Raw genomic sequence first — 57,671 nt, forward strand, 5'->3', positions numbered from 1 at the left:
TTCGGTTTGGACTTTAAATTTTAAGAAACAATGATCAAGAAAACAAAATCAATCATAGGAATCAGCTTAGTATGTACGGCTTTATTAGCGTCTTGCGATTTAGACCGACTACCGTTGGATGGCCCTTCGTCAGAAACCTTTCCTTCCAACAAAAAAGAGGCTGAAATGGGGCTGTTGGGAGCCTATAAAGGCTTAAGCCTATTGGATGCATCGAGCACACCGATCTGGCACGTGATGGATAACATCACCGATATCGGTTACGCCAGACCGGGGAACAACTATACATCGCCCATTACCAGTTCGATTACCACGGACAATGCGCTGGCCACAAAGCCTTGGGCGGCACACTATAAAACGATCGCACGGGTGCATGACGTATTGGACCGGTTAACAGAAATCCAGCACACCATGGCTGAAGGGGATTATAAAAAAATAGATGCAGAACTTCGGTTTATCCGGGCTTACTGTTACTCGCAGCTCATTGAACTGTATGGAGATGTGCCTCTCCTCAAGAATGCGCTCAAACTGGGAGATACCCTTCCCCATCGGACGGCTAAAAAAGAGGTCGAAAACTTTATTATTGATGAAATGACGGCCATTGCAGATAATTTACCAACATCACAGGCAGGCGTCCGATTTTCTCGTGCTTCAAGCATTGCAGCTTATATGTTAAAAGCGCGTGTAGCGCTGTACGGAAAACAGTATAAAGTAGCGGCGACCGCAGCGGAAAAAGCAATCACACTATCCAATGGCATCCATAGCCTCACTCCATTTGACAATAGTATTGCATTCGCCAACCAAACACATGATAAAGGAGAGCCAGAGGTTGCTAACATTTTCGGGCATAAAGGATTTGAAAGTAGTAAAGAGTGGATATGGGTGGTTGAATACAATCGCAACATCAGCGACAATGTCCACAACCAGCTTTATTATATTTCTTCCCGACTGGGCAAAGGGGTTTGCTACTGGGGGCCAACACAAAATTTCATTGACTCCTTCCAAGATCTTCAAGGTGCTTACATCACAGAGTCATCCATCTACAATGCGGCTAAACCTTTTGAAAACCGAGATCCCCGCTTAGACCTGTACACAGTTCGTCCCCATGCGCGCTTTATGGGATTTCAATTTGAACCGCACACCTCTTTTTCTCGCGTCAATAATTACTGGCCGGTAATCAACGGTACCGCTCCATCTCCAACACTACAAGCGAATGCAGACGCAACCAATGCGTACCGTTCCTTTAGTGGATATTTATGGCGTAAGCACACGGATCTGACAGACTTTGCAACTACTTCGGTCAGTGGCTTTTCGGACCTAAATGTCGGCGTATTCCGATATGCAGAGCTCTTATTAATCTACGCGGAAGCTAAAATTGAGGACAACAGCATTGACAATACCGTATATGATGCTATAAACCAAATCCGTAAACGTGCGAAGATGCCCGATCTACCGGCTAGTTTATCACAAAACCAGCTTCGCACCGCTTTGCGTTACGAACGCAAAGTTGAGCTCGCTAATGATGGGCTAAGATGGTACGATTTACGTCGTTGGGGAATTGCCAAAGAGGTTATGAACGGTTACATCTACCTGAATCGTGCTGCCAATAGCTGGGATAAGAATGTGTTGACACGCATCGATGAGCATGCAAATCCCGTATACAACCATGCTAACGCTACAAAATCTTTCGGAACACAAGAAGTGGTATACAAAGAAAATAAAGATGAGTATTGGCCAATTTCAGCGCAAGAATTGGACGCCAACAAGAATCTTAAACAAAACCCAGGCTACTAAAGCCTTCGATATTCCTTTTTTCCTTTCAAGCGTGACCCATGGAGGTCACGCTTACTTTATTACGGAACCAAACACCCTGCACCATGAAAACAAAATCCAAATTAAATGTACTGTTGCTTTCGTTTCTCACATCCATCCTTACGGTGAATGCACAGAACAAACCAACGTTCCAATCACCTGCATTATCTCATCCCGAATCATGGACTATGGTCCTGCTTCCTGACATCCAGAACTACGTTAAGTTCCAACGAAATCAACCAATTTTAGATGTAATGATGAACTGGATCGTTGAAAACGAAGATAAGCTGCGTATAAAATTAGTGCTGTGTACCGGGGATTTAGTGGAACATGATGATATTGTAAACCCCGATTTTCGAAAGATGGATCAGACCGGCAAACAACAATGGGAAGCGGCCGCTAAAGCCTTTACCAAACTTGATGGCAAGCTACCTTACATTACCGCAACAGGAAATCATGACTACAATATTTTCAGTTACACACATAAACCTAAAACGACTCATTTTCCCACCTATTTTTACGCCGATAAGAACCGTGAAAATCAGAAAATACTACGTGAAGTAGCACCGAATGTATATGGAAATCCAAGTCTCGAAAATGCGGCCTATCAATGGGTATCTCCCCATGGTAAACCCTTTTTATTCTTGTCTTTAGAATTTGCACCCCGTGACACTATCCTGACCTGGGCCAAACAATTGATCCATGAGCCCAAGTATCAAGATCATCAGGTTGTCCTGCTGACACATGCATACCTTAATTATCAAAATGAGCATATCAAAACGGCGAAATATGACCTCCAAGATGCAAATTACGGAACCGCTGTTTTTGAAAAGCTGGTGCAGCCATCAAAAAATATTGAAATGGTCTTTTCAGGTCATATCGGGGCACCCGATGATCCAAGAAAACACGTAGGTTTCCGTATCGATAAGAATAGCGCAGGCAAAGACGTTAGTCAAATGACATTCAATGCACAGGCCCTGGGGGGTGGCACGTATGGCAGTGGTGGCGACGGCTGGATTCGGATTTTAGAGTTTCTTCCCGATGGAAAAACTGTTCGTGTAAAAACGTTTTCTCCCTTATTTGCATTATCGAGCAGCACCCAGGATAAAGCCTGGCGCACTGCCGATTACGATGAGTTTACCATCAACTTAAACTAATCTTTAGGTTGAAGATTAGATATAAAAAATCCATTGAAATTGCCCCAACGTCCACTACACTTAGGTCGTTGGGGCAATTTTAATGTGTGTAAGCCCCTATCGCTTTAAGACTGTCTTCCAGATTTCGGGATTATCAGTCTGGATAACCTGTACAAAGGGGTATTGCTCCAAAAAAGAATGATAAGCCGCAGCGCCTTGGGTACGCGCTTGCTCATCGACCTCCCCCAAGGTATTGATCCACAAATAAAAATCCTTTTTGTGCAGCGCCATCAACTTGTCATTCTTCTGAAAGGATTCATCAATATGGGCAATAAAGGTCATTTTCGATCGCATAATCTTCTTCAGCTCTTTCATACTCCGGGCGCGTGGGAACAAGGTGATTTTAGGGTTTAGCGCATAAGCCTCTCCCATATCTTTATAATCGTACATAAAAAACAGGACACCGTCTTCCATTCCTTCTTGAGCGATTAAATCATAAGTTTGCTTCACGAACTCACGTCTTTCTTCCTTAAAATCAAGGTCCATAATAATTCGTCCCTTACTTCGCACAAAAGCCTCTTCCAATGTTGGAATTTTATGATCCGATGCAGCACCATTCGCTGTTTGACGCAAACGTAATTTTTGAAGTTCAGCAAACGTGAGATCGGAAACCTTTCCTTTTCCGGTGGTTGTACGGTCGACGGTCTTATCGTGCATCAAAACCAAGACCCCATCTTTGGTCGCTCGAACATCCACCTCTACAACCGTTGCACCAAGTGCGATGGCTTCCTCAATTGCGGCCAGTGAGTTTTCTGGATACTGCCGATGTGCACCCCGATGTGCGGCATAGTGTAGTTTACTGCTCGCGAGCGTAGCGCGTAAATTTGTGGATTGCGCCTTTGTGGTCGTCATGCCGGCCCCCAGTAAGGTGAGAGACAAGCATATAAAGTATGATAACCTACGCATATTATTTAACCTTTGACAGCTCGAATGAATCAAACAACTTCCCATTTAATTGATAGCTTGAATAATAGAGCTTCTTATCCGTTATACGGATAACCTGATAAAGCTGTACATTGGAGCCTGATTTCTCCATCCAACGATCTGAATCTGAGGTATACATCTTGGGACCTGCTACGGATAATAAATAAACCGGCTTTTTCTTTCCTGCGGTTCCGCGGGCATAAGTATGATCGTGCCCCTGCAAAACAAGATCAACACCATATTTCTCGAAAATGGGTCTAAATCGCTCGCGCAAGATAGTATTATCCCTATTCTTAGCGGTGGAGTAAACAGGATGGTGCATCACCACGATATTCCATTTCTTTGTCGAGGAAGCAAGGGTTTCATCGAGCCATCTTTCTTGGGTCGCCGCAGCGACCGAATCCAACATAATCATCTGTGAATTCAACGAGATAACACGTAGATCTTGGTAGTCCATATAATAAACTGCTTCTTGCAACCCTTCCGGACCATTTTTAGGAAGATTAAACTGAACCTTCCAGTGTGGATCCAAAACAAGCTGCTCCAAAGAATCTCTCCGATATTCGTGGTTTCCAGGTGTAGGAACAGCGGGTATCATCTGATGGATAAATCCCGCACCTTCGTACCATTCCTCCCATTCGCTATCGGTATTAGAGCGGTTTATAAGATCTCCCGCATGCACAATAAACCGAGCGTTAGGCTCTTGCTGAAAGGATCGGCGGATCGTCCTCGACCAACGCGAGCGTAGATCGTTTTGTGCATCGCCTAAATAGATAAAGGAAAAATCGCCCGTAAGGTCAGCCGTTCGGAATTGGTTCCATGCGCTCCACTGCGTCCCATCTCCAACACGGTATGTATATACGGTACCGGGCTTTAAGTCGGAAAAGGTTACCTGACCGTAATAGTCGTCGATCCCATTTTCACGCCGCCACGGTAATGCCACCCCTGAAATTGTTTTGGCTGCTTTTTCCAACTCTGGACTGCTCTCCTCTTCCACAATCTGTGCAACGATTTTTGTCCCCGCCCCTGTGGTACGCCAAGAAACGGACTGTGTTGTTGCTGGATTCGCAGACCAAGTCAACATCATACGATCTGGCTGTACACGGGTGTTGTTTTGAGCCGTTCCAGCGAGGACCATGCTGCAACACACAACAGATAACAATAATTTGATTTTCATTTTATATATACTATGCTTGTAAAAATTACCACGGTTTGTTTGTTCCCTGCAATAACCAAGATTTGGACCACGCACTGTTTTCATTATCAGCCTGTGAATACGCTGTTTTCTCAATTCGTTTGAGCGCTTCTTCCCCATTTTTCTGATTTACACTCATCTCATTCTGCATATACGGAATACGGACGGGTAAAACGGTGCGCGTTGCGGCTGGCCCCACAACGAACATCGGATAGCCCGTTCTCCGGTAATCAAACCATGCCTGTGCACCGGTAGACCAATTAGAAATCCACTTTTGTTCCATAATTTGTTGTAACGTATTGTCGAACGCAACACCGGGACGCTGTATGTAAGCACTGTAATCATTTGCTTTACCCCAGCTCTGGAGGGAGGAACGAATCCCCGATTCATAATAGGTTTTGGCAGACTCCGGAACACTCCACCCCTTCTTGGCCGCTTCGGCTAGGATAAAATTCACTTCGGATGCAGCTAGTAGACGCGCTTTCAACAGGTCTCCTTTGGCGGCTTTATAGATATCACTCAAATAAGAAACATGGGGATTCATGGAGGTTTGCCCCGGTGTAGGATTCAGATTATAAGCTGATGGATTTTTGGATCCACTAGCAGGTAACCCAACATATTCTGCATCGGTGTCGACCGGAATACCGCGGACAATATCAGGCGAAACGATACGAATACCATTTACAATCTTATCCGTCCCCGCAGGTTCTGTAGATCGTATCTCAATCGGAATCTCTACTTTTTTGGCCCAAACCTGAAGACGTGGATCTTGAAGCTGTTGCAATCGATCCACTAAGGTTGCACACATCTTCATCCGTCTGAAATTACTCCCCGTTGCATCGTATACGGTGTTAGATGGCCATGAATCGCCTGCATTGTTTCCCACAAAATCCATCACGACCTCATCCTTTGCATCGGTAATAATAGGAAACTCATTTGCGTTGGCCATAATCTGCTCAATCCCTTGCTTGGCAAACTGTGGTTCTTTTTCTGCGAGACGCATGTAGTAGCGGAGTGCCAACGAGTTCGCAAAGCGGCGCCATTTGGAGGCTTTGCCACCAAAATATACATCCGCACTTGCCAATACCTCATAGCTTGCATCAGCCCGAGACAAGAGTTGGTTCGCTTGCTTCAATTCTTCTAAAATCCCCTTGTAAATAACATCTTGTTGATCGAATTTCGGGAAGCTATATTGCGCGCCACCGAGCTCCGCTTTCAGGGCATCCGTATAAGGCGCATCCCCCCATAAATCGGTAATGAAGCCAAAGATGTAAGCCCGCATAACCAACGAAACACCGTGATGGAAATCGAGTCCTAATTTTTGCGCCCGACTGCGCATCAATTCATTATCGCGCAGGTAGCCATAGAAAGCATCCCAACTGAGGATCCCGCCGGTCCATTTGTAATCGTTGTGCCCTTCGAACCAGGCGTCAAATTGTGTGTACTGTACCACACCGCCTAAATCCCAAAAGCTTAACTCGCTATACCGACTGGCGGCACCGGTCAATACGGTAGGCAGCAGCAAATTTGGATTGGCCTCCTCTTCACTGACACCGTTCGGATTAATATTAATTTCTGTCAGGTCTTTGCAGGCTGACACGCTAAGTGTCATACCCAACACCAACGCACAATATAGTATCGTAATAAAATGACGTTTCATTTTCATGGTTTAATGATTAAAATGTTATGTTGACTTTAAATCCTAGCGGTATCGCCCATGGCGTTACATTATAGCGCTCTATACCTTGTTTAAAGCTTCCGTCAGCTTCCGGTTGAAATGCCATCTCCGGATCGATACCTACTTTTGCCTTTGTCCATAAAATAAGATTACGGGTATAGACGCCTACATTTCCATTAGCAATCCCTAAACGGTTCAACCATTTTGCGGTTAAGTCATAGCTTACAGAAAGCTCCCGGAGTTTAATGAATGAAGCATCAAAGGTAGAGGCGTTCATAAAATCCCACGGGTAGTTATCGCTATAGGAGATATACTTCGTCCCGGAGCCTCCAAGATTTTCCGTATATCCAGTAATATTTCCACTGCCATCATATTGGGCAATCACTCCAGGATTGAAAACGCCGAAGTTTCCTATCGTCCCCCCTACATTAATCGGATATCCACCATACTCCTCACTTGGCCCACCAACAATAGGGTATCGATTTCCTTGAACGCGCACCAGGTCATTATCAATTAAGTAATTCCGCAACGCATCACCGGTCAAACCTTTTGGGTTAACCAGTTGATCTAAGAAACGTTGTGTCGTGAGATTCGATTCAAAATAGCGGTAGGTCTGCGACATGAATTTACCACCAAAGCGCATGTCGGCGCCCAAATGCATCGTCCATTTTTTATAACGCAAGCTCGACTGTATGCCCATACTGAAATCGGGGTTGAAGTTGCCTATCTTATTGCGACTGTTATTGATACGGATGGCTTGCCAGCTACCGTTCTTATCGAGGATCGGATAACCAAAATATGGAGACGAAGGATCTTCGACCGTCACCAGCTTTGAATCGTACAGGTCACCAATCTCTTCTCCGACATATGTACGTGCTCCCCCGCGGCCATCGGTCCAGAAGGTATAAAATTCTGCTCCTTCCGAAAGCTCATCAATTCGCGTACGGTTACGATGCCAATTGACCCCTAAATCCCAGGTCCAGTTTTCCTTCTCAATCGGCCGCCCACTTAATGCAAGCTCTATCCCTCGGCTACTCAACAGTCCGGCATTGATTTTCTTACCGTTGAAACCACTAGATCCAGGTAAGGTGGTTGAAAAGATCTGATTTCTATTTTTCAGTAAATAATAGGTTCCCTCAAATTTCAGACGATTGCGCCATAATCCGATATCCGCACCTAACTCGTAGGAGGTGGCAATCTCAGGCTTCAGATCAGGAACAAAGAGTGAACTCGACCGCGTGAGGCGAAGCACGCTCCCCCAACTACCCGGGTTAGAGAGTACGTTAGATAATGAATATGGACTTGTATCATTTCCGGCACGAGCGATACCACCACGTAATTTCAAGATGCTGATCGCTTGTGGTAAGCCAAAAATTTGGTTCGCTAACACGCTCAGGGATGCCGAAGGGTAAAAGTAGGAACGATTATCGACAGGCAATGTACTGGACCAATCGTTACGCCCTGTTACATCCAAATAAACCATATCGCGATAGCTTAGGTTCAATAAACCGTAAACGCTATTTACGACCCGTTCAGACATACTGCTAGCGAAATCAAGGTTAGCCGGACTGATGTTGGAAAGGGTGTAAAGCTCCGGCGTAATCAAGCCCGTACCGTTCTTAGATGCGTTGCGCACGTATTTGTTTTTGGAATAACGAATATTACCTCCAACGGAACCGCCGATATCAAAATGTCCCAAGTTCTTCTTGTAAGAGGTTAAGAAATCGATATTCTGCTCCATGCCCATTAGGTTAACAATTCCGTAGGCACCGCGGGGCTCATTCGTATAACTAAAGGGGATTTTTGTCTCTCTGTTTTCCCAGAAAATATCGTTGGCATAACGCACCATTGCCGTCCAATCCTTCTTGATCGTCCAATCGAGACGGAGGTTTCCAAAAGCACGATCCCGCACAAATGCATTGCTCACACCGTAGGCGAGAAAATACGGGTTATTGTAATTACCCTTGGATTGGGACTTTTGTTGGATTCCTTCCTGCGATGGCAACCAATAATCCTTTAGGTCTAAGATATCAATATGAGAAGAAACCTCATAGGCAGCCTGCATCGGGTTTGCACCGCGGTTTCCAGCGGGACGATTATTGGAATTATTACGACTCATATCTAACGATACGCCTAACGATAGGTTATCGCGCAGGTGCATCGTGGAATTTACATTAATGGTGTTCCGAAAGAGATCAGAATTTGGAATAATTCCTTTGTTGCTCAAGTTTGAATACGAGAAACGATAATCCAGCTTTTCACTACGGTTTGCCAAGGAGATACCATTGGTGCTGGTAATCCCCGTTTGCACGAAATTTTTGATATTATCTGGATGAGACTTAAGCTCTGTTGGAATAGGGTTTCCATTTTCATCCAACGGGCTGTTCCATTGAATAGCTTTGTAGCCTTTATCCAATGCTGGACCAACACGGTAGCTCGATCCTTCCTCAATCTTTAGGTTTCCAGAAATATCCCCTGGTTTCCAAGGCATCGTCCCACTCGCAAATTTATTGTGCGTATCGATAAACTTATAAGGAATATCGAAAACGGTGTTGCTATTGACCGAAATTGTCATCTTCTCGGCGTTCTTTCCACTTTTGGTGGTGATTAAGACAACGCCATTTCCCGCGCGGGAACCGTATAGGGCAGCAGCACTCGGTCCTTTCAAGACTGAAATGCTTTCAATATCATCAGGATTGATGCTTGAAATGGCATTTCCATAATCGACTTTATTATCTCCTCCTATCTGACCAACATTATTCAATTGGTTCATGATGGGCACGCCGTCAACAACAAAGAGTGGTTGGTTATCTGTACTTAAGGAGGAGGCTCCGCGAATGACCATACTGACCGTGGATCCTGTTGGTCCAGTGGTACTGATGCTAACACCCGGTACTTTTCCAGCCATACCCGTAAGGAAATTATCGTTGTTCATCCGACTTACATCGGCACCTTTCACCGTACCCACGGCATATCCCAAAGATCGATCTTGTCGTTTGATGCCTAAGGCTGTAACGACAACTTCATCGAGCTGGCTATTCTTCGGTGCGAGTGTAATGGTCCGTAAATTGTTGTTGTTTGCCTGTACCGACAATCCATTTACCTGCTGACTTTCAAAGGAAAGATGATTCACAAGGATATTATAATCGCCTGCAGGAAGCTTGGTTTCGGCCATACCTTCCGCATTGGTCGACAATACACGTCCTAGCGGGAAAATATTCACCGAAGCTGCTGCAATAGGTTGCGACGCTTGATCGGTAATACGTATTTTCAACGTATAAGTTTCCTGTTGGCTTTTCCGATGTAAAACTACACCTCCTGCCACGCGATTAAACTGGACGCCTGTGTTCTGAAGAATGTAATTCAATACTTGCTCGAATCCAGCATTTTCAAAGGCGCGTGCCCGCACGGATACAAGCTCGAGTTGAAGTAGTTTTTTATCGTACCCAATGCTCTCTCCTGTTTGTTGAGAAAGACGTAACAGCGCTTGGGCGGCGTTCCCTTCAGGAACATTAAAATTAATCCGGTCGGCAGGAACCTGTCGACTTTCAGTAGCCGTGCTCGCAAAGGCAATCTGGGATGGCCCAACGAGGGAAAGTACAGCAAGTGAAGCGGCTAGCTTCGTAAGCTTAATAATTTTATACATATATTTGCACAAATGTTTTTAACATGAAATTGGATGGTGCCCACTGGTCGATTTAGCGGTTTGCCAGTGGCGCTCCTTCTGAGGTTTAACAGCTTGCGTCGCGACCTCTTTTTCTTAATTCGCTCTACGGGTATAGTGTTACTTCATTTTGGGTCCTCCTGAACTTTAACTGGTGAATATTACAGATCATCTGTAGCAACTGATCTACGGACTGAACTTGTGGTATAAGCAGTGAATAACTAAATGCTTTGGTATCCTGTGTGTCGTATTTTAAAACTACGCCATACCGGTTATAGAGCAATTCGCTCAACTCCTCAAAGGTAGCTCCATTGAGAAAAATCCCCCCTTCGATCCAAACATTACTGTACTGTGGATTACTGTCAAAAGGTTGGAATGTGGCATTGGTCTCGTTATAATGTAACCCCTTGCCTGCCGTCAACAGGTAAGTATGATCGGGTTTACCGCCATCGACGCGTACCCGCCCTGTCTTGACATCAATCGTTATCTGTTTCGCTGAAATCGAATGGTTTATATTGAAAGAGGTACCCAATACTTCTACCCCTAGCTTTCCAACTTTAATAGAAAATGGATGTAGACTATCTCGTTTAACTGCGAAAAAAGCTTCTCCCTGATCCAAATAGATTTGACGTTTGTTCTTAAAATTCTTCGAGTCAAAACGTACTTTCGCATTTCCATTGAGAAAAATAGTAGAACTATCTGGTAGTTGTAATTTCTGTAGCTTACCAATGGGCGTTGAAAACTCGGTCAACAAAGGGGGCTGATTTTCTTGTAGATGGAACAAGTTTCGTAGTTCGGTCCGAAAAAATAAACTTCCAGATAGACCGAGAACGACTATAGCCGCCGCAGCGCTGACCCAGCGTCGCATCTTAATAAGACGTGTATTTTTATGCTGCTGCTGGAATTCCACTGGCATTTTTGCCCAGATTTCAGCCTGCATGCGAAGTCGTTCTTCGTTGCTCTTAAATGGAGGGATTTCATCTTCTGAAATATGATCGAACCAACGATCCACATTTTTCTTTTGTATATCAGGCAGGATACCTGTTTGATATTGCCGTATGATCTCTTTGAACTTTTCTAATTTCACCAGTATGCTGTTATTTTGATACTATTACAGGTGAAACGACCGAAAGTACTTTAAGAAACCATTTTGTTTATGTTAAGAAATGATGAAGCGTGACGGTGGTAATAAACATAACGGTCATGGTATCTTGCTCATTAAACCGTTGGGTAAGTTCTTTCTTTAGGATTTTCTTAGCGTCGGATAAGTAATTTTTAACCGTTTGTTCTGCCAGGTTCAGGTCTTTTGCAATCTGTTGGATCGAGTGGTTATCACTCCGCATCAGGTATACGGCTTGCATTAATTTGGGTAATCTAGCAACCGCTTTGTCTACCACTACTTCTAAGGCTTGGTAATGTGCGAGGGATCCTGTATCTAATAGCTGGAGCACATCCATACGTGCGAACATATTGTCCAGGACTTCTTTACGTACACGCTCCGTTGCATAATAATTGAGTACTTTATTTTTAACGGCTTTATGTAGGTATGGGCGTAAGGTAGTATAATCGTCCTTGAGCAAATGACGTTTTTCCCAGATATGTATATAGACTTCCTGAACAATATCTTTGGATTGGTCAGTATCCCGTAAATGTCGATAAGCGACTGTATACAGCTCCTCCCAATAGGTATTAAAAAAATAAGTGAATGCCGCTGGATCTCCGTCTTTAAAACGAACCAGATAGTGAGGTTCAAGGTTGGTATGGCTGCGATTCACACCACAAAGATAAAGCTACAAGGTTATGTTAATATTAAGTTTTCAATTAAGTAAAAAACAAAAAAACTCAAGCTTATGGCTTGAGTTTTTTTGTACAATATGCTTATTATTTATTTTGCGTAAGAAACAGATCTTGTTTCGCGGATAACCGTTACTTTAATCTGTCCCGGATACGTCATCTCTGTTTGGATACGGTTAGAGATATCTGCTGCCAGAATCTCTGCCTGTGCATCCGACACTTTCTCTGATTCAACCACGACGCGAAGTTCACGTCCTGCTTGAATAGCGAATGTTTTCTCTACTCCTGGGTAAGATAGCGCTAGCTCTTCCAGCTCTTTCAAGCGTTTGATATAGCTCTCTACCACCTCACGACGCGCTCCAGGACGTGCTCCAGAAATCGCATCACAGGCTTGTACAACAGGTGAAATCAACGAAGTCATCTCGATTTCATCGTGGTGGGCACCAATTGCATTACATACCTCAGGGTGTTCTTTATATTTCTCTGCAAGCTGCATACCTAAGATTGCGTGTGGCAATTCCGGGTTATCATCAGGCACTTTACCAATATCGTGTAGTAATCCGGCACGTTTCGCTAGCTTCACGTTTAAGCCTAACTCTGCCGCCATCGTTGCTGCAAAATTTGCTACCTCACGCGAGTGTTGTAATAAGTTCTGACCATAAGATGAACGGTAGCGCATACGACCTACCATACGGATCAACTCCGGGTGTAAACCATGAATACCTAAATCAATAGCTGTACGTTCACCGATTTCAACAATTTCGTCTTCAATCTGTGTACGTGTTTTTGCTACGACCTCTTCAATACGCGCCGGGTGAATACGTCCGTCCGTCACCAAACGGTGCAACGATAAACGAGCGATCTCGCGACGTACCGGATCAAATCCAGAAAGGATAATTGCTTCCGGTGTATCATCTACAATGATCTCTACACCTGTAGCAGCTTCCAACGCACGAATATTACGTCCTTCACGACCAATGATACGACCTTTGATCTCGTCATTCTCTATATTAAAAATAGAAACTGTATTTTCAATAGCCGACTCGGTAGCGGTACGTTGAATGGTTTGAATAACGACTTTCTTCGCTTCTTTAGAGGCTGTAAGCTTCGCTTCATCTACGATATCTTTAATCTGAATTACCGCTTGAGAGCGCGCTTCTTCACGTAATGAACTAACTAATTGTTCTTTTGCTTCATCAGCAGACAAACCAGCAATGCTTTCTAATTGCTTGATGTGCTGATTTTTCAGTTGCTCTACTTCTTCCTTTTTCTTCTCGTTGACCTCTACTAACTGATCGAGCTTTTTATTCTTCGCGTCCAGATCTTGCTTTTCGCGATTCAGGTTTTCCATTTTCTGGTTCACCGATTGCTCTTTCTGGCGAATAGAATTCTCTTTCTGAACAATACTGTTATTCCGTTGATTAACCTCTTTTTCGTGTTCTCCTTTCAGCTGCAAGAATTTCTCTTTTGCTTCTAAGGCACGTTGTTTTTTATAGTGCTCTCCTTGTTGCTCTGCGTCTTTAATTATACTATCTGCTTTCTCTCGGGCGGACTGTTCCTGCTTTTTGAATAACATTTGTAGCAAGTAACGTCCAATAATCACTCCGACAATAAGCGAAATTATGATCGAAATTATTGTTGTTAACTCCATTTTTATCTATTTGTTTATAATATTTTACACCTTTTAATCAAACCCTCGGGGCGTCATTTGCATCTTCAATTATAGTGTGTAAGCTATAGAAGGTTAGTATAGCTTTATTGAAGAATTGCCGTAAAAAAAAACCGCAATTAAATATACAGGTCCCATGTATTATTAAACTTCGATTACACATGATTTGAGCAATTGATCGTGACCTAGATGGCTTACGCAAAATGGCCTACATCTTTGTTCGCTCGTGATATTGAAGCGTTAAGTTTAAAATAGTGACAACCCGAATTTAATTGCGGCAAATTCGTCGTTATAAAGCTCTAATAATAAAGAACGATATGTTATTTTCTAAAGAAATCGTTTAGCAAGTTATCCAGTTCATGAACGCGATCTTCTAAGCCTTCTTCGCTTTGTTGCGCATTGCGTTCCGCTTTGATCATGCCCGTTGCATACTGCAATACACACATCGAAAGCAGATCCTGCTTATCGCGAACTGCATAATTGTCCTGCAATTCCTTTATTTTTTCATTTATCAATTTCGCAGCATGTCGAATTACTTCTTCCTCTTCCGTTGTTACCCGTAACGGGTAAACACGGTCTGCGATATTTATTTTTATGGAAATCTCTCCCATTTTTTTTCGAGCTTAAATAACCTTTATAGACTTTTCCCTAATCCTATACCTACCTCAACAAGCCTATACATTTGTCTATTTCTCGCACAAAATCGTTAATTTTTTGTTTTGTGTCAAGTATTTTTTCATTTATTGCGTCTCTATCTACGTCCGACTCATCCAAAGTTTTCGCAACTGCCATAGCCTTAAGCTTTTCCTCCAACTGATGACTTTTATCAGTGCTTGTCTGAAAGGCTACCTGAAGGGATTGAACTTCCAACTTCAGCAGATCATTCTCTTCTTGAAGAGCCTCGCACAATTGAATAAGATTTTTCGTTTTCTCAACGATAACATTCATTTGTGAAGATAGTGTCGCCATATAATCTCTCGCAATTAATTTATTTCTTACTTAAAAACTAGCGCACCGAAGCACCAGTCTCCTTCTCAAAGTTAAGAATTAATTTTTTAATAATCGTTTCAATTTGTTTGTCATTCAACGTTTTTTCCTCGTCTTGAAGCACAAAGTTCAACGCATAGGATTTTTTACCTTCCGGCAGCTTATCTCCCTTGTATACATCGAAGATATTAACGTCTTTCAAAAGCTTGCGATCCGTCTTTATCGCAATAGTTTTCAACTGCTCAAAGGTAATAGCATCGTCAACCAAAAGCGCTAAATCTCGGCTTACCGCAGGGAATTTGGAAACTTCCTGAAACTTGATCACATTCTTACGGATCGTCTTGATAACAAGATCCCAATCAAACTCCGCAAAGAAAACAGCGCCGTCAACATCTGCTTTTTTCAAATTAGATGCCGATACCGCACCAAATGTAACCAAGGCCTTCTGCCCTTTCATATACGTCAACCCGTAATCGAAATAACGATTATCAGCTTCTACCGTTTGTAAACCTTGAATATTCAAGCGTCTTACAATCGTATCAACAGCAGCTTTAATATGGTAGAAATTTGTTTTCTTATCCGCCACGTTCCATTGACCTTCCACTTGATGTCCGGCAATACAAAGCGCCATATTTTGCTTTTCCTGATACCCTTCTGCTGTTCTGAAATACGTTTTACCATATTCAAAATACTTCGCATCTGGGCTTTTACGCTTCTGGTTGTAAGAAACAGAAGTCAATGCAGAGAACAACAGGTTTTGACGCATGGTATCTAAATCCGAACTCAACGGATTAACCAAACGTACAGCCGTCTCTTCATCGTCAACAAAAGATAGCTTTGTTAACGAGTTGTTCAAGATTTCACGGTAACCATTAGCGATCAGTAAATCAGCAACCTGATTCAGAACAACCTCTTTATCTGGCTTCTCACTTGTATTTAATGAAGCTTTGATCTGCGATTTAAGTTCAATATTATTGTACCCATAGATACGAAGAACTTCTTCAATAACATCCACCTCACGTGTTACATCCACTTTGTATGGCGGTACATTAACGACCAGCTCCTGCGCATCTTCTTTTACGACTTCAATACCAAGCGAAACGATGATCGCACGAATTTCTTCTGCTGGAATATCCTTTCCGATAAGTTTTTGTACACGACCGTAGTTTACCGTAAATGTAAATGGCGCAACCGGACTTTCATATATATCCGTTACCACAGAAGAAACAACACCTCCAGCAACCTCTTGAATCAAGAGCGCCGCTTTCTGCAAGGCATACACCGTTATATTTGGATCGGTACCACGCTCATAACGGAAGGAAGAGTCTGTTTTCAACCCTAAGCGCTTCGATGTTTTACGCACCGAAACGGCATTAAAGTATGCCGACTCCAGGAAAATATCTGTCGTTGTTTCGCTTACGCCAGAATGCTGACCACCAAATACACCAGCAATACACATCGGTTTTTCCGCATCCGCAATCACTAAATCTTCTGCTGTAAGTTTACGCTCTACGCCATCCAAGGTAACGAATAATTCGCCTTCTTTTGCTAAACGTACAACAACCTTATTATCAGCTATCTTACTTAAATCAAACGCATGTAACGGTTGACCTAAATCGTGTAAGATATAGTTCGTGATATCAACAATATTATTGATCGGACGAATGCCGATTACGTTTAATTTTTCTTTCAGCCAATCCGGAGATTCGCCCACGGTAACACCCGAAATATTAACGCCAGAATATCGTGGTGCTGCTGCCGTGTTGTCGACTTGCACAGCCGTATGTTGCTTATCGCCTGCTTTAAAAGTGGATACATCCGTCAACGTGTATGGTTTTCGGAAATAAGCCGCCATATCGCGTGCAACGCCAAGGTGAGAAGCCGCATCGGCACGGTTTGGTGTAAGTCCGATTTCATAGCGGTAATCGTCCTTTATGTTATAATAATCCTTTACGAGGGAGCCAACGACTGCATCTTCACGCAATTCAACGATTCCAGCGTGCGAAGAACCAAGACCGATTTCATCCTCACCACAAAGCATCCCTTCGGATACTTCGCCACGAATCTTAGATTTGGTAATCTTAAACGGCTCACCGCTTGTCGGGTGACAGGTTGTGCCTACCGTCGCCACGATAACCTTTAATCCTTCACGCACATTGGGTGCGCCACATACAATATGTAAAAGCTCAGGTTGCCCAACATCGACCGTCGTAACTTTCAACTTATCTGCATTGGGGTGCTGTGCGCAGGTTTTTACCTCACCCACAACTAGGCCATCTAAACCACCAGGAATGCTTTGCACTGTTTCCAATACCTCTACCTCCAAACCAACATTCGTCAATATCAAGGAAAGCTCTTCTGGGGTTTTATCCGTCTCTATATAATTCTTAAGCCAATTGTAGGAAATATTCATCTCAAAATTGTTTTAATGCACAAAGATAGAATTTTGTCACGAAATGAATAGGCCAAAAGTCAGCTATTTGTTAATAAATTAAAATATACATAATAACATATTATTAGCTCGTTGAATAGTAAAATATTGCGTATTTTTGTGCTTTGATTAGAAGAACGTTTAAAACACAATAGTATCTAATGATTCATTTCTTTGTGAACCCCAGCAACATCGTTTACGGTGTGCAAACGCAACAAGACCTATCTCCTGAAGATATTTCGAAATTAAACTGGCTCTTTGGCAACGCTAAAAAGCTGAATGAACAAACCCTTACAGAATATTATGTAGGCCCACGTGCTGCCATGGTTACACCTTGGAGTACCAATGCAGTTGAAATAACGCAAAACATGGGTATACAAGGTATTATCCGTATCGAAGAGTTCGAAAAAGTAGCAGCTGACTACAGCGACTTTGACCCTATGATTTCGCAGAAGTTTGATGCATTAACACAAGATTTGTACACCATCAATATCGCACCTGAGGCCATTCAGGATGTATTGGATATTGCGGCGTACAATACGCAAGAAGGTTTGGCGCTGAACGCGGAGGAGGTAGAATACCTAAACAACCTATCCGTTAAAATTGGGCGTCCATTGACAGATTCTGAAGTTTTTGCTTTTTCACAGGCCAATTCTGAGCACTGCCGTCACAAAATTTTCAACGGTACATTCGTTATCGATGGTGAAGAGCAACCTACATCACTTTTCAAGCTAATTAAGAAAACATCGGAAACGAATCCAAATGAGATCGTTTCTGCATATAAAGATAACGTGGCTTTTATTAAAGGCCCTCGTGTGACACAATTTGCACCGAAAACAGGTGATAAGCCTGATTTCTATGTAGAGAAGGAGTTTGACTCCGTTATCTCTGTAAAGGCTGAAACACACAACTTCCCAACGACTGTTGAACCTTTTTCGGGTGCGGCTACAGGTTCGGGGGGTGAGATCCGCGACCGTCTGGCTGGCGGACAGGGATCGCTTCCTTTAGCAGGAACAGCGATCTACATGACGGCTTATTCGCGCTTGAACGAGGAACGTCCTTGGGAAAAAGCAATGGATGAGCGTGCATGGCTTTACCAAACACCGATGGACATTTTGATCAAAGCGTCGAACGGAGCTTCCGATTTTGGAAATAAGTTTGGACAGCCGTTGATTACGGGTTCTGTATTAACATTTGAGCACGAAGAGAATGGCCGCAAGCTGGGTTACGATAAAGTGATCATGCAAGCTGGCGGTATTGGTTACGGTAAATTAGACCAAGCGAAAAAACATACGCCTAAAACGGGTGATAAAATAGTTATCCTGGGTGGTGAGAACTACCGAATCGGGATGGGCGGTGCTGCTGTTTCTTCGGCAGATACTGGTGCTTTTGGCTCGGGCATTGAGCTAAATGCGATCCAGCGTTCAAATCCAGAGATGCAGAAACGTGCTGCAAATGCTATCCGTGCATTTGTAGAGTCAGATAATAATCCAATCGTTTCCATCCATGACCACGGTGCAGGTGGCCACCTTAACTGTTTATCTGAGCTAGTTGAAGAGACTGGTGGTCTGATTGATATGGATAAACTACCCGTGGGTGACCCTACCCTTTCTGCGAAAGAAATTATTGGTAATGAATCCCAAGAACGTATGGGCTTGGTGATTGCGGAACGTGATATCGAGCAGCTACAGGTTGTTGCCGATCGTGAACGCGCGCCAATGTACACAGTGGGTGACGTAACAGGTGACCACAGATTTACGTTCCAATCGAAGTCATCCGGAGTAAAACCGATGGATTACGATTTAGCGGACTTCTTTGGGTCTTCGCCGAAGACGATTATGAACGACAAGAAGGTGGCTTATAATTATGCAGGCCTTTCTTATGATGTTAAAAATGTACCAACATATGTTGCACAGGTTCTAAAACTAGAAGCTGTTGCCGCGAAGGATTGGTTAACAAATAAAGTTGACCGTTGTGTGGGTGGTCGTGTAGCGAAGCAACAATGTGCTGGTCCGTTACAATTACCATTGAACAACGTTGGGGTCATGGCGCTAGATTATAAATCGACTGAAGGTATTGCGACCTCGGTTGGACACTCACCATTGACGGCATTGGTTGACCCGACTGCGGGATCACGCAATGCTATCGCGGAAGCGTTATCAAATATTGTTTTTGCTCCTATCAAAAACGGATTGGCAGGCGTCTCTTTGTCGGCTAACTGGATGTGGGCTTGTAATAACGAAGGTGAAGATGCACGTTTGTATGAAGCCGTTAAAGGATGTTCTGATTTTGCGATCGCTTTAGGTATCAATATTCCGACAGGAAAGGATTCGTTGTCGATGAAACAGAAGTATCCTAATGGCGAAAATGTAATCGCACCGGGAACATTGATTATTTCTGCTGGCGGTAACTGTACAGATATCAATAAAGTAGTTGAACCTGTATTATCGAAAGAGGCTGGTTCAATCTATTACATCAACCTGTCTAAAGATACCTTTAAGCTCGGTGGTTCTTCTTTCGCACAGATCAATAATAAGATCGGAAACGAAGTACCGACTATCCAGGATGCAGCATATTTCAAAACGGCTTTCAACACGATTCAACAGTTGATCCTAGACGGCCAAGTGGCTGCAGGACATGATGTGGGTTCTGGTGGTTTAGTTACTTCTCTTTTGGAGATGACGTTTGCTGATGTAAATTTAGCGGCACAATATGATCTTTCAGGCTTAAATGAAAGTGATTCCGTAAAAGCTTTATTTAACGAGAATATTGCGGTTGTACTACAAGCGAAAGAGGACCGCACTTTTGAAGCGGCTTTTGCGCAAGCGGGTATCGAAGCGATAAAAATTGGCCAAGCGACAACAGGAGCTGATGTTACGATCGTCAACAACGAAGATTCGTTTGTATTTAATGTAAACGAGACGCGTGATGTATGGTTTGAAACCTCTTACTTATTGGATACCAAACAATCCAAAAATGGTATGGCGAAAGCGCGTTTTGAGAATTATAAAAACCAACCATTGAATTATGTTTTCCCAACATCTTTTGATGGTAAGCTTCCAAAACATACAGGTGCACGCCCTAAAGCAGCGATCATCCGTGAAAAAGGATCTAACTCGGAGCGCGAGATGGCGAATGCGATGTACTTAGCTGGATTTGATGTGAAGGATGTACACATGACCGATCTTATCTCAGGCCGTGAAACGTTGGAAGATATTCAGTTTATTGGTGCTGTAGGGGGCTTCTCGAACTCGGATGTTCTTGGCTCGGCAAAAGGTTGGGCTGGTGCTTTCCTTTATAATGGACAGGCTAAAAAGGCATTGGATAATTTCTTTGCTCGTCCGGACACATTATCGGTAGGTATCTGTAATGGTTGTCAGCTGTTTATGGAATTGGAGTTAATTAACCCGGATCATGCGGTACACGGAAAAATGCTACATAACACCTCACAAAAACACGAATCGAACTTTGTTTCTGTAAAGGTACAGGAGAACAATTCGGTGATGTTGAAAACGTTGGCAGGTAGCACGCTTGGTGTTTGGATCTCGCATGGTGAAGGAAAATTCAAGTTACCGCAATCAGAAGATCAATACGATATTGTAGCGAAGTATGCTTATGCAGAATACCCGCATAACCCGAATGGTTCAGACTTTAATACAGCGATGATGTGTGATAAAACGGGACGTCACTTGGTTACGATGCCGCATATTGAGCGTTCTACGTTCCAGTGGAACTGGGCTAATTACCCGGCAGGTCGTCAGGATGAGGTTACCCCATGGTTAGCGGCTTTTGTAAATGCTAGAGTTTGGTGCGAATCGCACAAATAGAATATATAAGTCATAAAAAAAGCGAGCCTCGGCTCGCTTTTTTTATAGATTAAAAGTCTTTATCATATGTTCTGTTCCAATGCTTATTGCTATCCAACGGCGTTGCTTTTACCTTGTACTCCAGACGGACACCGTTAAGACGTCTCTTTTTTATACGTTGATTAACCTCATTGATAAAGGCTATCTTGACCACACGGTACGTTCCAAAGCTTGTACCCGCAAAGGTTTTGTCGTCTAAGAATTCTTCGACCAATTCAAAGTCGTAAAAGCAACCGAGGTAATCTTTCCAAAAAAGAACAGGGTTATCTTCTTTGTGGTTATATGCGCTCGCTTCATAGCATTGCTCTTCGGCGGGGTCAACCTCAAAAAATGCCGCTAATACTGTATTGGTTTGATCGACCATCTCCTGTCCTACCGCTGCGTCTGTGATGGGAACAAAAGAAATAAGATCATCTTCCTCTAACACATCAAACAGCGTATGATTGGTAAAGCTCGAAATCAAATCGGGCAAAAGATCAACCAAATCGTTATACATCTTCTTCATGCCGCAAAATTAGGCATTTTTTTTAAGAGTATGGAGGTTGATGAACGGACTGTATAATCGTTATATCGACTTAGAAGATAACCGTCAAGTCAACAAGGAAATGGAATCCCCCTATACGTCATATCGACGACAGGAGATAGCTATCAACTGTACAGAATAGGAAGTGTAAAACAGCCGAGAAGACTACAAAAAGTCTAATACCTTAAACGTCATATCGACGACAGGAGATATCTATCAACTGTACAGGTGAACTAACTAAACCGTTACAACAATCTTTAAAACGTTGTCATAGATCCCTCCTCGTATGCTCGTTCGGGATGACGAATAGGAAGTGTAAAACAGCCGAGAAGATTACAAAAGGACTACCAACTTAAAACGTCATATCGACGACAGGAGATATCTATCAATTATACAGGTGAACTAACTACACCGTTACAACAGTCCAAAAAAACATTGTCCGTAGATCCCTCCTCGTATGCTCGTTCGGGATGACGAAAAGGAAGCATAAAACAGCCGAGAAGACTACAAAAAGACTAATACCTTAAACGTCATATCGACGACAGGAGATATCTATCAACTGTGCAAGGTTAATTAACCACACTGTAAAAACAATCTTTAAAACATTGTCCGTAGATCCCTCCTCGCATGCTCGTTCGGGATGACGATTACGTTTAAAACAGCCGAGAAGACGGCAAAAGGGCTACCAACTTAAAACGTCATATCGACTACAGGAGATATCTATCAACTGTACAGGTTAACTAACTGCACCGTTACAACAGTCCTTAAAACATTGTCCGTAGATCCCTCCTCGCGTGCTCGTTCGGGATGACGATTACATTTAAAACAGCCGAGAAGACGGCAAAAGGGCTACCAACTTAAAACGTCATATCGACGACAGGAGATATCTATCAATTGTAGAAGGTTAACTAACTACACCGTTACAACAATCTTTAAAACATTGTCATAGATCCCTCCTCGCATGCTCGTTCGGGATGACGATTACGTCTAAAACAGCCGGGAAGACTGCAAAAGGGCTACCAACTTAGAACGTCATATCGACGACAGGAGATATCTATCAACTGTACAAGGTTAACTAACTACACTGTAACAATAGTTCTTAAAAACATTGTCCGTAGATCCCTCCTCGCATGCTCGTTCGGGATGACGATTACGTTTAAAACAGCCGAGAAGACTGCAAAAGGGCTACCAACTTAAAACGTCATATCGACGACAGGAGATATCTATCAACTGTACAGGTTAACTAACTAACCTTTACTTGACGATTACCAATTTTCTATATCTTGCCACAAGTCATTCCAACTTGGGTTTGATTCATTAATCAACTTATTCTTTTTCTCACGTCTCCATCCTTTCAATTCTTTTTCTCTATTAATTGCCTCTTCAATAGACGAATAAAATTCGTAGTATACACATACCGTAAGGTTATATCTTGATGTAAAAGATTTCTGATAAGCTTTTGTCCTATGTTCTCTCACACGAAATAACAAATCTGATGTGACACCGATATATAGTGTGCCCCTATTAATATCGGTCATTATATAAATACATCCTCCTCTTTCCATCTTCTACGTTTTACCTCAAAATACAAAAATTGAAATTAAACTAGTCCTTTCTATACGATATTGTCCGAATCCAAAGTATTTTGCAGACCATTGGTCACGTAACACTAGTTCAGACGAGAATTGAGAGAAAGAGAATGTCGAAAAACATTGTCGTAGATCACTCCTCGCATGCTCGTTCGGGATGACGAATAGAAAGTGTAAAACAGCCTAGAAGACTACAAAAAGTCTAATACCTCAAACGTCATATCGACCACAGGAGATATCTATCAACTGTACAGGTTAACTAACTGCACTGTAAAAACAATCTTTAAAACATTGTCGTAGATCCCTCCTCGCATGCTCGTTCGGGATGACGAAAAGAAAGAATAAAACAACCGAGAAGACTACAAAAGTCTAATACCTTAAACATCATATCGACGACAGGAGATATCTATCAACTGTACAGGTGAACTAACCACACTGTAAAAACAATCTTTAAAACATTGTCGTAAATCCCTCCTCGCATGCTCGTTCGGGATGACGATTACGTTTAAAACAGCCGAGAAGACTACAAAAGGGCTACTACCTTAAACGTCATATCGACGACGGGAGATATCTATCAATTGTACAGGTTAACTAACTGCACTGTAAAAACAGTCCTTAAAAACATTGTCGTAGATCCCTCCTCGTATGCTCGTTCGGGATGACGAATAGGAAGTGTAAAACAGCCGAGAAGATTACAAAAAGTCTAATACCTTAAACGTCATATCGACGACAGGACATATCTATCAATTGTAGAGGTGAACTAACTGCACCATTACAACAGTCCTAAAAACATTGTCCGTAGCCCCCTCCTCGCATGCTCGTTCGGGATGACGATTACGTTTAAAACAGCCGAGAAGACTACAAAAGGGCTACTACCTTAAACGTCATATCGACGATGGGAGATATCTATCAATTGTACAGGTTAACTAACTGCACTGTAAAAACAGTCCTTAAAAACATTGTCGTAGATCCCTCCTCGTATGCTCGTTCGGGATGACGAAAAGGAAGTGTAAAACAGCCGACAAGACTACAAAAAGGCTACTACCTTAAACGTCATATCGACGACAGGAGATATCTATCAACTGTACAGGTTAACTAACTACACCGTTACAACAGTCCCAAAAAACATTGTCCCTAGATCCCCTCCTCGCATGCTCATGCTCGTTCGGGATGACGATTACGTTTAAAATAATAAGATTTACAGTGGTGGCAAAAGAGGCAACAAGAATACTATAACATCCAAACAGCAAGACTTTTTTCATACCACCAACGCAACCATCCACACCCTTTCATCGTCTACTTTTCAGATATACACCTACAAGAAAGAAAATAACTTTACTTATCTCGAAAATATGACACACTCATTCACCGAAAAAAAATTGGTTTTCACCGAAAAAAGTCCTGCATTGGTCTATTTACCGTTTCGCAGCCACGACAACCACATTACCTTTGAGTCATCAATAAAGCAGTAACGAAGATATTATCAGTATAAAACACTAAAAACATTTAAAAACTTAGAAACCATGAAAAGAACAGTAACAACCCTTATCGCAGCAATGATTATGACCATGTCATTTAGTTCATTTGCATCTAGCACAGCTAATCCGCTAAAAAATCTTAATTCAGCCCGTATTCTATCGACCTATGTCGAAGCGATTACACTTGGCAATACAGATTTCAACAAGCACCTTTTTGCAGACGATTTTGAGTACCGCAACTCCAGCAACAACGACAAGTTCAACAAAAAGCAATACACCGATTTCTTAAAAGCAAATAAAGGTTTACAATACAATTGCGAAACAACACATGAAATCATGGATGAAAGTGGAACTGCTTGTGTTGCTAAAGCTATCATGAAATTTGAAAAATTCACCCGAATCGATTACATAACACTTAACCACTGTGAGGACGGCTGGAAAGTAAGCAAGGTCGTAACAACATACAGCAAGTAGTTAGGTGGGTAGATAGTCGTTGGTCGTTTAGAAGAGGCTCCAGTCCAGTAGCCTGCAAAAAAAAGAGAGACAAAGTTTTGTATCTCTTTTTTTTATGCCTATATCCAACACAAAAAAAGAGAGATGTTATAAACATCTCTCTTTTATATTTTATACAAAGTACAACGTACTTCTATAAATTAAACCGTTTCTTGGTTCAATCCTTGTTTGTAAATCGCTTTTTTCACTTGGGTACGACGAGTTACGGATTTCTTCTCGTATGCTTGACGTGAACGTAGTTCGCGCAACACACCAGTTTTCTCGAATTTCTTTTTGAAACGTTTCAACGCTCTGTCTAAAGATTCTCCTTCTTTTACATTTACGATAATCATGCTATTATATACCTCCTTTCGTGCCCTTTAAATTTGTGAATGCAAACATACGGAGAACGATTGATATAACAAAATATATTATCAAGTAATTATGACCTACCGTTTTGACTTTAACCGACTCAGTGTTTCCTGCGAAATCCCGAGGTAAGACGCTACAATCCTATTGGAAAGACGTTGCACAATAATGGGATCGTCAGCGAGCAATTGGCGATATTTCGACAATGCATCCTGCACATACATCGACATAAGTCGTTTCGTGTTCGTCACATAAGCACGCTCCAGGTACTTCCGGTAAAAAGCTTCCCAAGCGGGCACAAGAGCTAACAGTTCATAAAAATTATGATGTGATATATATAATATCTCACTCTCTTCGACCGCCTGTACACATTCTTCCGCAGGCTGTCCGGTGATAAAACTCATTAAAGCCGTAGCAAATTGATTTTCAAACGCAAAGTATCGCGTAGAATCCTGCCCATCATCTCCAACAAAAAATATTCGTAAACACCCCTTTAAGACAAAGAAAGTTCGTTGACTGGTATCTCCATTAGACAACAATAGCTCGTTCTTTTTCACCTTTAAAGGTTTAAAGTACGACAAGATAGTTGTTAGCTCTGCATCGGTTACCGCTATTTGATTTCTGATATATGCTGCTAATTCTTCCATTTACCTAAACTCCTGTTCGTGGCAAATGTAGTAATAAAAAAGAATGTGAAGCTTTTACTTATCCTCCTTACGCCTTGCACTTGACTCATCCTCGGCTTCTCCTGCCTTCCAGTACGATGTGATATACATACTCGAAGCTTCCCTGTTCGCTATTCCTCGAAAATATTCACGCAATACCTTAGCCGTATTATACTCCGCTGCAACGTATATAAACCGGCTCGGGTCGGTATTCAGAATATCGTAGCGTTCGACCACCTCCGCTAGCTTACTCCCCTGCTCTGGTTCCGGATTATGCAGCCAATGGATTCGTGTATCATTCATATCCGCCAAATATGCTTCATCGGCCGTACCATGTACTTCCATAATTACTTCAACCTCCGTCGCTGCCGGTAATTGTTCTAAAATAGCACGAATTACAGGCAATGCCGTTGCATCCCCAACGAGCAAGTACGATTTTGCTTCAGGCACAAGCGGTCTTACACTTTCTTTCATACCGACCTCCAGCATATCCCCAGGTACAGCGTGCATCGCCCAAGCCCCAGCCGGTCCATTCTCCCCATGCGCTACGAAGTCAATCCATAGCTCGCGGTTCACGAAATCAATGACACGGTTTGTATAAGTTCGCATGACCATGTCTCCCATTTCCTTGTCGTTCTTTTTCTGCGGCACAAATAGTTTATTGTTAGACCCCGCACGTACCCCAGCGAGTAATTCGACGTGCTCATCCGACAGATGAAAAATCACTCGAATCATATGGGGAGTCAGCTGTATTTTATCTTTAACGGTAAATAAAGACCGTATCTTTTTTGTTTCATTCATCCTTTAAACTCCTTAATTATACAACGTCCATCACTTGAGGTTTATTTTCTATACCTGCTATGGAGCTTCGATATGCGACAATATCTGCAATCGATAGAACAGGCATATTATGCGCCGTAGCAAAAGCCATGACCTCAGGCAAACGTGCCATTGTTCCATCATCATTCATCAGTTCACACAACACCGATGTCGGCTGCAAACCAGCAAGCTTCATTAGATCTATGCTTCCTTCCGTATGACCATTCCGTGCCAAAACGCCATCTGGATGTGCTCTCAGTGGAAAGATATGCCCAGGACGTACCAAATCCGTTGGTTTGGCTGTATCCGCTATTGCAGCTTGAATCGTCGCAATTCGGTCTGCTGCCGATAGCCCTGTCGTTGCCCCTACGCGTGCATCAATAGATATGGTAAACGGTGTTTGAAACAGACTCGAATTATCCCTCACCATATAAGGCAATTCCAATGCATCGGCCTTCTCTTGCGTCAAACATAGACATACAATACCGCTACAATAGCGAATCATCAACGCCATATCATCGTGTCTCATCTTCTCTGCCGAAAAAATAAGATCACCTTCATTTTCACGGTCGGCATCGTCAACCAACAAAATTCCATGCCCCTTTTTCAACGCATCTATTGCTGCTGCTATTCGTTGCTCCGGTGTTTCTCCGAACGGCCTTAAATTATCCTCCATATCGTTCTTACTTTTTATTAAACATCAATACAACAACAGATAGCGCACAGCTGATCGCACCGAACAGGTACACGGTTTGATAATCAAACCAACCCGCAATCAACCCTGCAATCGGTCCTGCCAGACCTAAAGATAAATCCACAAAAGCAGCATATGCCCCCAATGCGGTACCTCGCATTTGTGGTTTCACCTTCTGAATTGCCAATACCCCAAGCGCTGGAAATACCAATGAAAATCCAATCCCCGTAAGCCCACATCCAATAATCGCCAGTTCTTTACTGGAGGATGTCCAGATGAGGAGCTGACCTACAATCTCGATTAGCAACGAAATAAAGGCAATTCGATATCCGCCAAAGCGATCCGGGAAGGACGCAAAAAAGATACGCGTTAGTACATAACAGATACCAAAGGCAATAAAGGCCATAGAGGCATCCCCCCAGTTGTTCTGTGTAAAGAAAAGTGCAATAAAAGAAGCCATACAGCCGAAAGCCATCGAAGATAAGGCCAAGCTCATCCCCTGTCCCGAAATGGCACCAATCACTTTGTAAAACGGCGTGCGCACAAAGTCTTTCTCTACAGCAATTGCCGGCAGCTTAATCGAAGAAAACCAGCTCACGAATGGCAATAACAAAATGAGCACGAAGGCCGTCAACGCGCCATAGGCGCCGGTCAACCAGATACTTAATGGCGCGCCAATAGCAATACCAGCATACATGGCAATACCATTCCAGGTCATTACTTTACCGGAGTTGGAAGGCCCGACCAAACCAATTCCCCAGGTTAAAGCTCCCGTAACCAAAAAGCTTTCACCCACACCATGTATGATACGGGCTAACAGCAGTAATACTAAAGCCAATATGCTATTTCCCTGAAAGAGAACAGCTGCTACATAGGCGATTCCGGCAACAACAGCCAAGACAACACCTGTCATCTTACTTTGTTTCGCTCCTTTAGTATCCGTTACCTTGCCCGAGTAGGCACGCGTTAACAAAGTCGATAGCGATTGTAATCCGATGACCAACCCCACGACAATGGAATCAAATCCGAGGTTCTGCTGCACAAATTTAGGCAACACGCCTAGTGCAATTCCAATAGTGAGATACACGCCAAACACCGATATAATAATTGGTGTGAGGGCTTGATAAAAATTTATAGTTTTTCCTTTTTCTAATGTTACACGCATGATATTTACTTTGAATTTTATTTCACCAGCAAATGTCCGCGAGTTTAATAGGAAAAACTTTGACTTATGTCAAAAAAACAGGTTCATGGATTTCCTCCTTTCAAGAGAAATCCAATGGAATAACGATGGCTGCGCGGTAATCGAGCATAAAATACATCGGCTTTTTCGTAGTTTAGGATTAAATACGATGGACTGACGTTAAGAAAAACAGAAAAATGGTCTAGAGCTTAATGTTCAATTGTCTGTACCAACTTTTAATTTACAACATGAAAACAACTTTAAAACTCACTGTTATCCTACTAACTGTCTTCGCTTTCGCCATGTGTAACACAAAAAAATCTGCCCCCTTTGATTGGCTACTAGGTAAATGGCAGCGGATAAATGATAAACCAGGCAGAACTACTTTTGAGAATTGGGAAAAAACCAGCGATTCAACATATTATGGTGTTGGCTTTACTCTGCAAAATGGTGATACAATAAGCCAAGAGATAATGAAGATTATTGAAACGAATGGAAAATGGAATTTCTTAGTCAAAACACCTAAAGAAGAAGAGTTTATATCCTTCAAAATACCGACCATAGAAGACGATAAATTTGAATGTAAAAATGACACGTTAGATTTTCCAAAATTGATCAAGTACTGGAAAAATGGAGACCAAATAAGAGCTTTAGTCTCAGGAGATAGTCTACAGTTATCTTTTGAATTTAAGCGAATCGAATAAGAAAGCGCCCCCCTCTCTTCGGTAAAAAAGAATAAGACAAAAAGAGCTCCTTCGGGAGCTCTTTTCATCATTTACCGCATCGCAAAAACTACTTATTGAGTATTTTTTCCAATGTTTTATGCAATTCCTCCCCACGCAAATTCTTTCCAATAATTTTACCCTCGGGATCAATTAGATAATTTTGAGGGATCCCGGTGACGCCATACTTCAAAGCGGCTTCATTACTCCAAAACTTGAGATCAGACACATTGGTCCATTGCCCTAAGCCATCATCAGCAATCGCTTTAATCCAATTATCTTTTCCACTTTCACGATCCAATGAAACCCCAAAGACAGTAAATCCCTTATCCTTAAACTCATTAAAAGCACGAACAACATGTGGATTTTCTTTACGGCATGGACCACACCAACTAGCCCAAAAATCAAGAAGTACATACTTACCACGGGTCGAAGAAAGTGCGACCAGCTCTCCTGTCGGTGTATGTTGTGCAAAATCTGGTGCTATGCTACCAATCATAATCTCCAACTGTCCCTGCAAGCGTTTCGCAAAAGCAATTCCTTCAGGCGAGTCACGTTGATCTGCAGGAAGCTTCTTGTACATATCGAGCACCTTCATCATCTCCTCACGCGAGCCACCAGCATAACGTTGCAGTGCATAAAAAAGCATCGGCGAGGTTGGATTTTCGGCAATGTATTTACCAAAAACCTCCTCTTTAAGATCCGTTTGTAACTTCCGTATTTCGGCTTGATTGCTCTGCTTTTCGTCATCTGATAAAGATTTATCTTGTCCTTTGCGCATCAAGTCCATCACTTTAGATTGATATACACTAGCCAGGCTATTCAATTTATCGTATTCAAAATGGCTTTTAGAACCTGATACTTCTACATTCGAGAATTTACCTTTACTAACCAACTTCATGGTGCCCGGTTCGATGTAAATAGATAAGGTATTATCTGGATTGCTGATACCTGCACCGGGACGACCGGGGATAGCTTTAAAAACGATAATACGCACCAGTACAGGTTGCTCCAAATCAAACTCAAAACTATACTTCCCATTTATCAATTTGGAACTGTCCAAAAACTGGCTGCCATCATATTTATAAAATAGATACAGTTTATCGAAGTCGCCTTCTATATTTTTAAAATCACCTGTTATTTTGACTTTCTTTGTCTGTCCAAGACATAGCAGCGGAAAAAATAGCAGGAGTACTGCCCATAACTTCATTGTTTTCATTTTCTCTCTTTTTATGTATAATAATTCTTTTAATATTCTCTTTTAGAGGTTCCACTTGTAGGCCATCTCCTTTATTTTACCAAACCCACTGTATTTTCTTTCGCTGGACTTATCCATGGTACCATTTGTCGGGTCGATCAAATAAGCATATACTTTTCCAACTGCGGCACTCGGATCCCAAGTAGCGACGTATACCACAGTGTTTGGTTTTGGTAAGAAAAGTAAAGCAACCTGTGGGTTATAGAAAAACTTCTGTAAGCGGACGCAGGTAATCTCTTCACCAGCAGGTGCCGTCCACTCGACCGTTGCGTCGCCATTTTGCATGTAACGATGTAAATACAGAGATTTCGCTGTACTAAGTAGTGCATAATTACCACCGAAAGCTGATGCTAAGGAGGTCACCGGGGTATTCAATGCAATACCATTGACTGGGTACTTCCCTATCCCCAGCTGATTGGCCGTGGCATTTGTGAAATTAGTTACCAGCAAGTACCGCTGTGAAGCATTCTTCATGACACTATACTCATATGCCACATTGGGCGTTCCATTTCCGCGTCCCCAATCGAATGCTTCAGGATCTAGGCCTACACTGTTTACATCAAAAGCCCCTGTGGTTGCCTGTGCAACAAAAGGCTGCACACTGGTTCCTGATACAGGCACATTCTTAAAGTTCTTTGCTGTCTTATCATATACCACGGCCTCAAAGCTCGCACCAAAGGCTGTCGCTGACCAAGCTGATAAATCACCGTAAGTTCCATTATAGCCTGCACCAAAATAGTTTGCTCTACTCGTTCCGGCACTCGCAAAGTTTGCGGTGTGTACTTTATTGTCATAAATGACCACCTCTTTACGTAGGTTGCTGGCCGACGCATATTTGAGCTCTCCCCCCCGTTGGATATTCCAGAAAAGTTTATCGAAAGGATAAAAAACCTGGAAAGAAGACTTCTCCACCGCAACAATTTCTTGTGAAGAGGCTATCAACACTTCAGCTGAAGCCAAGGGGGCAGCAGAATGCAATAGTGCACGTGGCTCTCCAGCTAAAGAGAAACCATTAGACTGCAGAAACATGTCGGTAAACATTCTGCTTTGGGTTACACCTTTCTTGGACCAATCGTCGACAATAAGTCCCACGTCCGTATTTCCATTTTTCTCGTACAACAACATCCAACCGTCAGATAGCTGCTCATCCACCTGAACGGCAAACTTCATGTACTCTTCCACCTGCGTTTCCATATTCTTTACCGTTAAAAGGACAATCCACTTTCCAGCAGGTTTCTCAATCTTCTTTTGAAGCGTAATATCCGTCGATAGCGTATCCCTAGAATAAACTTTCCCTCCCGCTGTAGCCTGATATATGGCCCAGGTAAAGGATAATTTACCAGCTACCTCTTCCTTGGATTTCAGGGTGGCTCCTTGATAAATAATCTTAGGCGATATATGTAGTTCATCGTAGCGATAAATAGCATATGCGTCAAGGATGTTAAGGTTTGCAGTATCGATTACTGCGCGATCCAGATCCAGGTAATCGTAATTACCTTTATCCTTATAGCAAGAAATGTACAGAACGCAGGCACTTACGATCAAGAGCATGGTTTTTAGAATTCTATTCATATCTATAGTTTTAATAGTTCGTATTTTAAGTATTATGGAAAGACCACTGGATTTAAGTTTTCATCCAAAAGAGGCGTTCCATGTTCTGCATTGTACCGTTCCAGGGCGATCTTACATTGGTTTTTCAGTGCTTGGGCATGCAGCTCCGTAATCGTATTTGCCAGTAATTCTGGATTAACGACTACGGTTCGATACACACTAAAATTGCTCCTTCCTGTAGTCTGAATCACAAAACGGTATTTGACATCGCTATAAGCTCCAAAGAAGTTGACCAAAGGGAGATACGGTAATACGGCTTTATCCCAATTGTCCGGTTTGGTAACGGCGTTCTTAAATGTGATTTTCAACTTACTATAGTCCTTTGGAGAAGGTTGAAAAAGTGTCGATTCCTTCACCGTAAAAGAAACTTTGAGATCTTTATTCTTAAAGAGATTTTCATCTTTAGGTTTATCGACATGAAAAACAAAATCGCCCTCCTGCTTACCCGCCGGAACCTTATACGTTCCAAAGGTGAAGTTCAATAGCTTGGCGTCTTCATCCGTCGTTGTAAGCTCAAAAGTACGGTCATAGTCTGTCGGAAAACCGACAATACGGTAATTAAAGGTGATTGCATCTTGATCTGTTGGGCTGTAGGCAAAATTATGGGTGATGCTATCTTGCACAATCGTATTGGTTCCTAACCACACACTCAACAAGGGTATTTCTTCTTCAAAATATCGTAGATCGTTTTGCTTGCAGCCGGTCCATAGTAGCCCTACTGATAGGGCAAAAAATATTATTTTCTTCATACTTTCTAATATTAACGGTTCGGGTTACGGTTAGCCGCTTCATATTCAGCAACCGGTATTGGAAAGATATATGCCTTTAGCGCTACCAGGTCTTTATCTGTTCCTGTAATAGCACTTCTATTCATCCGTTTATATAAATGAAACAACTGGCCTTCGCCAAAGAACTCCTTTCTAAACTCACTGATGTATAAGGCGGTAGGATCTGTAGGTGCGACCGTGATGGCCGATACACCGCGAGCCTGTCTTACTTTATTCAAAGGCTCTACGACACTTTTATTTTCCAAGAGATTACTTCCCGCAAGGATAAAATACATCTCCGAAAGCTTGAGAAGCGCGCTTTTGTTTCGATAGTAAAGCAATTGCGTATTGGGCTCACTGTATTTACGCAGGTACTTGTTACTCGCATTTACGCCCGTTCCACTGGCAAAAAGATATACATAACGGTAATCACTGGTATTGCTTTCATAATACGTATTCAAGGTGGTTAAATTCAAGGAAAATATCCCCGTCCCCTCCTGAGAGAGATATGTATTAGCATATTGATGTAGGTTGTTTATTTGCAAGCCAAAAATATGCTCCGGCGCTCCCGTAAAATCTATTCCAGCCAACATGTTAGCCTGCGTTGCAAAGCTGAATTTTGCTGAATTAACGACATTATTAGCTGCTATACGTGCCTTTTCGTAGCTTCCTGTATTAAAATACAAACGTGCCAAAAGGGCTTCAACAGCATAATAATTGAGATGCAGTTGTCTATTTAATAAATAGCCATTATCGTCCATTTCCGTTACTTCCTTGCCCGTAAAAATGGGATCGACCTGCAGGAGGTCTTTCGCTACTTCCAAGTCTTTTAAAATGAAACTATAAACCTCATTCACCGAAGACTGCGCTGTTTGCTTTGCCGAATATTCCGTCACATAAGGTATAGCAGGTTTATTCGCATCCACCGTCGGGGCAGCACCAAATAAACGAACCAGCTCAAAATGCAAAAATGCACGAAGAGCGAACGCCTCTCCTTTGATGATTTTAAAATTATCGCCTTTAAAGATCCGTTCCTTGGCGTCGATCGCTTTAATCAGGTTATTCGTATTACTGATTGCCTGATATAAACCGTTCCAGATATTGGTTATACGACCTTCCGCTGTAGCGCTTCCATACTCAAATGCAGCATCCTCGTTATAGTTAGCCGAAAACGAAGACCACTCATGTGACAAGACACCCAGCATACCATATTGCATATCCTTGCCATAGAGTTTCTCTGCCGTCATCAACGTATAGATACCTGCTAAAGCTTCTTTAAATCCGGCTTCCGTTTCAAAAAGCTCTGATGACTTTATTTGGGAGTTGGGTTCTACATCCAACCATTTATCGCAAGAAGTCAATGCACCAGCGATAAAAAACAGGGGGATTAAATACAAATATTTCATATTCATGTCGTTATATTAAAAAGTGGTTTGTACAGCGAATGAAAAGCTTCGGGCAAATGGATAGTCCGTACCCCGTTCTACTTTTACAGTAGATAGCACAAAAGCTTCATTCATGAAAAACGAGCACTTTAGATTCTGTAATCCATATCGTTTAAGATTTTTCCATTTAAAATCATAGTACGCACTCAAAGAGGATAATGTGAGGTCACTTTTCTGCTGTACAAAACGCGTACTTGCCCGTGTTTGGCTCGGATTTACAGTAATACGTTTAAACGGTGTCCTGTCTCCCGGCTCCAACCATGTATTCTCAAATACACGAGAATCAACGTTGTAAGCGATGTTAACGTTCTCCACACGATTTACTAATGTGGAATTATAGTAATCCTGTCCGAGTGTATATCTGAAGGTCGTACTAAAGCCCCATCCCCTGTACTCGAGGTTTAAACCAAAAGTACCGCGTAGTTTAGGGTCTGTTACCCCAGCTACAACCTGATCGTCCGGATTCCAGATATACGTTGTGCTCCCATCCTTAGCACGGAAAAGTTCACGTCCTGTAGCCGGATCAATCCCTAAAGAAGGTACCGCCCATATCGAAGAAATCGATTGACCTTCTTCATAACGAATTACAGGTGCCGTGAGGTTATCTGTCCTTTCATCCTTCTCCCGATTAAGTTGCTTCAAGCCATCGGATATTTTAGTAATCTTATTGTGATTATGCGCTAAGGATCCAAAGAAAGAAATGTAAGATTGCGTCTTTGCATTGCGGTAAGCCTGGTAGCTTATCGTTCCTTCATATCCAATATTTTGAAGGGAACCAAGGTTCTCTTTATAGGTTGAAAATCCTGTTGATGTCGGCAACGTCATATCCGTTAAGAGATTATTGGTATTACTAACGTAATAGTCAAATCGCATATTTAATCGTTTTAAGACATTGACATCCAAACCAATGTTATGGTCGACCTTTTCCTGCCAGCGGAGATCTTCATTGGCAAGAGCCGACAAGTAGGCCCCTGAAATATTATCATAGGTACTGCTCGTAAAAAAATTGTAGGTGGCCATGGCCTGGTAAGGATTAAAGTTTTGGCTTCCCGTTGTACCGATCGAGCCTCTCACTTTAAGCATATCAAAAATATGGAGCTTTTTGATAAACGCCTCGTGATGTAAATTCCATCCCAAACCCACCGACCAAAATGTTCCCCATCTGTTATTGGCACCGAAAACGGAGGATGCGTTTCTACGCACGCTCACATCCACCAAGTATCTGTTATCATAAGCATAACTACCGGAGCCCAAGATTCCGACTTCGCGTTGTACATTCTCGCTCCCCATCGGGACACCATTCAAGGCATATTGTCGCGCAAAAGAAATAAAGTCCACGCGGTTATTTAGAAACCCTTCTGCAGCCATACCATGCGTCTCAGACTGCAATGCAGACATATTTCCTCCTCCATTTACGAGCACGATATTCTTCCCCCATTGTTTGGTCCAGTTGGCAAAAATATCGGAACTGACTGCTGTACTTTTCCCATCCGTCATCGTATAAGATCCGCGTCGGTAAAAATTATCCCCTGTCCATTCTGTAAAGCGCGTGTGATCGCCCGGATAAAAAAGCTCGGCGGCATTTTGATTTTGAGTAAAACCAACCCGTCCCGTTACACGTAGATCTTTTGTGGGTTGCCATTCCGCATAGAAGTTCTCTGTAATTTCGGTGTAGTTTGAAAAGTCTTTAGTATTTAAGCTTGCGTTATACAGGGGGTTGTAATAATACGTTGGGTTTCCCGAAGGCGTTGAGCGAAATTCCCCCAATACCTTTTTAGTTTGGCCAAACTCATCCGTTGGCGACCAATAAGGATTAAGTCGTGTATATTCACTAAAAGTGCCATACGGTGAATTAACTGATTTATTAAAGTTTAAGTTCAGGATGTTTCTAAAGATAATCTTGCCACTACGGTAGGAAAGATTGACGGAACCACCTATATTATCACGCTTCGAACCTTTCATGACACCAACCAGGTTGTTGTAATTCAGATCCACTCCATAGCGCATATCGGCACTTCCTCCTTCGAGATACAAGCCATGCTTAGCTCCCAACCCTACGCGTAATGGTTGCGAGAGCCAATAGGTATCGACACCGCGAGCAATATCGCCCAAGATTGCATTGTATTGTTCACTGAGAAACTGCTGTATCATGGGTTGTGTGGATGTATATCGGCCTGCTTGGCGCTCTACCTCCAACTTCTCACGTGCATTGGTCAAATTATAGGATGTCAAATCCGGCGCCTCCACATTGAGGTTACCGTTATAGCTGATCCGTAATTTACCTTCCTTAGGCACCAAAGTTTCAATCACTAAGACACCGTTTGCGGCTTTCGAACCATAAATCGCTTTGGCCGAAGCATCCCGTAGTATCGTTATAGAAGCAACACGATTCATATCGAGATCGTATATCTTTTGCAAGTTTGCTTCAAATCCATCCAAAATAAAAAGTGGCAGATTGGGGTTCCCAGAAAAATCGCCACGTACGTCATCGAGGCCTGTCTGTCCACGTAACTGAATATCGGGCAACATATTAGGATTAGATCCGAGGGATAGGTTTTCCGTTAACACAAAAGAAGGATCTAGATTTTGGAGACTCTGCAACACGTTTCTATTTCCGACACGTCGGATATCCTCGCCCGTAAAGGTGGAGGCACTTCCGGTGTAACTCTCTTTGGACCGTTTGGTATAGCCTGTCACAATTACTTCATCGATCTGATCCGTCGTTGATGTAAGCATAATAATCAACGGAAGTTTAATATCATGAGACAGCTTGATTTCCTGCGTTTGAAACCCCATGTTCCGAATAAGGAGCACTTCATTTTCTTTATCCGGAGAAAGGATAAACTCTCCTGAATTATTCGTGGCTGTCGCTATTTTGGTGTTACTCTTGACCGAAACAACAGCCCCTACAATAGGTTTTTTGTTTTCGTCAACCACGCGGCCTACAATCTTTGGTATAGCACGTACGGGCGTCATCTGAACTTGACTATAAGCCGTCCGAGACGCAACTAATGCGCCTGTAAAAGTCAAGACAAAGGCACACCGCTTAGCTATGAACTTGAGCTGGTTATTCATCTTTGGTAGATTAGGTTAATACTGTTTTAGATTTGCCATGGCACAGCCCTGACTATAGCCTATGCTAAAATCTAAAGGTTCGTATGAATGAATTTGATTTTGTTAGTTAAAACAGACCTTTACGACACTGTCTTTAATAGAATACGTAAAAAGCATTTTTTCGGACATATCGTTCAGCAAATCAGGGATGGATATTTTTTCAAATCGCGCGGTGTAGGTCTTATCTTGTCCGCCTTTCCCACAAGGTTCCAAAATAATACCGTAGCGTTGTTTCAGCATGGTTGCAAAACGCTGGAAAGGAACATCATGGACGTCAATATTTAAGATCAATAGGTTCGAATCGATCTTGCCCCGAAGTTGCGTTAGTAAAACTTCGTTGACCATAAAATTCCCAAGCTTAGCCGCTTTTACGGTTTTAACAGTATCTTTCTGATTTACTTTTGCGGCCGTCTTTAAGGTGATAGTTTTGGGTTTGTTCGGGTTTGTTTTTCTTTCATAATGTTCTGTGATTTTAGGGTTAATACGGGATGAAGACATTGCTGCCGCAGTTAAACTCGGTTCACGGGAAAGACTGTCTGTCGCAGATACCACTATAGCCTCGGGAGTATGTTCTGACATGGGGGTTGATGTTCCCTTATCATATAAATAAACAGCTATCCCTAAAACTGCTGCTGCAGCAACAGCTTGCCACCAGTATGATCTGCCTGCATTCGAACTTTTTACGTTCACAGCGGAAGAATAATCTTCGACATGCTGATCCCACCGAGTTTCTAAAAACGCCTCAAACGCAGCTTTATTTTCCGAATTCAACAGCCACTCCTCGACTGCTTTACGCTCAGCCGGAGAACATTGTTGTTCGAAATACTTGTTTAAAAGGTTTTTGTCCACTTTTTCGATCCTTATCGTATACTATACAGTTGAAAGAACTTTTGCACCTAAGCTAAAATAAAAAAAATAATGCAGCGATACCAAACCCAAGTCCTTTGAGTAGTTTTTTAACAACCGATGAAGAGTTATTGATATGATTTTCTACTGTACTCTTGGTGATACCTAACTCCTCCGCGATCTCCTTATTGGAATATCCCTGAATGCGACTCATCTCAAAAACTTGCTTTCTCTTTTCTGGGAGGTTCGCTAAAATCGTGGAAAGAATATCGGTTAATTCTGTTGTCGTTATTTCAACACTTTGATCCGAATGCAATACACTATGATCCAAGTATTTTTGTGCCGAAATATTCTTTTTTACTTTATTATAGATATCATTTTTAGCGATAGTAATAACATAATTTTTAAAAGAAGCATCCACATCAATCCGATTTCTATTTTCCCATACTTTAAGAAAAGTCTGTTGAATCGTATCGCTGACATCCTCCGCGTCAAATTTAAGCCCGGCGAGAAAAGATGTTAAGATGGGGGAATAGTGCTCAAACAGCCAAACAAAAGCCTCCTCCTCGCCCGCTTTCAAGCGAGCGACAATTTGCTTTTCTTTTAGAAGGCTGTGAGACATGCTCTTGGTATTAAGGTTAAGTAATCGTGGCAATATACTAAATGCGTCCGAATAATTACACTACAAAACGGGTAGATATGGGGGCAAAAGTGTCCAACATCATGCACCTTGCCCCCGCTAGATAACATCTAGGTTAATAAAAGCAGTTATCTATAGCTTTAAAATCTACGTGGGGAAGCTCCGACCCCGAAAAAAATAGCATTTGTCAACAATCGTCCTGTAGACAACCAATACCCGCGGAAGGTTGGCGATTCCGCAAAGTAAACGACTGCCCCGCGTCCTTTGCTTATCGTCCCCACGATGATATTATCTTTTACTTTTTGCAATATTGTGGTATCTGCGTAGCCATTGACCAATACATCTGTAGACTTCACGACACTATTATCGATGGTATTTGGGGCAATACTGCCAAAGCTAGTCCGTAACAGGTACACGTCTTTATTGGTAAGACCGTACGTCAAAGGGCTTCTTAGATCCAATTCACCCTTCACGATTATCCCACTCAAACGAGAATCTCCTCCACGCCCTCCCGCAGGCTGTGGCGTGACCTCTGCTAAAGCATTTCCGCGTCGATCTGCTCCTCGGTTACCCGCATTATTTTCATTGGAGACCGCCGGGAATACCGCCGTATTGACCCATGAATTTGCGGCTCCGAGATTAATCAATGTTCCTCCGGCATTAACCCATGCCGCTAGTCGCTGTGCAAAATCGGCACTATGCTGCCCACCGGTAAGAATAATCGAGGTATAGCTCTGGAGATCTATACGGTCCAAGTTTTGCGCATTCAGTTTTACTACAGGTATAGCATAGGTTTCGGACAGCAAAGACCAGACCTCACCGAACGTAGTCCAATTTCCACCACTAACAAGACCCACTTTAGGCTTTTTTAAGACACGAATGTTGTTGCTTCCCAAATCAATCCCCCGTACGCTGAACCCATCATTAATTGAATGAATACTAATTCCTGTTCTCGTTGCTGCCTCTTGGATCACTTGGTAAAGATGGGTTTCTTCCAAAGTTTGATAAGCAACGGGAATCACGATAGTACCGGCAAAAAAGTTATGGTCGCCTTGTGTCGTTTTACTGGTAAATGGTAAGCTCGCTACCCGTGCAATCACCCCTTTATCCTGTAAGAAATAAAGTGCTTTCGCGGCTAAATAATCATTGTATTCAAATGCATACGCAATGAGGGATTGATCAACTGAAAATGGCACAACATCTGGTACATTTTGTATCAGTACACCGGGTGTTATTGGGTTTTTAGTCTTTACAAAGGGAATACCATAACCATGTGCGGTACTCCACGCGGATATATCATAAAATGTTGTTTCTTTATCAAAAGCATTGGTTTCATTCTCTTCAAAAATAGATTGTAAAATCCTGAACTGGCCTTGCTTTAGTGGAACGACATAAGCGGTCCCTACCTCAAAGGTCTTTCCCCCCTCTGTCGTCGTTTTGGAAAGAGCGTACACTTCAATATGGTGCCGTAGCAGATGCTTCAAGAACAGGCGGTTTAAGCTGGGATCTTCCTTACTACCAAATATAATATACTTATCGGTTAAGCGATCAGCTTGCTGCAAAGCACTTTCAAAGAACGATTTTTGTTCTTTTAAGAATACTTCTTTCTCATCGGTGGCTGCAATTAAACCTGCAATACTAATCTCAAAATTATCTTTTAGATTTCGAGCAAACGTTCGTACTCCCGCATCCGTTTCAATGGCAACACCGGAAGTTGCCCCCACCTCTAACGTAACCCCTACTCCTCCTTGATAATCCGGATATGTAGAACCATAAATGGGCGATAGGTTGGTAAAGCTCTCTTTGGTGAAGTAGAGTGACCCTATTTTATTCAATGCTTTTGAGAACTGCTTTGCTAAGATAGCAGTCAGTACATTGTAGTTACTTTGGGGTAAGATCTTATTCCATGTAGACAACGGTGACGGCTCAAAATAATAAGAGCTACTGCTGCCCATTTCATGAAAATCCAAGTATACATTGGGATACCATCTATGGTAATATGCTACCCTATTTTGACTTTCGACCTGCGATAACGCAAGCCAATCTCTATTTAGATCATTCCAAAAATGGTTACCGCGATGGGGGGTCCATCCGCCACCATGCCCTATATCAGCGGGGTCAGCCACTGGAGGATTACTATGGAAGCCGTTAATATATGTAACAGCTCGCTCTCTACCATCTGGATTTTGCGACGGTTCGATCAGGACAACAGCTTCGTTTAGTCTACGTAAGATGTCGGGATCTTCGACCGCGACAAGATAGTAGGCTGCCAACACGGCCGCATCTGTCCCAGCGATCTCTCCACCATGTACATTATAGGCTAATTCTACCACAATTTTTTGTTCGCTATACGCTACTTTCGTCCCTGGCTTAACAAGCTGCAGGTGTTTTTGTCGGATATCTTCTAATCGCGGTTGGTTTGTTGGTGAGGTGATGAGCAATTTTATCTGTTCGCGCCTTTCCCAAGAGTATCCTATTGTTTCAATCGCCGCACGGTCGGATTTCTGCGCCAGCAGCTTGAAATATTCCACAACCTTATCGTATCGTACCAAGGCGGTACCGATCGGAAACCCAAAAAAATCTTCAGGAGTTGGTATATTGGGGTTAAACTTTGCGTGGTCACCATAATAATAGCGATCTTGTCCCTGTACAGAGCAAGCGACAAAAATAAGTAAGAATATGAGTAGTTTTTTCATGATACTGCTGTTTTGAAAATAATTAATAACCGGGATTGTTAGCTCCATGGAGATCAGGGTCAGAGAGAACATCGGCCTGCGGTATTGGAAAAAGCCAAAAGTTCGGACTTATACCGAGGACCTTTTCCGCCTGTTCGGTTCGTACGAGATCATACCAGCGATCAGCCTCAAAGGCAAATTCCAACCTTCTTTCCTCCCAGATGGCCTGCAATACTTCTGCCACAACCGGCAAGCTTGAGGGATAGAGCGCGGCCTCAGCTCGGGCACGAACCGCGTTTAAATCTGTAATTGCACCATTTATATTAGGTACGGTCTTGCGTAAGCGGGATTCCGCACGAATCAAATATAGATCCGAAAGTCGAATTACATATCCGGGATTCACATTGGGTGAAACCGTATGGTACAGATTAACATATACATCGGTTCCTCGAGTTGCCAGAAGAGCTTTCCTATTTCCTCCTTTTTGGGAGTCATTGAGCAGGTTTACAATTTCGTTGGAGGGCCTGAACTCATAAGATCCGCGTGGAGTTCCCGATGCGGGAAACCAAGTGCTACCACTTGTTCCTGCATTGTTGGCCGTCGCGGAAAGTTCAAATATAGATTCCGAGGAAAGAAATGGCAATTCAAAGAACCTGACATAAGGCTTCACAAGACTGTATTTTGAAAGTTGTAAAACAGCATCTGCTTCTATTTCTGCCTCGTCAAACCGTTTTGCATACAACAACACCTTGGCACGGAATGCCCGTACTATAGCGCGCTGCACTTTATTTCGGGTTGATCCATCATCCGGGGGCAAGAGATTACCGGCCTGCTTTAAATCTGCCAAGATTTGTGCGTAGGTCTCTTCCACCGTACTGCGCTTTATGGCACCTAAAGAAGAAAGATCAGTGGTTGGTTGCAATTGAAGCTGCACCCCACCCCAGCTACGCACTAAGTTAAAATAGGCAAAAGCCCGAATAAAGTAGGCTTCTCCAATAAGCTTTTCCTGTTCGCCTGTCGCAAAAGTAGGATCCTCTACTTTAGGAATTTCTGCGAGCGCCCAATTAACAATATTTATGAGCGAATAGTTTGCACTATAAGCGCCAACAATAGCCGAGTTAGTTACCGTAAAGGCTCCATTATCCAGTTCAATATTTTGGCTCTGGCTTCCCGCAAAAAAGACATTGTCCCCCGGCAGCACCGCCAGGTTCAATGCCGCATTGATGCTATAGTTTTTTAAAGCTGAGTAGGCTGAGTTGACAATAGCCCGCGAAGTTTTGGCATCATAGATCGCGTTATCTGCCAACAAAGCGTTTGTCGGTTTGACCTCTAAGAAACTTTCGCATGCGGTAAAAGTCAGTAATGCAAATGCCCCAATGGCTATATGGTTTATGTAATATCGTATACGGTTCATCGTAAAAGAGAATTAAAGGGTAATATTCAATATGAATTCAAACGTTCGCGGCTGGGGCACCGTTGCCCAGTCGTATCCCGCAGTATTTTGATTGGTACTTTGCGCGCTCACCTCCGGGTCAAGCCCACCATAATTTGTCCAAGTCCACAGGTTTGTTGCTGACACAGTTGCTTTCAAGCGATAGAGTTTTAGTTTCGCAGCTAGGGCCTGCGGCAACGTATATCCAATAGAAACATTTCTCAATCGCAGAAAAGAACCATCTTCCAAGTACCGGCTGCTTAAATTTGCTACTTGACCCGTGTAGTTGTTTGCGGGTGCGTTATTCTGCTCTGGGTTCAAGGCATATCGGGTCATTTTGGGTATATCTGTTACATCGCCTGTTTTTTGCCAACGCTGCAACTGACGCGGATCGAAGCCTATTCCGTTTTGGATTCCCCCATGCACCAAAAAGAAATTATGCATATTCAAGAGATGATTCCCTTGCGTGAAATATAAAAAGGCACTCAATTCAACACCTTTGTAGTTAAAGGTGTTGGTCAAACCTCCAATAAAATTAGGCTCTGTATTCCCCAGAATCTGTCTATCCGCATAATTCACGACACCATTTCCATCGACATCTTCATAAACGGCATTTCCCGTTTGAGGATCTACATATAGCTGCTTATATAAGAAAAACGAATTAATTGGATATCCTTGGCGCAAGATTGAAGTACCTCGGTTGGTTGCTCCCAATGTTTGTTCTTGTGGAATCTTTTCTATACGATTTCGGTTTCTCGAAATATTAAAACTTGTTTGCCAGCTAAAGTGTGGCTTTCGAATATTTGTAGATTCGACAGTAAGCTCTAATCCACGGTTACTGATCTCTGTATAATTGCGAATGGCAGAAGTATACCCGCTACGTGATGGTAGGACCACACTTTGTAAGCCGTTTGTGGTATATTTGTAATACCAATCAAATGTGATATTCAACCTATTATTCAAAAGAACTGCATCCGTTCCGATGTTAGTCTGTCGGGTTGTTTCCCAAGTAAGATCAGGATTAGCCAAACGACCGGGCGATAAACTTGGTTGATCAAGATAAGACTGTGCATTAGTAGACCAAACCGCCAGGGCATCATAATCTCCAATTCCATTCTGATTTCCAGACAAACCAAAGGTTGTACGTAGTTTTAAGCCATTGATGATCGTATTGTCGCGTAAAAAACGTTCCTGCCCAACATTCCCAATAAATCCACCGGCAGGAAAGTATCCCCACCGTACATTTTTCCCGAAACGTGACGAACCGTCAGCACGTAAACTGAACTCCAATGCGTAACGTTTATCAAAGGTGTAGCCTGCATTTCCGAAGAACGAGACCAATCGATTTTCATTTCGCGATGAAGTTCCTGATGTCGTTCCTCCAGAAGACACCTCACGCAGGACATCAAAAATATAATTCGTACCACTTGCTCCCACATTTTGCGACTGTTGCACATTGATGGTATTTCCCAGCAAGAAATTTACATCGTGTTTGTTGCCAAAAGACTTTACGTATGTCAATAGTTGCTCTGCTGTATATACTTGAATCAAGTTGTTGCCAGCACTGGCCGCACCTGTATTGCTAAGCGCAAAATCGGAGAAGCTACGCGTACCATTGCTGGTATAGTCAAAACTACCACTGGTCTTAAATTTAAGATGCGATAGAATACTATATTCGGCGAATAAATTTACCGTATTCCGCCAGGTAGTATAGTTGTTATCCAAATGCTCAATGAGGCGCAGATGATTATTAAAAGTAGCATGGTTTAGGTAGTTTCCTTGCGCATCGAAGACCGGTAGAAAGGATCGAGGAAAAATAGCCGAATTTATAATTCCTCCCGGATCGTTATCGTTGTTTCGTACATTGGAACGTCCTACACGCGCGAGATTATAGCTAGTCCCTACCTTTAGTCGTTCGGTTACATTGTTATCATAATTTACGCGAAGCGAAAAGCGATTAAAGTCATTTGGCCGCACAATGGACTCCTGTCCTGAATACCCTAAACCGATGTAATGATTGCTATTTGATCCCCCTCCGTATAAGGCAACCTGATAGTCAACATGGTATGCATTCTTAAATAGATTACTAATTCGATCGTAGGTGGGTAGATTAGAAATATTATCGCGCGAGAAATCGGTGGATCCGTCTCCATTTTTAAAGGGAAATACCAGGTCCCAATTCGTCGGCTTCTCGCGTGTCAAGTAGCTCGCCAAACTTTCTTGATTCTCTGTCGCCGTATTGAACCACGATTCATAGAGAAGTTGTCCGGTTTCAGGACCAGTAACAGCTTTAAACTTATTTACGGCTTGGGAAAAGCCTTGTTTAGTAGAAAAGTTAATGCGAGATGCCGTATTTCGCTGTCCTCGTTTCGTCTTGATCAATACGACCCCATTTGCGCCTTGCGACCCATATATAGCCGTTGCATTCGCGTCCTTTAGGATGGTCACACTTTCAATATCTGCAGGGTTGATATCTGCTAAGGGATTGGAAAGGAGATTTCCTCCGCCCCCCGTAACAGGGAGTGTCGTGCTCAGAAAAACTCCGTCGACAACATATAGAGGTGCGACATTTCCATTAATAGAGTTGTTGCCACGCACCACAAAACTAACACCACCTCCAGGCACTCCTGAAGTGGCTGTTATCTGGGCACCCGCGACTTTCCCCTGGAGAAGCTTCACAAAATCTTGGTCTGCTTGGGCAAGATTGTCCTCTTTAAAGTTTACTGTGGCTATCGAACCACTGATTGCCTTTTTTTGCTGTACCGTGTAGCCTGTTATCACCACTTCATCCAAGGCTTCAACTTTAGGCTTTAGTTCGATAACCGTGGGAGAAGTTTGCACAACCAGGGTTTTCTTTTCATAACCTATATTGGACAATGTAATAGTGAAGGGTAATTTTTGTCCGGTCACAAACTGGAACTTACCAAAGCGGTCGGTCTTCACACTGTGCGTGACCGCTTCCAATTGCACCGTCACCCCTTCAATCGGTTCTTTGGTATAAAAATCTAAAACTGTGCCGCTTAGGGACGCGTTGATAATAGGGCTTGTTTCTTGCGCTGAACTTGTTTTGATAAACAAAAAAAAGAGCATACAAGGGTACAAATACTGGAATAATCCGTATTTTTTCATAGTTTTGAACTGTTTTAATAGTGAGTACTTACAAGTGCCAACGCCAAATTGAACTTGTTCCATTATTAAACAGCTTAGGGAAGCTTTGCTTCCCTAGCTATTTTTATAAAGAGGGAGAAAATTAACAGCACATTCGCATTCGACAAGAGGCTGTCAAATGATTCGGTTTAGGGAAAGTGTTTAGCCCTTCGGCTTCTTCAGTCAGTAGTTTTTTTTCCATTTCAAATTCTAGTTAATACTTTCGTCGCCAACGCCAATTGAGAAACGATTATGAAGCAAATATACGTCGCAATTTAAAAACTACCAAATTAGTAGACTATTTTTTTCATTTTTTTTATCGTCTCTTTGTACCTTGAAAATGCCCATTAAATTCGGAAACCGAGAAGGCTAAAAAACATACCCTTTACGTCTTTCAAATTGTTGTATTTTTACAAGAGCCAAAAGATAAACACTATGTCAGAAGAACTCCATAATTATTATTTCAACAAAGAAGAACCGCAGCGGAGCTGCTTACTAAGCTTACGACATATTATTTTAGAACAAGACCCCCAGATAACGGAAACTCAAAAATATGGCATGCCTTGCTTCTGCTACTACAAGAATATCCTCTGTTATCTATGGACCGATAAAAAAACAGATTATCCCTATGTCTTGCTGACCGAGGGGAAACTATTGGACCACCCGAACTTAGAACAAGGAAATCGATCTCGGATGAAAATTTTCACGGTAGATCCGACGCAGGACATCCCCATTGTACTGTTAGAAGAAATCCTACAAAGTGGCCTCGATCTCTATCGAAAAGGTATTGTTAAAGTAAAAAAGTAACGTACTTTTGAGTATGAAATTACCTTTTGAGCCTTACACCCCCACATGGAAATCGAAATTTGAGACGTTGAAAAAAGATATCGAACAGCTTCTATCCGATATACAGCCGCAGGTAGATCATATCGGTAGCACCTCCGTAGAAGGCCTTTCAGCAAAACCCATCATCGATATCCAATTGGGTGTAAAAAACAAAGAAGAATTGGAGCAAGTGCCACTATTATTTAATCACCCGAATGTAGTGTATTATGAAAAGTATAACAAAGATATGCCCGAGAGACGCTTCTTTATCCTATTTCAGCACTCCGTCTCCGAAATGGGCGTTTCTTCAATTTTAAAGGCACATCAAGCAACGCCTGAGATCCTACAAAACCACGACTTACGGATTGCCCATATCCATGCATTTGTCCTCGGTTCAGCAGACTGGACGCGACATATCGCATTTCGTGATTATCTAAAGACACACCCTACGATTCGTGCGCAATACCAAGAATTGAAACAAAAATTAGTACAACAAGAATGGGTTGATGGTAACCACTACAACGATGCTAAAGATGCCTTTTTAAAGAAGTATGAAAAAATTGCAGTAGATTGGCACCAACATATTTAACGACATTCCCTGTATTTTATGCAAGTACGTACCTTAAGTAGCAATGATAAAGACCATCTCCTGCAAGCGCTCAATCATGCGTTTGCGGATTATATCGTTCCCTTTCAACTGACGGCCGAGCAGCTTCAATCCAAAATCAAGAATGAAGATATACACTTACCGTGGTCTGTTGGGGCATTTGACAACGATAAACTCATTGCCTTCATGCTGTATGGCGTACGTGAGAATGATGGTAATAAAACCGTCTATAATGGCGGAACGGGTGTGCTTCCGGCTTACCGCGGGAAAGGGCTTGTGGGACAAATGTCGGCTTTCATGAAACCATTCTTCCAAGAAAACAACGTCCAACAAGTCGTATTAGAAGTAATTGAAGGGAATGATGCTGCAATCCGAGCATACGAGAAAGATGGTTTTACTATAAACCGTAAACTCCTTTGCTTCAGTGGAGAAATCCAAGTAAAAAGCACGGATAATATCGCCACCATCCAAACGATAAACGAATTTTCATGGCCTACTCTTCAGTCTTTTTGGGATATTACACCTAGCTGGCAAAACATGCCCGCAAGTATAGAACATATGCATCTCCATATATTGGGTGCATTTGTTCAAGATCAATTAATAGGCTATGTATTTTTCAGTCCGTTAACGAGACGGATCCACCAATTTGCTGTAGCTCCACTCTTCCGCCGAAAAGGTATCGCTTCCCGGTTGTTTGCCGAAATAAATCGTCTTGTAGCAGGTGAGAAAGTACAAGTAAATAACGTTGACGAAGCTTCTTTCGAGAGTAAATTATTTCTTGAAAAACTAGGGCTCACCAATCACATAGACCAATTTGAGATGATAACAGGACTTTAAAGCGCCAATCGCATACTTCTTCGATGGAGATAAAACAAAAAAATGTCATAAATCTATCAACGGTCAAAAAAATCTAACAGCGTTAAATAAATTAATACTACTTTTGCTTAACGTTGTTAGATAATTTAATATGGCCAGTAAAGATCGCATACAAAGACAAAAAGAAGAAACTAGAAATAGTATTCTGGATGCCGCTTATGCGATCGTCAAGGAAGAAGGATGGGAAGGGCTGAACATGCGCAAGATTGCTGATCGCATTGAATATACCGCGCCCATCATTTATGAGTACTTTGCCAATAAGCAAGCTATTATTGAGGAGCTCACCTGTAAAGGACATAACAACCTCACCAAACTCGTGAAAGCCGCCAGCGAAACGGAAACACACCCGGATAAAAAGCTCCAAGCCATGTGGGTCGCGTTTTGGAATTTTGCTTTTGCGAATAAAGAATTGTACCAGGTTATGTTTGGCGTGGAGATGAAGTGTTGTGTGCAGTCCGATAATTTCGAACGCGAGACCACCTACCAACTCTTTGTGAAATGTATTGAAGAAATTATGCAGGATCAACAGCCTACAGGAGCTGAAGTAAAGATAAAGTACTTCACTTTCTTCTCCGTCATCCACGGCCTTATTTCCGTCAATATGATTGGTAATGGTCTCTCCGAGACTACCAATGAACAAATTTTCAAAGATGCGGTAGTGGCTATAACGCGCTCCCTCTACAAACAGGAAGAAATTCCAGTCAAAGAAACGACGAGTTCGTAAAATAACGCAAGAAATTCGTTTTTTTTGCGAACAATACTTAACACTGTTAAATAGTTTTACCACATTAAAAAAAAGTAATCAGACGGATTACACGCTAAAATCAACATGAACTACTGCACCAAGATCTGCTTTCTTTTATACGGCCTTTTACCCTTTACTTAACGTTGTTAATTTATTTAATAGCATTAAAATAAAGATACCCGATTCACACTGTTTCTAGTTTCCGTCACTAAAAACAGGTTTTACAGCACTCCCTTTTGCGGAGCAGGATTTCGTTTGTCTTTTTTTCTCGACTTAACATCGTTAAACTATATAACTGAAATAGATTATCTCTAAAATAAACAACTCTTTATCCGCTTAACAACAATGAAAAAGTTATTTTTTTCCAGTATCATCCTCAGCTTGATTTTACAAGCCTGCTCCGAGCCCAAGGCGGCCACCGAAGCAACAACAGTTCCGTCCCTTCCCGTGTATACCGTGAACGAAGCAGATGCGCATACCATCAAAGAATATCCAGCTGCGATTCGTGGTATCACGGATATTGAAATCCGAACACAGGTGGGCGGCACGTTGGAACGTGTCTATGTCGATGAAGGCGCCTATGTCACCAAAGGACAGCTGCTCTTTAAGATTAACGAGCGTCCTTTCCGAGAGCAGTTAAACATTACCATCGCCAATGTAAATGCCGCAAAAGCGGCGCTGATCAACACGCAGCTTGAGATCGACAAGCTGACGCCCTTGGTTCAAAATAAGGTCGTTTCAGACTTTCAGTTAAAATCAGCACAGGCAGCCCATCAGGTCGCACTATCGAATTTGGAGCAAGCCAAAGCCATGGTCGAAAATGCCAAGATCGACTTAGGCTATAGCAATGTACATGCACCGGTCAGCGGTTATATCGGAAGGTTACCCAAGCGACAAGGAAGCCTGCTTTCGCCCACCGATGTCGAAGCTTTGACCACGGTATCCAATGTATCTCAGGTATATGTTTACTTTTCGCTGGGCGAGATTGATTTCATCCAATTCAAAAACCAAAATTTGGGTACTACCCTATCCGATAAGGTTAAAAATTTACCACCTGTTACGCTAGAACTGGCAGATAAGTCAGCCTACCAAGAGGTTGGCAAAATTGATGTTGTAAACGGGCAGTTTGATCCGAATACCGGTTCGATTATGCTGCGTGCTACCTTCCCCAACCCGCAAGGTATCCTGCGCTCTGGCAACACGGGAAAGATTCAGCTAAAGATCAAGCATGACCACGCCATCCTGGTACCCCAGGAAGCTACCGTTGAAGTACAGGACAAGGTGTTTGTTTATGCCTTGGACGGCGCAAACAAAGTGACGAAAAAACAAATACAAATCGTAGGACGAAGCGGCAACAACTACCTGATCGGTGACGAGCTTCAAAGCGGAGATCGCATTGTGCACAAGGGATTTGACAGGTTACAGGACGGTATGCAGATAGCGCCGGAAACAAAAAAGGTGCTTGCGGCTAAAACAAACTAAAAAAGAACAAAAACCCATGTTTAAAAAATTTATAAACAGACCCGTCCTCGCGACGGTGATCTCTGTTATCCTCATTATATTAGGAATCTTAGGTCTCTACAAATTACCACTCCAGCAGTTTCCTGATATTGCGCCCCCTTCGGTACTGGTGACGGCGTTGTATCCGGGCGCCAATGCCGAGACGGTCTTGCGCGCGGTGGCCCCTTCTTTGGAGGAATCCATCAACGGGGTCGAGAATATGAGCTACATGACTTCTACGGCTAGCAACGATGGTTCACTCTCCATTATGGTGTACTTCAAGCTCGGTACTGACCCCGATCAAGCAGCGGTAAACGTGCAGAACCGCGTTGCGCAGGCTACCAACCAGCTGCCCGAGGAGGTCGTTAAAGCAGGGATCACGACCAACAAGCAACAAAACAGTTTGCTGATGGTCGTTTCCCTTTACGCCGAAGACGATAAATCATTTGACGAAACCTTCCTCGCCAACTATGCACAAATCAATATTATTCCTGAAATAAAACGTATCTCGGGTGTCGGACAGGCTATGGTGTTCGGTGGAAACAAGGACTACGCAATGCGTATCTGGTTAAACCCGACGCAAATGACCACCTATAATCTGACACCTGACGAAGTAACCGCAGCAATCCAAGACAAAAATCTGGAGGCTGCCCCCGGAAAGTTCGGCGAAAGCAGTACGGAGTCCTTTGAATATATCATTAAATACAAAGGAAAGCTCAACAAAGCGGCAGATTATGAAAATATCATTATCCGCTCCAATCCGGATGGCTCGGTACTGCGCCTCAAGGATGTCGCCAAGGTAGAACTGGGATCATATACCTACGGTAGCTCCACCAAGGTGAATGGCAAGCCGGGGATCAATATCGGCACCATGCAGCTCGCCGGATCGAACGCTAGTGAAATACAGGTGGCTATCGATCAGCTGATGCAAAAGGCGGCGAAAGATTTCCCTAAAGGAGTCGAGTACCTGATTCTCTACAACACCAAAGATGCTTTGGATCAATCCATCAATCAGGTAATCACAACGCTGCTGGAGGCCTTTGTCTTGGTTTTCTTGGTTGTGTTTATCTTCCTGCAAGACTTCCGCTCGACCTTAATTCCGGCCATTGCCGTACCAGTCGCTATTTTGGGTACCTTTTTCTTTATGCTACTATTTGGTTTCTCGATCAACCTATTGACGCTCTTTGCCTTAATACTGGCCATTGGAATTGTGGTGGATGACGCTATTGTTGTGGTGGAGGCTGTTCACTCCAAGATGGAACACAGCCACTTGCCACCGAAGGAGGCTACAACTTCAGCGATGGGAGAAATTACGGGGGCAATCATTTCTATTACACTGGTCATGGCCGCCGTTTTTTTACCGGTCGGTTTTATGGAAGGGTCCACGGGCGTCTTTTACCGCCAGTTTGCCCTCACCTTGGCCATTGCCATTATTATTTCCGCTGTCAATGCTTTAACGTTGAGCCCTGCGTTGGCCGCGCTCTTCCTCAAAGAACCAGTGCATCATGAAAATAGCGGTACGGCAGAAAAGAAAACGTTTAAACAAAAGTTTTTTATCGGCTTTAACCGTGGGTTTGACAACCTGACAAGCAAATACTTGGGGGGTATACAACTTTTAATCCGATACAAATGGGTAAGTATGGCTGGCTTGGTATTAATTACGTTGGCGACGGTAGTGTTGGTCAACCGCACCAAAACGGGGTTTATCCCATCGGAAGATCAAGGCTTTATGGCCATTTCGGTATCAATGCCTGGAGGGACCTCATTGGATCGTACGATCAAAAATATTGACGAGGCCGAGCGTATTTTGATGCAATTGCCCTCGGCCAAAACCGTGAATGCCATGTCAGGATTCAATGTGATGACACAGTCTACCAATCCTTCCAGTGGGGTTATCTTCCTGTTGCTGAAGCCGGCAAAAGAACGGGGGCCAATCAGCGATATCAATGCAATCATGGCGGAGGTGAATCAGAAACTTTCCGTCGTCAAAGGTGTCAACTTTTTTGTCTTTACCTTCCCTACCGTCCCGGGATTTAGCAATGTGGACGGACTGGATATGGTTTTACAAGACAAGACTGGTGGTAGCCTCAATAAATTCAGCGATATTGGCAATCAGTTTATCGGGTCTTTGATGCAACGTCCCGAAATTGCCATGGCATTTACCACGTTCAAAGCCGATTACCCACAGTACAACCTGGAGGTTGATGAGCTGAAGGCCGCGCAGCTACAGGTCAATGTCAAAGATATCCTGCGCACCATGCAGGTATATTTTGGTTCTTCGCAGGCCACCGATTTCAATCGCTTTGGTAAGTACTACCGCGTGATGATGCAGGCGCAAAAAGACGATCGTGCCAACCTGACCACCATGGAGGGTGTATTTGTTAAAAACAGACTCGGACAAGCCGTGCCAATCAATACCTTAGTCACCTTACATCGGGTATACGGACCAGAAACGGCATCGCGGTACAACCTGTTTAACTCGATCAGCATCAACGCTATTGCTAAGCCAGGTTATAGCTCAGGCGACGCGATCAAGGCCGTCGAAGAAGTGGCAGCCCAGCAATTGCCTGCAGGCTATAACCATCAGTTTTCCGGCATGACCAAAGAAGAGTTATCATCCGGCGGGCAATCAGCCATCATCTTCGGTTTATCACTCTTGTTTATTTACCTCCTTTTAGCCGCACAATATGAGAGTTATATCCTACCATTGGCGGTTATACTCTCTATTCCGACAGGCGTGCTGGGCGTTTTTATCGCGATCGGACTGACGGGTCTGGAGAACAACATCTATGTGCAGGTCGCCTTAGTGATGTTGATTGGTTTGCTCGCAAAAAATGCGATCCTGATTGTGGAATTTGCCTTGCAGCGTCGACGTACGGGCGAAAGCTTGCTCTCCTCCGTTGTCGAAGCATCTAGGTTACGTTTGCGCCCCATCATCATGACTTCTGTTGCTTTCATTGCCGGGTTAATTCCGATGATGAACGTGAAAGGACCTTCCGCAATGGGGAATCATTCGATCAGTATTGGTGCCGCTGGCGGTATGCTGTCGGGTGTGATATTAGGCTTATTCATTATTCCTGTTTTGTTCGTCCTCTTTCAATATCTACAGGAAAAGATATCGGGTAAGCCGATACCGCAGGTAAAAGATCAGATTAACGATACTATTTAACGAAATATCTATGTACACAATTCATATAAAACGCCTTGCCGCTATTGCACTGTTGCTTGCCGTCGTCGCTTCTTGTAAGATATCGAAGGATATCACGTACTCCCAAGAGACGCTGCCACCGCAGTACCGATCGGCAGATACAATCTCTAGTCTAACGGATTCTTCCAACAATCGTCTTTTAGCAGCTCTCCCGTGGAATGACTTTTTTGTAGACCCGGCCTTGAAAACACTGATTACCGATGCCGTTGCCAAGAACAACCAGTTACAACTCGCGCTTAAAAACCTGGAAATAGCACGGTTACAGTGGACGAAAGCCAAATGGGGCAATGTACCAGAGGTACAGCTTGGCGTACAGGCCAGCAGCAACAGTCCTTCTGAAAACAGCATGTTGGGCGCCAATCTCAACCAGGCGCTCCAACGTAGCCATATCGAGGAATATGCCCTCAACGTAGGCCTCTCCTGGGAGGCCGATATCTGGGGCAAGATCAAGAATCAAAAGCGCGTTGCCGAGACCAATTACCTGCAAACCGATGCGGCCAGAAAAGCGGTACAAACGGCATTAATCGCGGAAGTAGCACAGGGCTACTACAACTTGCTGATGTTGGACTACCAGTTGAATACGGCGAAGAAAAATGCAGCATTAACGCTACAGACACGAAAACTTATCGAATGGCAGTTCCAATCGGGACAGGTGAGCGCTTTAGCCATTGCACAGGCTGAAGCCCAACAGCTAAATGCAGAAAAGCTGATCCCGCTGTTCGAACAACAGATTACCGTGCAAGAAAACGCCTTGAGTATTTTGGCAGGTTCCTTTCCGAATGCAATCCAACGCAGTGTAGGGCTTGCTGTGCCAAGCACCAAAGAGAACCTATCTACAGGCCTACCATCGGCTTTGGTTGCCAACAGACCGGATGTTAAACAAGCCGAACTGGCTTTGACGCGTGCAAATGCGGAAGTAGGTATTGCCAAAGCAGATTTTTATCCGGCATTGCGCATTGGTGCTAGTGCGGGCGTCAACAGCTTCGAACTAAGTAATTGGTTCACTCTACCCGCCTCGCTCTTTGGAACCGTTACCGGTGGGATTACCCAACCTATCTTGCAGGGCAAGCGTATAAAAACCAACTACGAGGTGGCGCTGGTCGATCGTGAAAAAGCGGTTATAAGCTTCCGAGAATCGGTTTTGGTTGCCGTAAACGAAGTGTCCAACGCCTTGGTATCTATCGAGAAGTTGCACAGTCAGCAAGATGTATTGGAGCGCCGTGCCCAGCAATTAGAGCAGGCCATCAGTAAAGCTGACCTATTGTTCCAAAGTGGTATGGCAACCTACCTGGAAGTGGTTATTGCCCAAGGACAATTGCTGGAAAGTGAACTGGAACTCGCAACAAATAAGAGAGATCAGCTGTCGGCGCGCGTTTCTTTATATCGTGCACTGGGAGGTGGATGGCAATAGCATCGCTATAAAAATCAGGTATTTACATCCACTTTCACCGATGTAAATACCTGATTTAATGTCATCGAGCAACGAAACGCACATGTTCTAGAACAAACACAGGAGCTTTTCCGTACAAGAGTAGTTTGAAACATCTAGAACGCACTAACTAAATTAGCCTTGTTGACAGCAATATCCGTTAACAACCTATCCGTCTCTTTTTCCTCATCCAGCGTCTGCTGTAAAAGGTCCTCCGACTGTTTATGTCCCATCATATTCGCGTAGGTCACTAATGTACCATAGGTTGCCATTTCGTAGTGTTCCACTTTCTGTGCTGCAGCAATCAAGGCAGCATCCTTTATCGGATCGCCGTCAAAGTTAAAGCTTATTTCTTCGGCTTCTTCCAGTAGTCCCTGCATCGCTTTACAAGTCTTTGCCCGAGGCGCCAGCCCCAGGTGGTCAAATACTTGCTTTAATCGGTGAATATGCTCTTGCGTTTGTTCATGATGGTCTGCAAAAGCACCTTTCAGTTCTTCATTGGTCGCTTCTTGCTGCATTTTCTTAAGCGCTGTCAACAATTGTTTCTCCGCACTCAATGCATCCTTAAGCTCATCGACAAACAGCTCATGTAAATGTCCGTTTGGCATGTCATTTTTTTCTGTTCTTTTCATGGTAATTGTTTTTAAAGACGTATAGTCTCGTTTGAAAAATTGATTTAATCGGTGATGAAGTAATCCTTAAAAAAGAGGTAATACGCCAGTCCCAACACAAGGATCACAATAAATATAGTTATCCAAATCCCACGTGCCGCTGGTTTGTCGTTGGCCTCCTCGAGAACTACCTTGGGTACTTCTTCGCTTTTCTTTCTTCGATATAGTTTCATCGTTGTTCATTTTAAATGTCCCCTCCTCTGCTACACTTTCTGTATTAATGAACAGCTGATCCTTCAGAGCGTTGTCTCCAAGTAAAAAATCAGTACTTCTATCGGAAAAAGGATCATCCACCCGTTTTTACCCCCACAACAACACCGTTCAAACACCTGATTACCAAGAAAAATCAACCCTATTAACCACAGAATTGTCCATGATAAAATAAAGATGGACTGATCATCGAATAGGGTCGGTTCAAGGTGAGGATTTAAACCATTAGACAAAAACAACGATGACTAAAGAACACAGAAAACAAATCAAAGACGACGCCACCTATGACGCCTTACGCCGTCAAGGGGCCAGCAAAGAGAAGGCCGCTAGAATAGCGAACAGCCCGGGAGCTAGCCGTCGTGGCGGGCTTGCCAGCAACCTAAACGAACGCAGCAGAATAGAGCTCCTGGAACAAGCAAAAAAGATCGGAATTAGTGGCCGCCACAGCATGCGCAAAAACGAACTAATTAACGCCATTAGAAATCACTAAACAGCCAAAGGATACTACTTTTTCTGCTATAAAAAAATCATGGGTCGTCTGGCATCAAGCAGACGACCCAGTCTATTTACAAGCTACAAACCTGTTTTGCGTTGCAGCATGACCTCATCGGTCAAATCCAACCGCAAGGGCGTAATGGAAACCTTATTATGATCCATCGCCCATCGATCTGTCCCCTCTTCAGCCGGTTCCAAAGGTGCCACAGTGAACCAGTAATGCTTACGTCCCAATGGATCTGTTCCCGGTACAATGATACCATCATACAAACGCACCGATTGTCTCGTCCATAAAATACCTTCCGGATTCGGCGGAAAGTTCACATTGAATAAAGCCAGTTCGTCATCCGCCAAAAGCAGCTTTAAAGTTTTTTCTACATAATTTTCCAACTGCTGAAAATCAGGCTCCGTCTTCCCTACCGG

The 57,671-nt window shown here is 43.0% G+C and carries 44 protein-coding genes (2 of these 44 cut by a window edge); 14 read left to right on the forward strand and 30 right to left on the reverse strand.

Annotation, left to right across the window (positions count from 1 at the left end; all coding sequences use genetic code 11):
• The 3 genes from E2P86_RS11230 to E2P86_RS11240 all read left to right on the forward strand — a co-directional run.
• Window positions 1-24, forward strand: the final stretch of a protein-coding gene (locus E2P86_RS11230) for a SusC/RagA family TonB-linked outer membrane protein (protein WP_134433048.1). It extends 3,021 nt beyond the left edge of the window; only the last 24 of its 3,045 coding nucleotides appear in the window; the start codon falls outside the window, past its left edge; it ends in the stop codon at window positions 22-24.
• A 6-nt stretch (window positions 25-30) separates the two neighbouring features.
• Window positions 31-1,791, forward strand: a complete 1,761-nt coding sequence (locus E2P86_RS11235; protein ID WP_134433050.1) for a RagB/SusD family nutrient uptake outer membrane protein — start codon at window positions 31-33, stop codon at window positions 1,789-1,791.
• Between the two features lie 83 nt (window positions 1,792-1,874).
• Window positions 1,875-2,966, forward strand: coding sequence for a metallophosphoesterase (locus E2P86_RS11240; RefSeq protein ID WP_134433052.1), 1,092 nt, complete (start codon window positions 1,875-1,877; stop codon window positions 2,964-2,966).
• Window positions 2,967-3,062: 96 nt separating this feature from the next.
• Here the strand turns inward: E2P86_RS11240 and E2P86_RS11245 are convergent, their stop codons facing one another.
• The 10 genes from E2P86_RS11245 to pheT all read right to left on the reverse strand — a co-directional run bounded on the left by E2P86_RS11245 (window position 3,063) and on the right by pheT (window position 17,329).
• Window positions 3,063-3,911: a glycerophosphodiester phosphodiesterase family protein gene (locus tag E2P86_RS11245; RefSeq protein ID WP_240775497.1), complete on the reverse strand. Its 849-nt coding sequence runs from the start codon at window positions 3,909-3,911 to the stop codon at window positions 3,063-3,065.
• 1 nt (window position 3,912) lies between these two features.
• Window positions 3,913-5,106: a purple acid phosphatase family protein gene (locus tag E2P86_RS11250; protein WP_166785192.1), complete on the reverse strand. Its 1,194-nt coding sequence runs from the start codon at window positions 5,104-5,106 to the stop codon at window positions 3,913-3,915.
• A gap of 25 nt (window positions 5,107-5,131) precedes the next feature.
• Window positions 5,132-6,784, reverse strand: a complete 1,653-nt coding sequence (locus E2P86_RS11255) for a SusD/RagB family nutrient-binding outer membrane lipoprotein (protein ID WP_134434043.1) — start codon at window positions 6,782-6,784, stop codon at window positions 5,132-5,134.
• A gap of 16 nt (window positions 6,785-6,800) precedes the next feature.
• Entirely contained in the window at window positions 6,801-10,448 is a 3,648-nt protein-coding gene (locus tag E2P86_RS11260; protein WP_134433058.1) for a SusC/RagA family TonB-linked outer membrane protein, read from the reverse strand.
• Window positions 10,449-10,572: 124 nt separating this feature from the next.
• Window positions 10,573-11,553, reverse strand: coding sequence for a FecR family protein (locus tag E2P86_RS11265; protein WP_134433060.1), 981 nt, complete (start codon window positions 11,551-11,553; stop codon window positions 10,573-10,575).
• 67 nt (window positions 11,554-11,620) lie between these two features.
• Window positions 11,621-12,241 (reverse strand): RNA polymerase sigma factor, encoded by a 621-nt coding sequence (locus E2P86_RS11270; protein WP_134433062.1) that lies wholly within the window; start codon window positions 12,239-12,241, stop codon window positions 11,621-11,623.
• 110 nt (window positions 12,242-12,351) lie between these two features.
• Window positions 12,352-13,911: a ribonuclease Y gene (rny, locus tag E2P86_RS11275; protein WP_085471511.1), complete on the reverse strand. Its 1,560-nt coding sequence runs from the start codon at window positions 13,909-13,911 to the stop codon at window positions 12,352-12,354.
• Between the two features lie 338 nt (window positions 13,912-14,249).
• Window positions 14,250-14,540, reverse strand: coding sequence for a cell division protein ZapA (locus tag E2P86_RS11280; protein ID WP_085471510.1), 291 nt, complete (start codon window positions 14,538-14,540; stop codon window positions 14,250-14,252).
• A 49-nt stretch (window positions 14,541-14,589) separates the two neighbouring features.
• Window positions 14,590-14,898 (reverse strand): hypothetical protein, encoded by a 309-nt coding sequence (locus tag E2P86_RS11285; RefSeq protein WP_085471509.1) that lies wholly within the window; start codon window positions 14,896-14,898, stop codon window positions 14,590-14,592.
• Window positions 14,899-14,935: 37 nt separating this feature from the next.
• A complete protein-coding gene (gene pheT, locus E2P86_RS11290; protein ID WP_134433063.1) occupies window positions 14,936-17,329 on the reverse strand; it encodes a phenylalanine--tRNA ligase subunit beta in 2,394 nt (797 codons plus the stop codon).
• Between the two features lie 179 nt (window positions 17,330-17,508).
• Here pheT and purL point away from each other — a divergent pair, with 179 nt between their 5' ends.
• Window positions 17,509-21,174: a phosphoribosylformylglycinamidine synthase gene (gene purL, locus E2P86_RS11295; RefSeq protein WP_134433065.1), complete on the forward strand. Its 3,666-nt coding sequence runs from the start codon at window positions 17,509-17,511 to the stop codon at window positions 21,172-21,174.
• Between the two features lie 49 nt (window positions 21,175-21,223).
• On the opposite strand, the gene E2P86_RS11300 is transcribed toward purL, so the two are convergent.
• The gene (locus tag E2P86_RS11300) at window positions 21,224-21,718 is read right to left on the reverse strand and encodes a hypothetical protein (protein ID WP_134433067.1); all 495 of its coding nucleotides are present in this window, start codon (window positions 21,716-21,718) and stop codon (window positions 21,224-21,226) included.
• Between the two features lie 1,283 nt (window positions 21,719-23,001).
• The gene (locus tag E2P86_RS11305; protein ID WP_134433069.1) at window positions 23,002-23,301 is read right to left on the reverse strand and encodes a GIY-YIG nuclease family protein; all 300 of its coding nucleotides are present in this window, start codon (window positions 23,299-23,301) and stop codon (window positions 23,002-23,004) included.
• A gap of 1,547 nt (window positions 23,302-24,848) precedes the next feature.
• On the opposite strand from E2P86_RS11305, the gene E2P86_RS11310 reads away from it, so the two are divergent.
• A complete protein-coding gene (locus E2P86_RS11310) occupies window positions 24,849-25,277 on the forward strand; it encodes a nuclear transport factor 2 family protein (RefSeq protein WP_134433071.1) in 429 nt (142 codons plus the stop codon).
• Window positions 25,278-25,456: 179 nt separating this feature from the next.
• Here E2P86_RS11310 and rpsU read toward each other — a convergent pair whose 3' ends face one another.
• The 5 genes from rpsU to E2P86_RS11335 all read right to left on the reverse strand — a co-directional run bounded on the left by rpsU (window position 25,457) and on the right by E2P86_RS11335 (window position 29,007).
• Window positions 25,457-25,648: a 30S ribosomal protein S21 gene (rpsU, locus tag E2P86_RS11315; protein ID WP_085471504.1), complete on the reverse strand. Its 192-nt coding sequence runs from the start codon at window positions 25,646-25,648 to the stop codon at window positions 25,457-25,459.
• A gap of 96 nt (window positions 25,649-25,744) precedes the next feature.
• Window positions 25,745-26,311 (reverse strand): Crp/Fnr family transcriptional regulator, encoded by a 567-nt coding sequence (locus E2P86_RS11320; RefSeq protein WP_085471503.1) that lies wholly within the window; start codon window positions 26,309-26,311, stop codon window positions 25,745-25,747.
• A 54-nt stretch (window positions 26,312-26,365) separates the two neighbouring features.
• Window positions 26,366-27,130: a siderophore-interacting protein gene (locus tag E2P86_RS11325; protein ID WP_134433073.1), complete on the reverse strand. Its 765-nt coding sequence runs from the start codon at window positions 27,128-27,130 to the stop codon at window positions 26,366-26,368.
• Between the two features lie 16 nt (window positions 27,131-27,146).
• Window positions 27,147-27,824, reverse strand: coding sequence for a 3,4-dihydroxy-2-butanone-4-phosphate synthase (gene ribB, locus E2P86_RS11330; RefSeq protein WP_134433075.1), 678 nt, complete (start codon window positions 27,822-27,824; stop codon window positions 27,147-27,149).
• Window positions 27,825-27,831: 7 nt separating this feature from the next.
• Window positions 27,832-29,007: an MFS transporter gene (locus E2P86_RS11335; RefSeq protein ID WP_134433077.1), complete on the reverse strand. Its 1,176-nt coding sequence runs from the start codon at window positions 29,005-29,007 to the stop codon at window positions 27,832-27,834.
• A 266-nt stretch (window positions 29,008-29,273) separates the two neighbouring features.
• Here E2P86_RS11335 and E2P86_RS11340 point away from each other — a divergent pair, with 266 nt between their 5' ends.
• The gene (locus E2P86_RS11340) at window positions 29,274-29,729 is read left to right on the forward strand and encodes a DUF6265 family protein (RefSeq protein WP_134433079.1); all 456 of its coding nucleotides are present in this window, start codon (window positions 29,274-29,276) and stop codon (window positions 29,727-29,729) included.
• A gap of 88 nt (window positions 29,730-29,817) precedes the next feature.
• Here the strand turns inward: E2P86_RS11340 and E2P86_RS11345 are convergent, their stop codons facing one another.
• From E2P86_RS11345 to E2P86_RS11390, 10 genes are all read right to left on the reverse strand, one after another.
• Window positions 29,818-30,966, reverse strand: a complete 1,149-nt coding sequence (locus tag E2P86_RS11345) for a TlpA disulfide reductase family protein (RefSeq protein WP_134433081.1) — start codon at window positions 30,964-30,966, stop codon at window positions 29,818-29,820.
• Window positions 30,967-31,008: 42 nt separating this feature from the next.
• Window positions 31,009-32,577, reverse strand: coding sequence for a PKD-like family lipoprotein (locus tag E2P86_RS11350; protein ID WP_134433083.1), 1,569 nt, complete (start codon window positions 32,575-32,577; stop codon window positions 31,009-31,011).
• 32 nt (window positions 32,578-32,609) lie between these two features.
• The gene (locus tag E2P86_RS11355) at window positions 32,610-33,365 is read right to left on the reverse strand and encodes a DUF4843 domain-containing protein (protein WP_134433085.1); all 756 of its coding nucleotides are present in this window, start codon (window positions 33,363-33,365) and stop codon (window positions 32,610-32,612) included.
• 11 nt (window positions 33,366-33,376) lie between these two features.
• Window positions 33,377-34,789, reverse strand: a complete 1,413-nt coding sequence (locus E2P86_RS11360) for a RagB/SusD family nutrient uptake outer membrane protein (RefSeq protein WP_166785193.1) — start codon at window positions 34,787-34,789, stop codon at window positions 33,377-33,379.
• Between the two features lie 15 nt (window positions 34,790-34,804).
• Entirely contained in the window at window positions 34,805-37,903 is a 3,099-nt protein-coding gene (locus E2P86_RS11365) for a SusC/RagA family TonB-linked outer membrane protein (RefSeq protein WP_134433089.1), read from the reverse strand.
• 102 nt (window positions 37,904-38,005) lie between these two features.
• Window positions 38,006-38,791: a hypothetical protein gene (locus E2P86_RS11370; RefSeq protein ID WP_134433091.1), complete on the reverse strand. Its 786-nt coding sequence runs from the start codon at window positions 38,789-38,791 to the stop codon at window positions 38,006-38,008.
• 52 nt (window positions 38,792-38,843) lie between these two features.
• Window positions 38,844-39,410, reverse strand: coding sequence for an RNA polymerase sigma factor (locus E2P86_RS11375; protein ID WP_134433093.1), 567 nt, complete (start codon window positions 39,408-39,410; stop codon window positions 38,844-38,846).
• A gap of 158 nt (window positions 39,411-39,568) precedes the next feature.
• Complete coding sequence (locus tag E2P86_RS11380) at window positions 39,569-42,124, reverse strand: M14 family zinc carboxypeptidase (RefSeq protein ID WP_166785194.1); 2,556 nt, start codon at window positions 42,122-42,124, stop codon at window positions 39,569-39,571.
• A 22-nt stretch (window positions 42,125-42,146) separates the two neighbouring features.
• Window positions 42,147-43,517: a RagB/SusD family nutrient uptake outer membrane protein gene (locus tag E2P86_RS11385; protein ID WP_134433097.1), complete on the reverse strand. Its 1,371-nt coding sequence runs from the start codon at window positions 43,515-43,517 to the stop codon at window positions 42,147-42,149.
• A gap of 12 nt (window positions 43,518-43,529) precedes the next feature.
• Window positions 43,530-46,664: a SusC/RagA family TonB-linked outer membrane protein gene (locus E2P86_RS11390; protein ID WP_166785195.1), complete on the reverse strand. Its 3,135-nt coding sequence runs from the start codon at window positions 46,662-46,664 to the stop codon at window positions 43,530-43,532.
• 453 nt (window positions 46,665-47,117) lie between these two features.
• Here E2P86_RS11390 and E2P86_RS11395 point away from each other — a divergent pair, with 453 nt between their 5' ends.
• The 7 genes from E2P86_RS11395 (at window position 47,118) to E2P86_RS11425 (ending at window position 55,854) form a co-directional block, all read left to right on the forward strand.
• Window positions 47,118-47,489, forward strand: a complete 372-nt coding sequence (locus E2P86_RS11395; RefSeq protein ID WP_134433101.1) for a DUF1801 domain-containing protein — start codon at window positions 47,118-47,120, stop codon at window positions 47,487-47,489.
• A gap of 13 nt (window positions 47,490-47,502) precedes the next feature.
• Complete coding sequence (locus E2P86_RS11400; protein ID WP_134433103.1) at window positions 47,503-48,096, forward strand: GrpB family protein; 594 nt, start codon at window positions 47,503-47,505, stop codon at window positions 48,094-48,096.
• An 18-nt stretch (window positions 48,097-48,114) separates the two neighbouring features.
• Complete coding sequence (locus E2P86_RS11405; protein WP_134433105.1) at window positions 48,115-48,951, forward strand: GNAT family N-acetyltransferase; 837 nt, start codon at window positions 48,115-48,117, stop codon at window positions 48,949-48,951.
• Window positions 48,952-49,081: 130 nt separating this feature from the next.
• On the forward strand, window positions 49,082-49,714 hold the full coding sequence (locus E2P86_RS11410; protein WP_085471484.1) for a TetR/AcrR family transcriptional regulator: 633 nt from the start codon (window positions 49,082-49,084) through the stop codon (window positions 49,712-49,714).
• Window positions 49,715-50,080: 366 nt separating this feature from the next.
• Window positions 50,081-51,217: an efflux RND transporter periplasmic adaptor subunit gene (locus E2P86_RS11415; protein WP_134433107.1), complete on the forward strand. Its 1,137-nt coding sequence runs from the start codon at window positions 50,081-50,083 to the stop codon at window positions 51,215-51,217.
• Window positions 51,218-51,233: 16 nt separating this feature from the next.
• The gene (locus tag E2P86_RS11420; RefSeq protein WP_134433109.1) at window positions 51,234-54,404 is read left to right on the forward strand and encodes an efflux RND transporter permease subunit; all 3,171 of its coding nucleotides are present in this window, start codon (window positions 51,234-51,236) and stop codon (window positions 54,402-54,404) included.
• Window positions 54,405-54,414: 10 nt separating this feature from the next.
• Window positions 54,415-55,854 carry an efflux transporter outer membrane subunit gene (locus E2P86_RS11425; protein ID WP_134433111.1) on the forward strand — a complete coding sequence of 480 codons (1,440 nt, stop codon included), beginning with the start codon at window positions 54,415-54,417 and terminating at the stop codon, window positions 55,852-55,854.
• Window positions 55,855-55,988: 134 nt separating this feature from the next.
• Here the strand turns inward: E2P86_RS11425 and E2P86_RS11430 are convergent, their stop codons facing one another.
• Window positions 55,989-56,504, reverse strand: a complete 516-nt coding sequence (locus E2P86_RS11430) for a YciE/YciF ferroxidase family protein (RefSeq protein WP_134433113.1) — start codon at window positions 56,502-56,504, stop codon at window positions 55,989-55,991.
• Window positions 56,505-56,548: 44 nt separating this feature from the next.
• On the reverse strand, window positions 56,549-56,716 hold the full coding sequence (locus E2P86_RS18210) for a hypothetical protein (protein WP_166785196.1): 168 nt from the start codon (window positions 56,714-56,716) through the stop codon (window positions 56,549-56,551).
• A 278-nt stretch (window positions 56,717-56,994) separates the two neighbouring features.
• Between E2P86_RS18210 and E2P86_RS11435 the strand changes: the two genes are divergently transcribed.
• Window positions 56,995-57,243 carry a DUF7218 family protein gene (locus tag E2P86_RS11435; protein WP_134433115.1) on the forward strand — a complete coding sequence of 83 codons (249 nt, stop codon included), beginning with the start codon at window positions 56,995-56,997 and terminating at the stop codon, window positions 57,241-57,243.
• Between the two features lie 83 nt (window positions 57,244-57,326).
• Here E2P86_RS11435 and surE read toward each other — a convergent pair whose 3' ends face one another.
• Window positions 57,327-57,671: the final stretch of a 5'/3'-nucleotidase SurE gene (surE, locus tag E2P86_RS11440; protein WP_134433117.1), read on the reverse strand. The gene runs 381 nt beyond the window's last position; only the last 345 of its 726 coding nucleotides appear in the window; the start codon falls outside the window, past its right edge; the stop codon is at window positions 57,327-57,329.

The sequence above is a fragment of the Sphingobacterium psychroaquaticum genome (assembly GCF_004421025.1).
Taxonomy (GTDB): Bacteria; Bacteroidota; Bacteroidia; order Sphingobacteriales; family Sphingobacteriaceae; genus Sphingobacterium; species Sphingobacterium psychroaquaticum.

Bases quoted from the DNA above. Each gene is read 5' to 3' on its own strand.
- E2P86_RS11235 (WP_134433050.1), top strand. From the start codon at position 31: ATGATCAAGAAAACAAAATCAATCATAGGAATCAGCTTAGTATGTACG.
- E2P86_RS11240 (WP_134433052.1), top strand. From the start codon at position 1,875: ATGAAAACAAAATCCAAATTAAATGTACTGTTGCTTTCGTTTCTCACA.
- E2P86_RS11245 (WP_240775497.1), bottom strand. From the start codon at position 3,911: ATGCGTAGGTTATCATACTTTATATGCTTGTCTCTCACCTTACTGGGG.
- E2P86_RS11250 (WP_166785192.1), bottom strand. From the start codon at position 5,106: ATGAAAATCAAATTATTGTTATCTGTTGTGTGTTGCAGCATGGTCCTC.
- E2P86_RS11255 (WP_134434043.1), bottom strand. From the start codon at position 6,784: ATGAAACGTCATTTTATTACGATACTATATTGTGCGTTGGTGTTGGGT.
- E2P86_RS11260 (WP_134433058.1), bottom strand. From the start codon at position 10,448: ATGTATAAAATTATTAAGCTTACGAAGCTAGCCGCTTCACTTGCTGTA.
- rny (WP_085471511.1), bottom strand. From the start codon at position 13,911: ATGGAGTTAACAACAATAATTTCGATCATAATTTCGCTTATTGTCGGA.
- E2P86_RS11280 (WP_085471510.1), bottom strand. From the start codon at position 14,540: ATGGGAGAGATTTCCATAAAAATAAATATCGCAGACCGTGTTTACCCG.
- E2P86_RS11285 (WP_085471509.1), bottom strand. From the start codon at position 14,898: ATGGCGACACTATCTTCACAAATGAATGTTATCGTTGAGAAAACGAAA.
- pheT (WP_134433063.1), bottom strand. From the start codon at position 17,329: ATGAATATTTCCTACAATTGGCTTAAGAATTATATAGAGACGGATAAA.
- purL (WP_134433065.1), top strand. From the start codon at position 17,509: ATGATTCATTTCTTTGTGAACCCCAGCAACATCGTTTACGGTGTGCAA.
- E2P86_RS11300 (WP_134433067.1), bottom strand. From the start codon at position 21,718: ATGAAGAAGATGTATAACGATTTGGTTGATCTTTTGCCCGATTTGATT.
- E2P86_RS11305 (WP_134433069.1), bottom strand. From the start codon at position 23,301: ATGGAAAGAGGAGGATGTATTTATATAATGACCGATATTAATAGGGGC.
- E2P86_RS11310 (WP_134433071.1), top strand. From the start codon at position 24,849: ATGAAAAGAACAGTAACAACCCTTATCGCAGCAATGATTATGACCATG.
- rpsU (WP_085471504.1), bottom strand. From the start codon at position 25,648: ATGATTATCGTAAATGTAAAAGAAGGAGAATCTTTAGACAGAGCGTTG.
- E2P86_RS11320 (WP_085471503.1), bottom strand. From the start codon at position 26,311: ATGGAAGAATTAGCAGCATATATCAGAAATCAAATAGCGGTAACCGAT.
- E2P86_RS11325 (WP_134433073.1), bottom strand. From the start codon at position 27,130: ATGAATGAAACAAAAAAGATACGGTCTTTATTTACCGTTAAAGATAAA.
- ribB (WP_134433075.1), bottom strand. From the start codon at position 27,824: ATGGAGGATAATTTAAGGCCGTTCGGAGAAACACCGGAGCAACGAATA.
- E2P86_RS11335 (WP_134433077.1), bottom strand. From the start codon at position 29,007: ATGCGTGTAACATTAGAAAAAGGAAAAACTATAAATTTTTATCAAGCC.
- E2P86_RS11340 (WP_134433079.1), top strand. From the start codon at position 29,274: ATGAAAACAACTTTAAAACTCACTGTTATCCTACTAACTGTCTTCGCT.
- E2P86_RS11345 (WP_134433081.1), bottom strand. From the start codon at position 30,966: ATGAAAACAATGAAGTTATGGGCAGTACTCCTGCTATTTTTTCCGCTG.
- E2P86_RS11350 (WP_134433083.1), bottom strand. From the start codon at position 32,577: ATGAATAGAATTCTAAAAACCATGCTCTTGATCGTAAGTGCCTGCGTT.
- E2P86_RS11355 (WP_134433085.1), bottom strand. From the start codon at position 33,365: ATGAAGAAAATAATATTTTTTGCCCTATCAGTAGGGCTACTATGGACC.
- E2P86_RS11360 (WP_166785193.1), bottom strand. From the start codon at position 34,789: ATGAAATATTTGTATTTAATCCCCCTGTTTTTTATCGCTGGTGCATTG.
- E2P86_RS11365 (WP_134433089.1), bottom strand. From the start codon at position 37,903: ATGAATAACCAGCTCAAGTTCATAGCTAAGCGGTGTGCCTTTGTCTTG.
- E2P86_RS11375 (WP_134433093.1), bottom strand. From the start codon at position 39,410: ATGTCTCACAGCCTTCTAAAAGAAAAGCAAATTGTCGCTCGCTTGAAA.
- E2P86_RS11380 (WP_166785194.1), bottom strand. From the start codon at position 42,124: ATGAAAAAACTACTCATATTCTTACTTATTTTTGTCGCTTGCTCTGTA.
- E2P86_RS11385 (WP_134433097.1), bottom strand. From the start codon at position 43,517: ATGAACCGTATACGATATTACATAAACCATATAGCCATTGGGGCATTT.
- E2P86_RS11390 (WP_166785195.1), bottom strand. From the start codon at position 46,664: ATGAAAAAATACGGATTATTCCAGTATTTGTACCCTTGTATGCTCTTT.
- E2P86_RS11395 (WP_134433101.1), top strand. From the start codon at position 47,118: ATGTCAGAAGAACTCCATAATTATTATTTCAACAAAGAAGAACCGCAG.
- E2P86_RS11400 (WP_134433103.1), top strand. From the start codon at position 47,503: ATGAAATTACCTTTTGAGCCTTACACCCCCACATGGAAATCGAAATTT.
- E2P86_RS11405 (WP_134433105.1), top strand. From the start codon at position 48,115: ATGCAAGTACGTACCTTAAGTAGCAATGATAAAGACCATCTCCTGCAA.
- E2P86_RS11410 (WP_085471484.1), top strand. From the start codon at position 49,082: ATGGCCAGTAAAGATCGCATACAAAGACAAAAAGAAGAAACTAGAAAT.
- E2P86_RS11415 (WP_134433107.1), top strand. From the start codon at position 50,081: ATGAAAAAGTTATTTTTTTCCAGTATCATCCTCAGCTTGATTTTACAA.
- E2P86_RS11420 (WP_134433109.1), top strand. From the start codon at position 51,234: ATGTTTAAAAAATTTATAAACAGACCCGTCCTCGCGACGGTGATCTCT.
- E2P86_RS11425 (WP_134433111.1), top strand. From the start codon at position 54,415: ATGTACACAATTCATATAAAACGCCTTGCCGCTATTGCACTGTTGCTT.
- E2P86_RS11430 (WP_134433113.1), bottom strand. From the start codon at position 56,504: ATGAAAAGAACAGAAAAAAATGACATGCCAAACGGACATTTACATGAG.
- E2P86_RS18210 (WP_166785196.1), bottom strand. From the start codon at position 56,716: ATGAAACTATATCGAAGAAAGAAAAGCGAAGAAGTACCCAAGGTAGTT.
- E2P86_RS11435 (WP_134433115.1), top strand. From the start codon at position 56,995: ATGACTAAAGAACACAGAAAACAAATCAAAGACGACGCCACCTATGAC.